Source organism: Arthrobacter sp. BC5, from assembly GCF_056680255.1.
This window is the reverse complement of sequence record NZ_CM155273.1, coordinates 1,919,168-1,974,130: the sequence shown is the minus strand read 5'-3', so window position 1 is coordinate 1,974,130 and position 54,963 is coordinate 1,919,168. Positions and strand designations below refer to the sequence as shown.

The 54,963-nt window shown below is 67.2% G+C and carries 62 protein-coding genes, 1 tRNA gene and 1 pseudogene (2 of these 64 only partly in view); 10 read left to right on the top strand and 54 right to left on the bottom strand.

Annotated features, from left to right (window positions below; genetic code table 11):
• The 37 genes and pseudogenes from AC1MFI_RS09210 to AC1MFI_RS09030 all read right to left on the bottom strand — a co-directional run.
• Window positions 1-695, bottom strand: partial view of a DNA-directed RNA polymerase subunit alpha gene (locus AC1MFI_RS09210; RefSeq protein WP_055769255.1) — the 5' portion only. It extends 316 nt beyond the left edge of the window; 695 of the gene's 1,011 nt are visible here — the first part of the coding sequence; its start codon is at window positions 693-695; the stop codon falls past the left edge of the window.
• 150 nt (window positions 696-845) lie between these two features.
• Window positions 846-1,247, bottom strand: a complete 402-nt coding sequence (gene rpsK / locus AC1MFI_RS09205; RefSeq protein ID WP_026531448.1) for a 30S ribosomal protein S11 — start codon at window positions 1,245-1,247, stop codon at window positions 846-848.
• Between the two features lie 137 nt (window positions 1,248-1,384).
• Window positions 1,385-1,762, bottom strand: coding sequence for a 30S ribosomal protein S13 (gene rpsM / locus AC1MFI_RS09200; RefSeq protein ID WP_479816314.1), 378 nt, complete (start codon window positions 1,760-1,762; stop codon window positions 1,385-1,387).
• Window positions 1,763-1,925: 163 nt separating this feature from the next.
• Window positions 1,926-2,039 (bottom strand): 50S ribosomal protein L36, encoded by a 114-nt coding sequence (gene rpmJ / locus AC1MFI_RS09195; RefSeq protein ID WP_043440658.1) that lies wholly within the window; start codon window positions 2,037-2,039, stop codon window positions 1,926-1,928.
• 21 nt (window positions 2,040-2,060) lie between these two features.
• Complete coding sequence (gene infA / locus AC1MFI_RS09190) at window positions 2,061-2,282, bottom strand: translation initiation factor IF-1 (protein ID WP_019481515.1); 222 nt, start codon at window positions 2,280-2,282, stop codon at window positions 2,061-2,063.
• A 313-nt stretch (window positions 2,283-2,595) separates the two neighbouring features.
• Entirely contained in the window at window positions 2,596-3,423 is an 828-nt protein-coding gene (gene map, locus AC1MFI_RS09185) for a type I methionyl aminopeptidase (RefSeq protein ID WP_479816312.1), read from the bottom strand.
• A gap of 9 nt (window positions 3,424-3,432) precedes the next feature.
• The gene (locus AC1MFI_RS09180; RefSeq protein WP_479820836.1) at window positions 3,433-3,996 is read right to left on the bottom strand and encodes an adenylate kinase; all 564 of its coding nucleotides are present in this window, start codon (window positions 3,994-3,996) and stop codon (window positions 3,433-3,435) included.
• 5 nt (window positions 3,997-4,001) lie between these two features.
• Entirely contained in the window at window positions 4,002-5,312 is a 1,311-nt protein-coding gene (gene secY / locus AC1MFI_RS09175; RefSeq protein ID WP_479816310.1) for a preprotein translocase subunit SecY, read from the bottom strand.
• Between the two features lie 226 nt (window positions 5,313-5,538).
• Window positions 5,539-6,036, bottom strand: coding sequence for a 50S ribosomal protein L15 (rplO, locus tag AC1MFI_RS09170; protein ID WP_479816309.1), 498 nt, complete (start codon window positions 6,034-6,036; stop codon window positions 5,539-5,541).
• The gene (gene rpmD, locus AC1MFI_RS09165) at window positions 6,036-6,254 is read right to left on the bottom strand and encodes a 50S ribosomal protein L30 (RefSeq protein WP_400482724.1); all 219 of its coding nucleotides are present in this window, start codon (window positions 6,252-6,254) and stop codon (window positions 6,036-6,038) included. Before rpmD ends, rplO begins: the two co-directional genes overlap by 1 nt.
• Window positions 6,254-6,994: a 30S ribosomal protein S5 gene (rpsE, locus tag AC1MFI_RS09160; protein WP_479816307.1), complete on the bottom strand. Its 741-nt coding sequence runs from the start codon at window positions 6,992-6,994 to the stop codon at window positions 6,254-6,256. Before rpsE ends, rpmD begins: the two co-directional genes overlap by 1 nt.
• Window positions 6,991-7,374: a 50S ribosomal protein L18 gene (rplR, locus tag AC1MFI_RS09155; protein WP_400482726.1), complete on the bottom strand. Its 384-nt coding sequence runs from the start codon at window positions 7,372-7,374 to the stop codon at window positions 6,991-6,993. Before rplR ends, rpsE begins: the two co-directional genes overlap by 4 nt.
• 2 nt (window positions 7,375-7,376) lie before the next feature.
• Complete coding sequence (rplF, locus tag AC1MFI_RS09150) at window positions 7,377-7,913, bottom strand: 50S ribosomal protein L6 (protein WP_479816306.1); 537 nt, start codon at window positions 7,911-7,913, stop codon at window positions 7,377-7,379.
• An 18-nt stretch (window positions 7,914-7,931) separates the two neighbouring features.
• Window positions 7,932-8,330: a 30S ribosomal protein S8 gene (gene rpsH / locus AC1MFI_RS09145; protein WP_043440638.1), complete on the bottom strand. Its 399-nt coding sequence runs from the start codon at window positions 8,328-8,330 to the stop codon at window positions 7,932-7,934.
• A gap of 87 nt (window positions 8,331-8,417) precedes the next feature.
• Window positions 8,418-8,993: a 50S ribosomal protein L5 gene (gene rplE / locus AC1MFI_RS09140; protein ID WP_104050952.1), complete on the bottom strand. Its 576-nt coding sequence runs from the start codon at window positions 8,991-8,993 to the stop codon at window positions 8,418-8,420.
• Entirely contained in the window at window positions 8,993-9,367 is a 375-nt protein-coding gene (gene rplX, locus AC1MFI_RS09135; protein ID WP_400482729.1) for a 50S ribosomal protein L24, read from the bottom strand. Before rplX ends, rplE begins: the two co-directional genes overlap by 1 nt.
• Before the next feature lie 3 nt (window positions 9,368-9,370).
• Window positions 9,371-9,739 carry a 50S ribosomal protein L14 gene (gene rplN / locus AC1MFI_RS09130; protein WP_049829173.1) on the bottom strand — a complete coding sequence of 123 codons (369 nt, stop codon included), beginning with the start codon at window positions 9,737-9,739 and terminating at the stop codon, window positions 9,371-9,373.
• Window positions 9,740-10,077: 338 nt separating this feature from the next.
• Window positions 10,078-10,386: a 30S ribosomal protein S17 gene (gene rpsQ / locus AC1MFI_RS09125; protein ID WP_479816304.1), complete on the bottom strand. Its 309-nt coding sequence runs from the start codon at window positions 10,384-10,386 to the stop codon at window positions 10,078-10,080.
• Window positions 10,383-10,727 (bottom strand): 50S ribosomal protein L29, encoded by a 345-nt coding sequence (rpmC, locus tag AC1MFI_RS09120; protein WP_400482731.1) that lies wholly within the window; start codon window positions 10,725-10,727, stop codon window positions 10,383-10,385. Before rpmC ends, rpsQ begins: the two co-directional genes overlap by 4 nt.
• A 2-nt stretch (window positions 10,728-10,729) precedes the next feature.
• A complete protein-coding gene (gene rplP, locus AC1MFI_RS09115; RefSeq protein ID WP_087030089.1) occupies window positions 10,730-11,146 on the bottom strand; it encodes a 50S ribosomal protein L16 in 417 nt (138 codons plus the stop codon).
• On the bottom strand, window positions 11,147-11,992 hold the full coding sequence (gene rpsC / locus AC1MFI_RS09110) for a 30S ribosomal protein S3 (protein ID WP_104118808.1): 846 nt from the start codon (window positions 11,990-11,992) through the stop codon (window positions 11,147-11,149). It abuts the gene before it with no gap.
• Window positions 11,993-12,358 (bottom strand): 50S ribosomal protein L22, encoded by a 366-nt coding sequence (gene rplV / locus AC1MFI_RS09105; RefSeq protein WP_055768073.1) that lies wholly within the window; start codon window positions 12,356-12,358, stop codon window positions 11,993-11,995.
• Between the two features lie 37 nt (window positions 12,359-12,395).
• Entirely contained in the window at window positions 12,396-12,677 is a 282-nt protein-coding gene (gene rpsS / locus AC1MFI_RS09100; protein WP_104050958.1) for a 30S ribosomal protein S19, read from the bottom strand.
• 12 nt (window positions 12,678-12,689) lie between these two features.
• Window positions 12,690-13,529 carry a 50S ribosomal protein L2 gene (gene rplB / locus AC1MFI_RS09095; RefSeq protein WP_055768070.1) on the bottom strand — a complete coding sequence of 280 codons (840 nt, stop codon included), beginning with the start codon at window positions 13,527-13,529 and terminating at the stop codon, window positions 12,690-12,692.
• 31 nt (window positions 13,530-13,560) lie between these two features.
• The gene (gene rplW / locus AC1MFI_RS09090) at window positions 13,561-13,866 is read right to left on the bottom strand and encodes a 50S ribosomal protein L23 (RefSeq protein ID WP_026531955.1); all 306 of its coding nucleotides are present in this window, start codon (window positions 13,864-13,866) and stop codon (window positions 13,561-13,563) included.
• The gene (gene rplD, locus AC1MFI_RS09085; protein WP_479816303.1) at window positions 13,863-14,486 is read right to left on the bottom strand and encodes a 50S ribosomal protein L4; all 624 of its coding nucleotides are present in this window, start codon (window positions 14,484-14,486) and stop codon (window positions 13,863-13,865) included. The genes rplW and rplD overlap by 4 nt, the downstream gene beginning before the upstream one ends.
• A 4-nt stretch (window positions 14,487-14,490) precedes the next feature.
• Entirely contained in the window at window positions 14,491-15,147 is a 657-nt protein-coding gene (gene rplC, locus AC1MFI_RS09080) for a 50S ribosomal protein L3 (protein WP_400482733.1), read from the bottom strand.
• 16 nt (window positions 15,148-15,163) lie between these two features.
• Window positions 15,164-15,472, bottom strand: coding sequence for a 30S ribosomal protein S10 (rpsJ, locus tag AC1MFI_RS09075; protein WP_026531952.1), 309 nt, complete (start codon window positions 15,470-15,472; stop codon window positions 15,164-15,166).
• Between the two features lie 500 nt (window positions 15,473-15,972).
• Window positions 15,973-17,163, bottom strand: coding sequence for an elongation factor Tu (gene tuf / locus AC1MFI_RS09070; RefSeq protein WP_104118804.1), 1,191 nt, complete (start codon window positions 17,161-17,163; stop codon window positions 15,973-15,975).
• A 205-nt stretch (window positions 17,164-17,368) separates the two neighbouring features.
• A complete protein-coding gene (gene fusA / locus AC1MFI_RS09065) occupies window positions 17,369-19,483 on the bottom strand; it encodes an elongation factor G (protein WP_479816301.1) in 2,115 nt (704 codons plus the stop codon).
• Between the two features lie 87 nt (window positions 19,484-19,570).
• Entirely contained in the window at window positions 19,571-20,041 is a 471-nt protein-coding gene (gene rpsG / locus AC1MFI_RS09060) for a 30S ribosomal protein S7 (protein WP_087076905.1), read from the bottom strand.
• A 1-nt stretch (window position 20,042) separates the two neighbouring features.
• Entirely contained in the window at window positions 20,043-20,417 is a 375-nt protein-coding gene (rpsL, locus tag AC1MFI_RS09055) for a 30S ribosomal protein S12 (RefSeq protein ID WP_120147087.1), read from the bottom strand.
• Window positions 20,418-20,782: 365 nt separating this feature from the next.
• Entirely contained in the window at window positions 20,783-24,676 is a 3,894-nt protein-coding gene (locus AC1MFI_RS09050; protein ID WP_479816298.1) for a DNA-directed RNA polymerase subunit beta', read from the bottom strand.
• A gap of 189 nt (window positions 24,677-24,865) precedes the next feature.
• Window positions 24,866-28,375 (bottom strand): DNA-directed RNA polymerase subunit beta, encoded by a 3,510-nt coding sequence (rpoB, locus tag AC1MFI_RS09045; RefSeq protein ID WP_479816296.1) that lies wholly within the window; start codon window positions 28,373-28,375, stop codon window positions 24,866-24,868.
• Window positions 28,376-28,708: 333 nt separating this feature from the next.
• Window positions 28,709-30,364, bottom strand: a pseudogene (gene crtI, locus AC1MFI_RS09040) (phytoene desaturase family protein); the annotation flags it as partial.
• Window positions 30,328-31,227, bottom strand: coding sequence for a phytoene/squalene synthase family protein (locus AC1MFI_RS09035; protein WP_479816294.1), 900 nt, complete (start codon window positions 31,225-31,227; stop codon window positions 30,328-30,330). The gene AC1MFI_RS09035 and the pseudogene crtI, both read right to left, overlap by 37 nt.
• On the bottom strand, window positions 31,228-32,295 hold the full coding sequence (locus AC1MFI_RS09030; protein WP_479816292.1) for a polyprenyl synthetase family protein: 1,068 nt from the start codon (window positions 32,293-32,295) through the stop codon (window positions 31,228-31,230).
• Window positions 32,296-32,418: 123 nt separating this feature from the next.
• Here AC1MFI_RS09030 and idi point away from each other — a divergent pair, with 123 nt between their 5' ends.
• Complete coding sequence (idi, locus tag AC1MFI_RS09025; RefSeq protein ID WP_479816290.1) at window positions 32,419-33,027, top strand: isopentenyl-diphosphate Delta-isomerase; 609 nt, start codon at window positions 32,419-32,421, stop codon at window positions 33,025-33,027.
• An 81-nt stretch (window positions 33,028-33,108) separates the two neighbouring features.
• The gene (locus tag AC1MFI_RS09020; RefSeq protein ID WP_479816288.1) at window positions 33,109-34,308 is read left to right on the top strand and encodes an acetyl-CoA C-acetyltransferase; all 1,200 of its coding nucleotides are present in this window, start codon (window positions 33,109-33,111) and stop codon (window positions 34,306-34,308) included.
• A 108-nt stretch (window positions 34,309-34,416) separates the two neighbouring features.
• Here AC1MFI_RS09020 and rplL read toward each other — a convergent pair whose 3' ends face one another.
• From rplL to AC1MFI_RS08980, 8 genes are all read right to left on the bottom strand, one after another.
• Window positions 34,417-34,797, bottom strand: a complete 381-nt coding sequence (rplL, locus tag AC1MFI_RS09015; RefSeq protein ID WP_479816286.1) for a 50S ribosomal protein L7/L12 — start codon at window positions 34,795-34,797, stop codon at window positions 34,417-34,419.
• Between the two features lie 57 nt (window positions 34,798-34,854).
• Window positions 34,855-35,454 carry a 50S ribosomal protein L10 gene (gene rplJ, locus AC1MFI_RS09010; protein ID WP_400482745.1) on the bottom strand — a complete coding sequence of 200 codons (600 nt, stop codon included), beginning with the start codon at window positions 35,452-35,454 and terminating at the stop codon, window positions 34,855-34,857.
• Window positions 35,455-35,721: 267 nt separating this feature from the next.
• Window positions 35,722-36,807, bottom strand: coding sequence for an N-acetyltransferase family protein (locus tag AC1MFI_RS09005; protein WP_479816284.1), 1,086 nt, complete (start codon window positions 36,805-36,807; stop codon window positions 35,722-35,724).
• Between the two features lie 102 nt (window positions 36,808-36,909).
• Complete coding sequence (gene rplA, locus AC1MFI_RS09000; protein WP_479816282.1) at window positions 36,910-37,614, bottom strand: 50S ribosomal protein L1; 705 nt, start codon at window positions 37,612-37,614, stop codon at window positions 36,910-36,912.
• Window positions 37,615-37,761: 147 nt separating this feature from the next.
• Window positions 37,762-38,193 carry a 50S ribosomal protein L11 gene (gene rplK, locus AC1MFI_RS08995; protein ID WP_043440576.1) on the bottom strand — a complete coding sequence of 144 codons (432 nt, stop codon included), beginning with the start codon at window positions 38,191-38,193 and terminating at the stop codon, window positions 37,762-37,764.
• A 122-nt stretch (window positions 38,194-38,315) separates the two neighbouring features.
• A complete protein-coding gene (gene nusG, locus AC1MFI_RS08990) occupies window positions 38,316-39,224 on the bottom strand; it encodes a transcription termination/antitermination protein NusG (protein WP_479816279.1) in 909 nt (302 codons plus the stop codon).
• 101 nt (window positions 39,225-39,325) lie between these two features.
• The gene (secE, locus tag AC1MFI_RS08985) at window positions 39,326-39,583 is read right to left on the bottom strand and encodes a preprotein translocase subunit SecE (RefSeq protein WP_479816275.1); all 258 of its coding nucleotides are present in this window, start codon (window positions 39,581-39,583) and stop codon (window positions 39,326-39,328) included.
• 154 nt (window positions 39,584-39,737) lie between these two features.
• Window positions 39,738-39,810 (bottom strand) — tRNA-Trp (locus AC1MFI_RS08980).
• A gap of 246 nt (window positions 39,811-40,056) precedes the next feature.
• Here AC1MFI_RS08980 and AC1MFI_RS08975 point away from each other — a divergent pair.
• Window positions 40,057-41,292: a pyridoxal phosphate-dependent aminotransferase gene (locus AC1MFI_RS08975; protein WP_479820835.1), complete on the top strand. Its 1,236-nt coding sequence runs from the start codon at window positions 40,057-40,059 to the stop codon at window positions 41,290-41,292.
• Window positions 41,293-41,369: 77 nt separating this feature from the next.
• Here AC1MFI_RS08975 and AC1MFI_RS08970 read toward each other — a convergent pair whose 3' ends face one another.
• Window positions 41,370-42,059, bottom strand: a complete 690-nt coding sequence (locus AC1MFI_RS08970) for a LuxR C-terminal-related transcriptional regulator (RefSeq protein WP_479816273.1) — start codon at window positions 42,057-42,059, stop codon at window positions 41,370-41,372.
• Window positions 42,060-42,131: 72 nt separating this feature from the next.
• Complete coding sequence (locus AC1MFI_RS08965) at window positions 42,132-43,466, bottom strand: ATP-binding protein (RefSeq protein WP_479816271.1); 1,335 nt, start codon at window positions 43,464-43,466, stop codon at window positions 42,132-42,134.
• A 124-nt stretch (window positions 43,467-43,590) separates the two neighbouring features.
• Here AC1MFI_RS08965 and AC1MFI_RS08960 point away from each other — a divergent pair, with 124 nt between their 5' ends.
• The 4 genes from AC1MFI_RS08960 (at window position 43,591) to AC1MFI_RS08945 (ending at window position 46,749) form a co-directional block, all read left to right on the top strand.
• Window positions 43,591-45,333: a PspC domain-containing protein gene (locus AC1MFI_RS08960; protein WP_479816269.1), complete on the top strand. Its 1,743-nt coding sequence runs from the start codon at window positions 43,591-43,593 to the stop codon at window positions 45,331-45,333.
• On the top strand, window positions 45,330-45,581 hold the full coding sequence (locus tag AC1MFI_RS08955; RefSeq protein ID WP_479816267.1) for a hypothetical protein: 252 nt from the start codon (window positions 45,330-45,332) through the stop codon (window positions 45,579-45,581). The genes AC1MFI_RS08960 and AC1MFI_RS08955 overlap by 4 nt, the downstream gene beginning before the upstream one ends.
• Window positions 45,582-45,615: 34 nt before the next feature.
• Window positions 45,616-45,858, top strand: coding sequence for a PspC domain-containing protein (locus AC1MFI_RS08950; RefSeq protein WP_479816265.1), 243 nt, complete (start codon window positions 45,616-45,618; stop codon window positions 45,856-45,858).
• Between the two features lie 84 nt (window positions 45,859-45,942).
• Window positions 45,943-46,749, top strand: coding sequence for a carotenoid biosynthesis protein (locus AC1MFI_RS08945; protein ID WP_479816263.1), 807 nt, complete (start codon window positions 45,943-45,945; stop codon window positions 46,747-46,749).
• On the opposite strand, the gene AC1MFI_RS08940 is transcribed toward AC1MFI_RS08945, so the two are convergent.
• Both AC1MFI_RS08940 and AC1MFI_RS08935 read right to left on the bottom strand, forming a co-directional pair.
• Window positions 46,750-48,177 carry a phytoene desaturase family protein gene (locus AC1MFI_RS08940; RefSeq protein ID WP_479816261.1) on the bottom strand — a complete coding sequence of 476 codons (1,428 nt, stop codon included), beginning with the start codon at window positions 48,175-48,177 and terminating at the stop codon, window positions 46,750-46,752. It lies immediately after the preceding gene.
• Window positions 48,174-49,040, bottom strand: a complete 867-nt coding sequence (locus AC1MFI_RS08935) for a UbiA family prenyltransferase (RefSeq protein ID WP_479816259.1) — start codon at window positions 49,038-49,040, stop codon at window positions 48,174-48,176. The genes AC1MFI_RS08940 and AC1MFI_RS08935 overlap by 4 nt, the downstream gene beginning before the upstream one ends.
• Window positions 49,041-49,268: 228 nt before the next feature.
• Here AC1MFI_RS08935 and AC1MFI_RS08930 point away from each other — a divergent pair, with 228 nt between their 5' ends.
• Both AC1MFI_RS08930 and AC1MFI_RS08925 read left to right on the top strand, forming a co-directional pair.
• On the top strand, window positions 49,269-50,294 hold the full coding sequence (locus tag AC1MFI_RS08930; RefSeq protein ID WP_400482758.1) for a 6-phosphofructokinase: 1,026 nt from the start codon (window positions 49,269-49,271) through the stop codon (window positions 50,292-50,294).
• A gap of 4 nt (window positions 50,295-50,298) precedes the next feature.
• Window positions 50,299-51,021, top strand: coding sequence for a GNAT family N-acetyltransferase (locus AC1MFI_RS08925; protein WP_479816257.1), 723 nt, complete (start codon window positions 50,299-50,301; stop codon window positions 51,019-51,021).
• A gap of 31 nt (window positions 51,022-51,052) precedes the next feature.
• On the opposite strand, the gene AC1MFI_RS08920 is transcribed toward AC1MFI_RS08925, so the two are convergent.
• A complete protein-coding gene (locus AC1MFI_RS08920; RefSeq protein WP_479816254.1) occupies window positions 51,053-51,532 on the bottom strand; it encodes a MarR family winged helix-turn-helix transcriptional regulator in 480 nt (159 codons plus the stop codon).
• A gap of 156 nt (window positions 51,533-51,688) precedes the next feature.
• Here AC1MFI_RS08920 and AC1MFI_RS08915 point away from each other — a divergent pair, with 156 nt between their 5' ends.
• Window positions 51,689-52,021: a DUF3040 domain-containing protein gene (locus AC1MFI_RS08915; RefSeq protein WP_479816252.1), complete on the top strand. Its 333-nt coding sequence runs from the start codon at window positions 51,689-51,691 to the stop codon at window positions 52,019-52,021.
• Window positions 52,022-52,116: 95 nt separating this feature from the next.
• Here AC1MFI_RS08915 and AC1MFI_RS08910 read toward each other — a convergent pair whose 3' ends face one another.
• The 4 genes from AC1MFI_RS08910 to AC1MFI_RS08895 form a co-directional block, all read right to left on the bottom strand.
• Window positions 52,117-52,542, bottom strand: a complete 426-nt coding sequence (locus AC1MFI_RS08910) for an ankyrin repeat domain-containing protein (protein ID WP_479816249.1) — start codon at window positions 52,540-52,542, stop codon at window positions 52,117-52,119.
• The gene (gene ygfZ / locus AC1MFI_RS08905; RefSeq protein WP_479816247.1) at window positions 52,539-53,630 is read right to left on the bottom strand and encodes a CAF17-like 4Fe-4S cluster assembly/insertion protein YgfZ; all 1,092 of its coding nucleotides are present in this window, start codon (window positions 53,628-53,630) and stop codon (window positions 52,539-52,541) included. Before ygfZ ends, AC1MFI_RS08910 begins: the two co-directional genes overlap by 4 nt.
• 77 nt (window positions 53,631-53,707) lie before the next feature.
• Complete coding sequence (locus AC1MFI_RS08900; RefSeq protein WP_479816245.1) at window positions 53,708-54,307, bottom strand: nitrobindin family protein; 600 nt, start codon at window positions 54,305-54,307, stop codon at window positions 53,708-53,710.
• Between the two features lie 216 nt (window positions 54,308-54,523).
• A protein-coding gene (locus tag AC1MFI_RS08895; protein ID WP_479816243.1) for a hypothetical protein crosses the window boundary here: on the bottom strand, window positions 54,524-54,963 show its 3' portion. Its footprint extends 313 nt past the window's final position; the window shows 440 of its 753 coding nt (coding positions 314-753); its start codon lies beyond the right edge, outside the window; the stop codon is at window positions 54,524-54,526.

The window sequence follows — 54,963 nt, the reverse complement described above, 5'->3', positions numbered from 1 at the left end:
ATGCCCTCGGCAGCGGTGTTCAGCTCGCGGGCGAGGCCGAACAGCTCCACCAGGGTGGTGCCTGCGGAAGCGACGGCGTCGCGCGGGGCGATGGCATCCTTCGTCTCGACGTCGACGATGAGCTTGTCGAAGTCGGTGCGCTGCTCCACACGGGTCGCCTCGACGCGGAAGGTGACCTTCAGGACCGGCGAGTAGATCGAGTCGACCGGGATGCGGCCGATCTCGGAGTCGCCGGACTTGTTCTGCGAGGCGGACACGTAGCCGCGTCCACGCTCGATGGTCAGTTCGAGCTCGAACTTGCCCTTCGAGTTGAGGGTCGCGATGTGCAGGTCCGGGTTGTGGAACTCGACGCCTGCGGGAGGCGCGATGTCCGCAGCCGTGACGACGCCGGGTCCCTGCTTGCGCAGGTAGGCGACCACGGGCTCGTCGTGCTCCGAGGAGACGGCGAGGTTCTTGATGTTCAGGATGATCTCGGTGACATCCTCCTTCACCCCGGGGACGGTGGTGAATTCGTGCAGCACTCCGTCGATGCGGATGCTGGTAACCGCGGCACCGGGGATCGAGGACAGGAGCGTGCGGCGGAGCGAGTTGCCGAGGGTGTAGCCGAAGCCGGGCTCGAGGGGTTCGATCACGAACCGTGAGCGGTTGTCGGCGACTACTTCTTCAGTCAGGGTGGGGCGCTGTGCAATGAGCACGTACATTTCCTTTCAGGAAGCATCCGCTATATGACGCTTCTAAATGGGCGGGACTGCTGGTCGGCCGGCTCGGGATCTGCTGCAACGGCACCGAACCGCCCTGCCGGACCCAGCGGGTCCTGCAGGGCGGCACGGTGACCGGAAAGCCGATTAGACGCGGCGGCGCTTGGGCGGGCGGCAGCCGTTGTGAGCGCTGGGGGTGACGTCGGAGATGGATCCGACCTCGAGGCCGGTGGCCTGCAGCGAGCGGATCGCGGTCTCGCGGCCCGATCCCGGACCCTTCACGAAGACGTCGACCTTCTTGACGCCGTGCTCCTGTGCGCGCTTGGCAGCGGCTTCGGCAGCCATCTGCGCAGCGAACGGGGTGGACTTCCGTGAGCCCTTGAAGCCGACCTCACCGGCGGAGGCCCAGGAGATGACTGCTCCGCTGGGGTCCGTGATCGAGACGATCGTGTTGTTGAACGTGCTCTTGATGTGCGCCTGGCCGAGCGCGATGTTCTTCTTATCCTTGCGACGCGGCTTACGCACCGCTCCACGAGTCTTGGGGGGCATTACTTCTCCTACGAAGGTATTGGGTAGAGCATTGAGTCGGATCGAATCCCGCCGGAGGTCCTACGAACAGGGTCCTCCGCTGGCGAGGTCCCCTGGCGTGACGAGCGCTGGCGCGTCACCTCAGGGAGCCAGTGGGGTTAGCGTCCGACCTTCTTCTTGCCTGCGACCGTACGCTTCGGACCCTTGCGGGTACGCGCATTCGTCTTCGTACGCTGTCCACGTACGGGAAGGCCGCGGCGGTGCCGAATGCCTTCGTAGCTGCCGATCTCGACCTTGCGGCGGATGTCGGCTGCGACCTCACGACGGAGGTCACCCTCGACCTTGAAGTTGCCTTCGATGTAGTCGCGGAGCTGGACCAGCTCGACGTCGGTGAGGTCCTTGACGCGCGTGTGCGGGGAGATCCCCGTGTCGACGATCGTCTTCTCTGCACGGGTCTTGCCCACGCCGTAGATATAGGTAAGCGCGATGACTACCCGCTTTTCGCGGGGGATGTCTACGCCAGCGAGACGTGCCATAGTGGCGGTGCTCCTTTGGTGATACCGGAGGTCTGGAGCAGAACGTCCCCGGAACAGGTGTTCCGGTCCCCGGCCTCCGAGCCGGGGGTGTACATCCCGTCAGGGATGCTGTTCTGCCGTTGAATGTACTTCTACGCGCGGGAAGAGCCTCGGGAAGAGGTTCTTAGCCCTGGCGCTGCTTGTGGCGCGGGTTCTCGCAGATGACGAGAACGTTGCCTTTGCGGCGGACCACCTGGCACTTCTCGCAGATCCGCTTCACGCTCGGGTTGACCTTCATGGTTTTCCTTCGAGTTGATTCTTATTTGTAGCGGTAGACAATACGGCCCCGGGTGAGGTCGTACGGGCTGAGTTCCACTACGACCCGGTCCTCAGGAAGGATTCGAATGTAGTGCTGGCGCATCTTTCCCGAGATGTGGGCGAGAACAATGTGACCGTTGGCCAACTCAACGCGGAACATCGCGTTGGGCAGCGCCTCGTTCACAGTGCCTTCAATCTCAATGACACCGTCTTTCTTGGCCATATCCTCCGCTAACGTCTATGCCCGCCACTTGCGTAGCGGACGGGTTTGGGGTTTTGATTGTCACACCCGCGGGGAGCCGGAGCTCCGCTCGCAGGGAGGTCTCAGGGGCCCCATTGGGCACGAAAAGCAGAGACAACCAACAGACGACTCTACGCTACTCTTCCCCGATAGTTAAATCCCGCCGGCCCGGCGTCCTGGACACGCTGATAGCGATGGGCGCCGGCCGGTACGACGAAGGTCCCGCACGTGCGTGCGGGACCTTCGTCGTACCGGGTTCGTGCAGTACGGGGCTCGTGCGGTACGGTGCCGGTGCTCAGCCGCCGAGCGGAGCCGGCGTGACCCCCAGCGGCTCGAGCCGCGAGGCTCCGCCATCCGGGGCGGAGAGGACCCAGATGCCGCCATCGTGCACCGCGACGCTGTGCTCCCACTGCGAGGCGCGCTTGCCGTCCGTCGTGACGACGGTCCAGTCGTCGTCGAGCACTGCTGTCTCCAGTCCTCCCTGCACGAGCATGGGCTCGATCGCGAGGCACAGGCCCGGGCGCACCTTCGGGCCGCGGTTCGAACTGCGGTAGTTCAGCACGTCGGGCGCCTGGTGCATCTGGGTGCCGATCCCGTGGCCCACATAGTCCTCGAGGATCCCGAGCGCGGGTCCCGGCGCCGAGGAGACGTAGTCGTCGATCGCGGCGCCGATGTCTCCGACGAACCGGGCGGTGGCCAGGGCGGCGATCCCACGCCACATCGCCTCCTCCGTGACCTCGGAGAGACGGACGTCCTCGGGACGCGGTGTTCCGACGATCACCGTGCGCGCGGAGTCGGAGTGCCACCCACGGACGACGGCGCCACCGTCGATCGAGATGATGTCGCCGTCCTGCAGGATGCGGCTTCCCGGGATGCCGTGGACGACCTCGTGGTTCACCGACGTGCAGATGCTGGCGGGGAACCCGTGGTAGCCGAGGAAGTTGGACGTGGCGCCCTCCTCGCGGAGGACCTCCTCGAACACCTCGTTCAGTTCGGCCGTGGTGACGCCGACGGCGGCTGCAGAGACAGCGCGGTCCAGCGCCCTGGACAGCACCAGACCGGCCTCACGCATCACGAGCATCTGGCTGGTGGTCTTGTATTCGACCTTGGGCTGGCGGAACATGCGGTGGTCCTAGCTTGCTACCTTGAGGGCCGCCATCACGCGTTCGGTGACGCCGTCGATGCTACCGATACCGTCGACCTTCGTGACGATCCCACGCTCGGCGTACCGCGACACGACTGCTTCGGTCTGGTCGTGGTAGAGGCCCAGGCGGTGGCGGATCACCTGCTCGTTGTCGTCCGACCGGCCGTCGAGCTCGGCCCGCCCGAGGAGGCGCTTGACGAGCTCCGCGTCGTCCGCGGTCAGCTGCAGCACGACGTCGAGCTCGAGCTCGTTCTCGCGGAGGATGTCGTCGAGCTCGTCGACCTGCGCCGCGGTCCGCGGGTAGCCGTCCAGCAGGAAGCCGTCCTGGACGTCGTCCGCCGCGAGGCGATCGCGCACCATGCTGTTGGTGACGCTGTCGGGAACGAAGTCGCCGGCATCCATGAACTTCTTGGCCTCGACGCCGAGGGGCGTCTCGCGCTTGACGTTGTCGCGGAAGATGTCCCCCGTGGAGATGGCCACGACGCCCAGGCGCTCGGAGATCCGCGCGGCCTGCGTGCCCTTGCCCGAACCGGGAGGACCGATGATCAGCATTCTCGTCAACGCAACAACCCTTCGTAGTGACGCTGCTGGAGCTGTGCGTCGATCTGCTTTACCGTCTCGAGGCCCACGCCGACCATGATGAGGATCGAGGTGCCGCCGAACGGGAAGTTCTGGTTCGCGCCGATGGCCACGAGGGCGATCAGCGGGATCAGCGCCACGAGCCCCAGGTAGATGGCACCGGGCAGCGTGATCCGGGACAGCACGTACTGCAGGTACTCCGCCGTCGGGCGTCCGGCGCGGATGCCGGGGATGAAGCCCCCGTACTTCTTCATGTTCTCGGACACCTCGTCCGGGTTGAACGTGATCGCCACGTAGAAGTAGGTGAAGAAGACGATCAGCAGGAAGTACATCGCCATGTACAGCGGGTGGTCCCCGCTGGTCAGGTAGGTGGTGATCCAGTTGACCCATGCGGGCGGCGCCGTGCCGTCCTGGGGAGTGTTGAACTGCGCGATCAGGCTCGGCAGGTACAGCATCGAGGACGCGAAGATCACGGGGATGACGCCGGCCATGTTGACCTTGATCGGGATGTACGTGCTGCTGCCACCGAGGGTGCGGCGGCCGACCATGCGCTTGGCGTACTGCACCGGGATGCGGCGCTGGGACTGCTCGACGAAGATCACGAGGGCGACGACGACGACGCCCATCGCGAGGACGAAGGCGAACACCGTGGCGCCCTGGGTACGGAGGATCTCGCCCAGCGAGGTGGGGAAGCCGGCGGCGATGGCCGTGAAGATGAGCAGCGACATGCCGTTGCCCACACCGCGCTCGGTGATGAGCTCACCCATCCACATGATGAGGCCGGTACCGGCCGTCAGCGTGATGATGAGCAGGATGATGGTGATCAGGGAGTCGTCCGGGATCAGGGGCACTGGGCAGTTGCCGAGCAGCGCGCCCGATCGGGCCAGCGAGACGAGTGTGGTCGCGTTCAGCAGGCCCAGGGCGATCGTCAGGTAGCGCGTGTACTGGGTCAGCTTGGACTGGCCCTGGGCGCCTTCCTGGTGCAGCTCCTGGAAGCGGGGAATGACCACCCGGAGGAGCTGCGTGATGATGCTCGCCGTGATGTACGGCATGATGCCCAGCGCGAAGATCGAGACCTGCAGCAGCGCTCCGCCGCTGAACAGGTTGACGAACTGGTAGAGGCCGCCTTCGGTGTTGCCCAGGGCGAGACACTGCTGGACGTTCCCGTAGTCGACACCCGGAGCGGGGATGAAGGCCCCGAGGCGGAAGATGGTGATGATTCCCAGCGTGAACAACAGCTTGCGCCGCAAGTCTGGCGTCCGGAATGCCCGGCCAATAGCGCTAAGCAAGCGTCCTCCTGAAGGTCTGTTGGTCCTGAGGCGGACCGTACACAACAACCGAGTCTAACGGTTGGTCACCCGTGCGAGAGAACCGCGGGGTGAAAAGTGGCCGAAGCCGAAAAAAGACTCCTGGTGGGCTGATACAGCCCTGCCCACCAAGAGTCTAGTTCCAAAGTGCCATGGATCACAGCCGCCCCCTCCCCCGCGCTCGGCGGGAGAGGGGCGGCCGAGCGATCTACAGCTCGGTGACGGTCCCGCCGGCTGCGACGATCTTCTCTGCAGCAGATGCTGAGAAGGCGTCCGCCGAGACGTTGACGGCCACGGTGATCTCGCCGGTCCCCAGCACCTTGACGGGCTGGTTCTTGCGCACGGCACCGTTCGCCACCAGGCTGTCCACGGTGACGTCGCCGCCAGCGGGGTACAGCTCGGAGAGCTTGTCGAGGTTCACGACCTGGAACTCGACGCGGAACGGGTTCTTGAAGCCGCGCAGCTTGGGAAGGCGCATGTGCAGCGGCAGCTGGCCGCCGGCAAATCCTGCCTTCACCTGGTAGCGGGCTGCAGTTCCCTTGGTACCACGGCCTGCAGTCTTACCCTTCGAACCCTCACCACGGCCTACACGGGTCTTCGCCGTCTTGGCTCCGGGGGCGGGACGCAGGTGGTGGACCTTGAGTGCGTGGACGCGCTCGGCCTTCGCCTCGGGTGCGGCCGCAGCCGCGATGTTCTTCTCTGCCATTAGTTGGCCTCCTCAACCTTCAAGAGGTGCGGAACCGTGTTGACCATGCCGACGGTGACGGCGTCCGCTTCACGGACCACGGTGTGGCCGATCCGCTTGAGGCCGAGGGACCGCAGCGTGTCGCGCTGGTTCTGCTTGCCGCCAATAGCGGACTTGATCTGGGTGATCTCCAGCTTCGCCGAGCTCACGCGGACGCGCTTCGGGGTGATCGCGGTCATTACGCACCTGCCTTCTGAGCTGCGATCGCGCGCAGCATCTGGTGGGATGCGACCTCGTCGAGGGGCAGGCCGCGGCGGGCCGCGACTGCCTGGGGCTCTTCGAGTCGCTTCAGCGCGTCAACGGTTGCGTGAACGATGTTGATGGCGTTCGCGGAACCGAGCGACTTGGAGAGGACGTCGTGGATGCCGACGCACTCCAGTACCGCACGCACCGGACCACCGGCGATGACGCCGGTACCCGGGGAAGCGGGACGGAGGAGGACGACGCCGGCTGCTGCCTCGCCCTGCACCAGGTGCGGGACGGTGCCACCGATGCGCGGAACGCGGAACATCGTCTTCTTGGCTTCCTCGACGGCCTTCTGGATGGCGGAGGGAACTTCCTTCGCCTTGCCGTAGCCGACACCGACCATGCCGTTGCCGTCGCCGACCACCACGAGGGCGGTGAAGCTGAAGCGGCGGCCGCCCTTGACGACCTTGGCGACGCGGTTGATGGTGACGACGCGCTCGATGAACTTGTCCTTGTCATCATTGCGCCCGCCGTCACGACCGTCACGGCCACCACGGCCGCCACGCTCGCCACCGCGGGAGTTGCCGCCGCGCTCGCCGCCGCGGGAAGTGCCGCGGCCACGGTTCGCGTCAGCCGACGCGGTCTCAGTTGCGCCTGCAGCCGGAGCTTCGGCTGCTGGCTGCTCTGTAGCCGTATTCAATGGGGCTTCCTTTGCCTTGTTCTCCTCGGTCACAGTGCCAGCCCACCTTCACGTGCGCCGTCTGCGATTGCTGCAACGCGACCGTGGTACTTGTTGCCACCGCGGTCGAAGACGACAGCTTCGACACCGGCAGCCTTGGCACGCTCTGCAACGAGTTCACCAACGCGCTTGGCCTTGGCGGTCTTGTCACCGTCGAATGCACGGAGGTCCGCTTCGAGGGTGGAGGCTGATGCTACGGTCACGCCCTTGGTGTCGTCGACGACCTGCACGAATACGTGGCGGGCCGAACGGTTGACGACCAGGCGGGGACGGACGGCGGTGCCGGATACGCGCTTGCGTACACGGAGGTGCCGGCGTCCGCGCGAGGCGGACTTGCTCTTCGAGCTGCGCTTCTTGTTGATGCTCAGACCCATGGTTACTTACCAGCCTTTCCGACCTTGCGGCGGATGATCTCGCCTGCGTAGCGGATGCCCTTGCCCTTGTAGGGGTCAGGCCTGCGCAGCTTGCGGATGGTTGCAGCGACCTCGCCGACCTGCTGCTTGTTGATGCCTGCGACCGAGAGCTTGGTGGGGCTGTCGACGGTCAGGGTGATGCCCTCGGGTGCCTTGACGGCGACCGGGTGGCTGTAACCCAGAGCGAATTCCAGGTCGCTGCCCTTGGCCTGCACACGGTAACCCGTGCCCACGATCTCAAGGTTCTTCTTGTAGCCCTCGGTGACTCCGACGATCATGTTGGAGATCAGCGTGCGGGTGAGGCCGTGCAGCGAACGCGACTCGCGCTCGTCGTTCGGGCGGGTGACCGTGAGGGTGCCCTCGTTCAGGGAGACCTCGATGGGGCTGGGAACCGTGTGGCTCAGCTCGCCCTTCGAGCCCTTGACCGAGACCTCGTTGCCGTTGACCGCGATCTCGACACCAGCGGGAACGGTGATGGGGAGACGTCCAATACGTGACATTTTTCTTTCCCTTTCCCGTTACCAGACGTAGGCGAGGACTTCCCCACCTACACCCTTCTTGGATGCCTGGCGGTCCGTGAGCAGACCGGAGGACGTGGACAGGATGGCGATGCCGAGGCCGCCGAGCACGTGGGGCAGGTTCGTGGACTTGGCGTACACGCGCAGGCCGGGCTTGGAGATACGGCGGATGCCGGCGATGGAACGCTGGCGGTCCGGTCCGAACTTGAGGTCGATGGTCAGCTTCTTGCCGACCTCCGCTTCCTCTTCCTTCCAGCCGGCGATGTAGCCCTCGGCCTTCAGGATGTCCGCTACGCGGGCCTTCAACTTGCTGTACGGCATGGACACGGAGTCGTGGTAAGCCGAGTTTGCGTTGCGCAGACGCGTGAGCATGTCTGCGACAGGATCTGTCATTGTCATGTGGGCTCTTGCCCTTCCTCGAAACGGTTTCCGGATTCCGGCCGGCACACGCGGTGACGGCTGGAGCGGACCTGCAACGTAGTTAGATTAATCTTCGGATTTGAAGGGGAAGCCAAGCGCCTTGAGGAGCGCTCGGCCCTCGGCGTCGGTCTTGGCGGTGGTGACGACGGTGATGTCCATGCCACGTACGCGGTCGATACGGTCCTGGTCGATCTCGTGGAACATCGACTGCTCCGTGAGGCCGAAGGTGTAGTTGCCGTTGCCGTCGAACTGCTTGCCGTTGAGACCGCGGAAGTCGCGGATACGGGGCAGGGCGAGGGAGATCAGGCGGTCCGTGAACTCCCACATGCGGTCACCACGCAGGGTGGCGTGCGCACCGATGGGCATTCCTTCGCGGAGCTTGAACTGCGCGATGGACTTGCGGGCCTTGGTGACCTGCGGCTTCTGGCCCGTGATCGCTGTGAGGTCCTTGACGGCGCCGTCGATCAGCTTGGAGTCCTTGGCGGCGTCACCGACACCCATGTTCACGACGACCTTGACCAGGCGGGGAACCTGGTTGACGTTCGCGTAGTTGAACTCTTCCTGCAGCGTCGCCTTGATCTCGGACGCGTAGCGCGCCTTGAGGCGGGGAAGAACCCGGGTTTCTGCGGTTTCGACAGTCATTACAGATCCTTCCCTGATGACTTGGCCACGCGGATGCGGACAACGCGCTCGCGGCCGTCACGCTCGACGGTCTCGGTGCGGAATCCGACGCGGGTCGGCTTCTTGGTCTCGGGATCGACGACGGCGACGTTGCTGATGTGCACGGGTGCCTCAACGACCTCGATGCCACCGGTCTTGGTGCCGCGCTGCGACTGCCCGACCTTGGTGTGCTTGGTGATCCGGTTGATGCCTTCCACGAGGACGCGGTTGGTCTCGGGGAACACCTTCAGGACCTTGCCCTGCTTGCCGCGGTCTCCGCCGCGCTCCTGCTTGGCTCCGGTGATGACCTGGACGAGGTCACCCTTCTTGATCTTGAGCTTTGTCTTCTGTGCCATGGACTACAGCACCTCCGGCGCCAGCGAGATGATCTTCATGAAACGCTTGTCGCGGAGCTCGCGACCGACAGGGCCGAAGATACGGGTACCGCGGGGGTCGCCGTCGTTCTTCAGGATCACTGCTGCGTTCTCGTCGAACTTGATGTAGGAACCGTCCGCGCGGCGGCGTTCCTTCTTGGTGCGGACGATGACCGCCTTGACGACATCACCCTTCTTGACGTTGCCGCCGGGGATCGCGTCCTTCACGGTGGCGACGATGACATCGCCGATGCCTGCGTAGCGGCGCCCGGATCCTCCGAGAACGCGGATGGTCAAGATTTCCTTGGCCCCCGTGTTGTCGGCGACCTTTAGCCGCGACTCCTGCTGAATCACTTATTACTCCTGTCGTCGCGCCGGTTCTCTTGTCGAGCCTTGCGGAACGGATATGGGTGGGCCCCGTAATACTGGTACTCACCACCTGCGCGCCTGGGCACGCGTCCGCGCGCCGGAAGTCGGCGCGCAGGGATTGTGATGAACAAGATTATCGGGCTTTTGCCTATGTGCCCGGTGTGAAGGAAACCCCTGAGGGACACCCTGCGAGGAAACCTCGTGAGGGCATGCGCCAGCCCACCAGACAGACAAGATTCTTATAGTATCGCGAAGATGCCCCGGACACGAAATCGCGTCCGGGGCATCGTCGGTGGTGCCGGCAGGGCCGGCTCCGGGATGTGCTACTTGGCCTTCTCGATGACCTCGACCAGTCGCCACCGCTTGGTGGCGGACAGCGGGCGGGTCTCGCTGATCAGGACCATGTCGCCGATGCCGGCGACGTTCTGCTCGTCGTGCGCCTTGACCTTGGAGCTGCGGCGAAGCACCTTGCCGTACAGGCCGTGCTTCACGCGGTCCTCGACCTCGACCACGATGGTCTTCTCCATCTTGTCGGAGACGACGTAGCCGCGGCGTACCTTGCGGTAGCCACGCGAGTCGGCGTTGTGGACGGCCTTCTCGGTTCCTACGGTCTCGCTCTGCTGCTCACTCATTTGGCGTCCTCCTCAGAAGCCTCGGTGTCCACGGAAGGTTCGTCCTTCGTGGAGGCCTTCTTGGCTTTCTTGGGCTTGTCCGCCTTCGCGGGCTTAGCTTCCTCGACGGGAGCTACGACCTCGGGACGGAGACCCAGTTCACGCTCGCGCAGCACCGTGTAGATGCGTGCAATATCGCGCTTGACCGAGCGAAGGCGGCCGTGGCTTTCGAGCTGGCCGGTGGCCGACTGGAAGCGGAGGTTGAACAGCTCCTCCTTGGCCTTGCGCAGTTCTTCCACCAGGCGGTCCTTATCGAAGCCGTCCAGCTGGTCTGTTGCCAGTTCCTTTGAACCCAGAGCCATAACTATTCACCACCCTCACGACGCACGATGCGTGCCTTCAACGGCAGCTTGTGGATCGCGAGGCGCAGGGCTTCGCGGGCTACCTCTTCGGTTACTCCGGACAGTTCAAAGAGAACACGGCCCGGCTTGACGTTGGCCACCCACCACTCGGGCGAACCCTTACCGGAACCCATGCGGGTCTCGGCAGGCTTCTTGGTCAACGGGCGGTCCGGATAGATGTTGATCCAGACCTTTCCGCCACGCTTGATGTGGCGGGTCATGGCGATACGAGCGGACTCGATCTGGCGGTTGGTGACGTATGCCGGGCTCAGAGCCTGGATACCCCATTCGCCAAAGCTGACCTCGGTACCGCCGGTCGCAGCGCCGGAACGACCCGGGTGGTGCTGCTTACGGAACTTGACTCGACGTGGGATAAGCATTTAAGCCTGTCCTCCTTCAGTCGCAGCGGGGGCTGCGGCGGTCTCGGCGGGTGCCGAGGCACCCTGGCCCTCGGAGCGCTCGGGTGCACGACGACGACGGTCGCCTCCACGGTCGCCACCGCGGTCGGCGCCGGCAGGGCCACGGCCCGGACGGTCTCCACCACGGCCACGCGAGGGAGCTGCCGCAGCCTGGGCTGCGAGTTCCTTCGCCGTGACGTCACCCTTGTAGATCCAGACCTTCACGCCGATTCGGCCGAAGGTGGTCTTCGCTTCGAAGAAGCCGTAGTCGATGTTGGCACGGAGCGTGTGCAGGGGAACGCGTCCCTCGCGGTAGAACTCCGAGCGGCTCATTTCGGCACCACCCAGGCGACCGGAGCACTGGACACGGATGCCCTTCGCGCCGGCACGCTGTGCGGACTGCATGGCCTTCTTCATCGCGCGGCGGAAGGCCACGCGGGAGGAAAGCTGCTCGGCGATACCCTGGGCCACGAGCTGGGCTTCGATCTCGGGGTTCTTGACCTCGAGGATGTTCAGCTGGACCTGCTTGCCGGTGAGCTTCTCGAGCTCGCCGCGGATGCGGTCCGCCTCTGCTCCCCGACGGCCGATGACGATGCCGGGACGTGCCGTGTGGATGTCCACGCGGACGCGGTCCCTGGTGCGCTCGATCTCGACCTTCGCGATACCGGCCCGGTCCATGCCGGTCGACATGAGCTGGCGGATCTTGATGTCTTCGCGGACGAAGTCACGGTAGCGCTGGCCCGGCTTGTTGCTGTCGGCGAACCAGTGTGACCTGTGGTCGGTGGTGATGCCGAGTCGGAACCCGTGCGGGTTTACTTTCTGTCCCACTTAGCGGACCTCCACTTTCTCAGGGGTAGCGACGACAACCGTGATGTGGCTGGTCCGCTTGTTGATGCGGAACGCGCGGCCCTGGGCACGCGGACGGAACCGCTTCATCGTGGGGCCTTCATCGACGAATGCTTCGCTGATGATGAGGTTGTCCTCGTCGAAGGCAACGCCGTCACGGTCCGCGAGGACTCGTGCGTTGGCCATTGCCGACTGGACCACCTTGAAAACCGGCTCCGAAGCAACCTGTGGGGCAAACTTCAGAATAGCCAGAGCCTCATTCGCCTGCTTACCACGAACAAGGTTGACGACGCGCCGGGCCTTCATAGGCGTTACGCGGATATGACGCGCAATAGCCTTGGCTTCCATTGCTTTCCTTCTCTCGTCTTAGCCGTAAGAGCAGCGCCTAGCGGCGCTTGCCCTTGCGGTCGTCCTTAACATGGCCGCGGAAAGTCCGCGTGGGAGCGAATTCGCCGAGCTTGTGCCCGACCATCGACTCGGTGACAAACACCGGGATGTGCTTGCGCCCGTCGTGCACCGCGATCGTGTGCCCGAGCATGTCGGGGATGATCATGGAGCGGCGGGACCACGTCTTGATGACGTTCTTCGTACCCGTTTCGTTCTCGCGAGCGACCTTTACGAAAAGGTGCTGGTCGACGAAGGGGCCTTTCTTCAGGCTGCGTGGCATGTCTCCAGGCTCCTATCGCTTGTTCTTGCCGGAACGACGGCGACGCACGATGAGTGAATCGCTCTCTTTGTTGGGGCGACGGGTACGGCCTTCGGCCTTACCGTTCGGGTTGACCGGGTGGCGTCCACCGGAGGTCTTGCCCTCGCCACCACCGTGCGGGTGGTCGACCGGGTTCATGGCGACACCGCGGACGGTCGGGCGGATGCCCTTCCAGCGGTTACGGCCGGCCTTGCCCCAGTTGATGTTCGACTGCTCGGCGTTGCCGACCTCGCCGATCGTCGCGCGGCAGCGGACGTCGACGTTGCGGATCTCACCGGAGGGCAGACGCAGCTGGGCGAAACGGCCTTCCTTGGCGACGAGCTGGACCGACGCACCGGCGGAGCGTGCCATCTTCGCGCCGCCACCTGGGCGGAGCTCGACGGCGTGGATGACGGTACCCACGGGGATGTTGCGCAGCGGCAGGTTGTTGCCGGGCTTGATGTCGGCCCCGGCACCGGCCTCGACGAAGTCGCCCTGCTTGAGCTTGTTCGGCGCAACGATGTAGCGCTTGGTGCCGTCGACGTAGTGCAGGAGTGCGATGCGCGCGGTGCGGTTGGGATCGTATTCGATCTCGGCAACGCGGGCGTCTACGCCGTCCTTGTCGTGGCGGCGGAAGTCGATCAGGCGGTACTGACGCTTGTGTCCACCACCCTTGTGGCGGGTCGTGATCTTACCGGTGTTGTTGCGTCCACCCTTCTTGGGAAGGGGACGGACCAACGACTTTTCCGGCGTCGACCGTGTGATTTCAGCGAAGTCGGCAACGCTCGAGCCACGACGGCCCGGGGTTGTCGGCTTGTATTTACGGATTCCCATAACTCAATTCCTCGTTAAAGTGGTCTCCGCTCTAGGAGAGCGGACCGCCGAAGATGTCGATCGAGCCCTCTTTGAGGGACACGATGGCACGCTTGGTGCCCTTGCGCTGGCCCCAGCCGAACTTGGTGCGCTTGCGCTTGCCAACCCGGTTGATGGTGTTGATGGAGTCGACCTTCACGGAGAAGATCTTCTCGACCGCCAGCTTGATTTCTTCCTTGTTCGAACGCGGGTCGACCAGGAAGGTGTACTTGCCTTCGTCGATCAGGCCGTAGCTCTTCTCCGAGACGACGGGTGCAATGACGACGTCGCGCGGATCCTTTGCGATGGTGCCGCTCACTTGGCATCCTCCTCGGAGATGACAGCAGACACGCCGACGAACTGGTCGTAGGCGGCCTTGGTGAAGATCACGTCATCGGAGACCAGCACGTCGTACGTGTTGAGCTGGTCTACGTAGAGGACGTGCACTGCGGGGACGTTGCGCACCGACAGTGCGGCGACGTCGTTGGCGCGCTCGATGACCACGAGCAGGCGGGGCCGCTCGGAGATCGAACGCAGGGTCTCGATGGCACCCTTGGTGGACGGCTTGTCGCCGGTGACCAGGGACTCGAGAACGTGGATACGGCCGTTGCGTGCCCGGTCAGAGAGCGCTCCGCGCAGGGCGGCGGCGATCATCTTCTTGGGGGTGCGCTGGCTGTAGTCGCGGGGCGTGGGCCCGTGGACGATTCCGCCACCGGTCATGTGGGGGGCGCGGATCGAACCCTGACGGGCACGACCGGTTCCCTTCTGCTTGAACGGCTTGCGGCCTGCGCCGCTCACCTCGGCGCGGGTCTTCGTCTTGTGGGTACCCTGGCGGGCAGCCGCAAGCTGTGCCACGACGACCTGGTGCAGCAGGGGGATGTTGGTCTGTGCGTCGAAGATCTCCGCGGGGAAATCGACATTTACAGTGTTGGCAGCCATCTGGCTATGCTCCCTTCACGGCGGTGCGTACGAGGACGACCTGGCCGCGGGCGCCGGGTACGGCACCCTTGATCAGCAGCAGCGACTTCTCGGCGTCGACAGCGTGAACCTTGAGGTTCAGCGTGGTCTGACGAACGGCACCCATGCGGCCTGCCATTTTCATTCCACGGAAGACGCGGCTGGGGGTGGATGCTCCACCGATGGAACCGGGCTTGCGGTGGTTCTTGTGGGCACCGTGCGAGGCTCCAACACCGTGGAACCCGTGGCGCTTCATGACACCGGCGAAACCCTTGCCCTTGGTGGTGCCGATGACGTCGACGGTCTGGCCGGCCTCGAACATCTCCACGGAGAGTTCCTGGCCGAGCGAGTAGGTGTCGGCGTCGGACGTGCGCAGCTCGACCACGTGACGGCGGGGCGTGACGCCTGCCTTGTCGAAGTGGCCGGCGAGCGGCTTGGTGACCTTGCGGGGATCGATCTGGCCGAAGCCGATCTGCACGGCCGTGTAGCCGTCCTTGTCCTCGCTCAGGAGCTGGGTGATGACGTTCGAGTCCGCCTGGACCACGGTGACGGGGATGAGGATGTTGTTCTCATCCCAGACCTGGGTCATGCCGAGCTTGATGCCCAGCAGGCCCTTGACCTGGCGCGTAAGTGAAGTAGACATAGGTATCCGCTCTCCCTTACAGCTTGATTTCGATGTTCACGTCCGCAGGCAGATCGAGACGCATCAGCGAATCGACGGCCTTGGGCGTGGGGTCAATGATGTCGATCAGACGCTTGTGAGTACGCATTTCAAAGTGCTCACGGCTGTCCTTGTACTTGTGCGGGGACCGGATGACAACGAAAACGTTCTTCTCCGTGGGCAGCGGCACGGGGCCCACTACCGTTGCGCCTGCGCGCGTCACCGTCTCAACGATCTTCCGCGCTGAAACATCAATGACCTCGTGGTCATATGACTTCAGCCGGATGCGGATTTTCTGTCCCGCCATGGCGTCTCGACTCTCTCTCTACATAACTGCCTGGGCAGTTCCGGTACGTACGTACATTTCCTGCGCCCGTTGTGCGACGCGTCCTGATCAGGCTGAATCCGGATGGATCCGGGTTCCTCACCCTGCCAGGTCTCCGACCCCCGCGCTCGGGCGTGTCGCATATTCTGGACACACTCAGTCCGCTGAATCCGGACGAGCCGAACGGGGTGGATTATATTTGGGCCGCGCATTCCGGTGGACCGGATCCCTGCATCAGGCATTATCCTGACCGGGATGAGGCCTCGAACCGCACGCGCGAGCGCTTGAACAACTTATCTAGTGTCGCAGATCGCCGGGGTGATTGCGAATTGAGCGACGTCGCAGCGGGAGTGACCTCCCGCACCTGGGCCGCCCCTCCCCCGGTGGGGAACCGCCGGCTCACATGGAAGAACCCCCGTCGTGAACACGACGGGGGTTCTTCCATGTGCTGGCCGGTCACCCGGCGGCGTCATGATGCTGAATTACTTCAGGATCTTGGTGACACGTCCCGAGCCAACGGTGCGGCCGCCTTCGCGGATCGCGAAGCCGAGGCCCTCTTCCATGGCGATGGGCTGGATGAGCTCTACGGTCATCTCAGTGTTGTCGCCGGGCATGACCATCTCGGTGCCCTCGGGGAGGGTGATGACGCCGGTCACGTCCGTGGTGCGGAAGTAGAACTGCGGGCGGTAGTTGGAGTAGAACGGGTTGTGACGCCCGCCCTCGTCCTTGGCCAGGATGTAGACGTTGGCCTCGAAGTCGGTGTGCGGGGTGATGGAACCCGGCTTCACGATGACCTGGCCGCGCTCTACGTCCTCGCGCTTGATGCCGCGGAGGAGAAGACCACAGTTCTCGCCTGCCCAGGCCTCGTCGAGCTGCTTGTGGAACATCTCGATACCGGTGACCGTGGTCTTCTGGACCGGGCGGATGCCGACGATCTCGACCTCGGAGTTGATAGCAAGGGTTCCACGCTCGGCGCGGCCGGTGACGACCGTTCCACGACCGGTGATCGTGAAGACGTCCTCGACGGGCATCAGGAAGGGCTTGTCCTTGTCGCGCACGGGGTCCGGCACGTTGTTGTCGACAGCTTCCATCAGTTCCTCGACGGACTTGACCCACTCGGGGTCGCCTTCGAGGGCCTTGAGGCCGGAGACGCGGACGACGGGGGCGTCGTCACCGTCGAAGCCCTGCGAGCTGAGCAGTTCGCGGACCTCCATCTCGACGAGGTCCAGGAGCTCCTCGTCGTCGACCATGTCGGACTTGTTCAGCGCGACCAGCAGGTAGGGAACGCCGACCTGGCGGGCGAGCAGCACGTGCTCACGGGTCTGCGCCATCGGACCGTCGGTGGCGGCGACCACGAGGATGGCACCATCCATCTGGGCCGCACCGGTGATCATGTTCTTGATGTAGTCAGCGTGACCGGGGGCGTCTACGTGTGCGTAGTGGCGCTTCTCGGTCTGGTACTCAACGTGCGAGATGTTGATCGTGATGCCGCGCTGCTTCTCCTCGGGAGCCGAGTCGATCGACGCGAAGTCACGCTGCTCGTTGAGGGTGGGGTACTTGTCGTACAGCACCTTGGAAATGGCAGCCGTCAACGTGGTCTTTCCATGGTCAACGTGACCGATGGTGCCGATGTTAACGTGCGGCTTAGTCCGCTCGAACTTTGCCTTCGCCACGGGTTCCTCCTAGAACGTTTGAGAAGATCTGCTTCCCAGCCGCGCTTTTCGCAGCTGAAACTCATGCAAGTCTACTGGGGGCTTTTGTTTTGATGAAATTGCTCTGCACTGCCGGTCCGGCTTGGCCCGTCAGCTGGGAGACGGGCCGGCCTGCCCTTGGACAGACCGGCCGCGCTTCCCGGGATTCCCGTTTCCGGGAGGGGTACTACTCGCCGCGAGTCTTCTGGATGATCTCGTCGGCGACTGCCTTCGGGACCTCGGAGTAGCTGTCGAACTTCATGGAGTACACGGCGCGGCCCTGGGTCTTCGACCGCAGGTCACCGATGTAGCCGAACATGCCCGAGAGAGGCACGTGGGCCGTGATGACCTTGACGCCGCTGGCGTCCTCCATGGACTGCATCTGCCCACGACGGGAATTGAGGTCACCGATCACTTCACCCATGTATTCCTCGGGCGTGCGGACCTCCACCTCCATCAGCGGTTCGAGCAGCACGGGCTTCGCCATGCGTGCGGCTTCCTTGAAAGCCATCCGGCCGGCGATCTTGAACGCCATCTCCGAGGAGTCGACGTCGTGGTAGGCACCGTCGAGCAGCGTCGCCTTGATGCCGACCACGGGGTATCCGGCGAGGACGCCGTCGTTGAGGGCATCCTGGATGCCGGCGTCGACGCTCGGGATGTACTCGCGGGGCACGCGGCCACCGGTGACCTTGTTGTCGAAGGCGTACATGACACCTTCCTCGACCTCCATCGGCTCGATCGCGATCTGGATCTTCGCGAACTGGCCGGAGCCACCCGTCTGCTTCTTGTGGGTGTAGTCGTGCTTCGCGACCTTGCTCCGGATCGTCTCGCGGTAGGCGACCTGGGGCTTGCCCACGTTCGCCTCGACGCGGAACTCGCGGCGCATGCGGTCCACCAGGATGTCCAGGTGGAGCTCGCCCATGCCGGCGATGATCGTCTGTCCGGTGTCCTCGTTCAGGGAGACCTGGAACGTGGGGTCCTCGGCCGAGAGCTTCTGGATGGCCGTGGACAGCTTCTCCTGGTCGCCCTTGGTCTTCGGCTCGATGGCCACCGAGATCACGGGCGCGGGGAAGCTCATGGACTCGAGCACGATCTGGTTCGCCGAGTCGGAGAGGGTGTCACCGGTGGTGGTGTCCTTCAGGCCGATCGCCGCGTAGATGTGCCCGGCCGAAGCCTCCTCGACGGGGATTTCCTTGTTGGCGTGCATCTGGAAGAGCTTCCCGATGCGCTCCTTCTTGCTCTTCGTGGAGTTCACGAGCTGGGTACCGGCCGTGACATGCCCCGAGTACACGCGGATGAACGTCAGCTGGCCGAAGAACGGGTGCGTCGCGACCTTGAACGCGAGGGCCGAGAAGGGCTCCTCCGTGCTGGGCTTGCGCGTGAGCTCGATCTCTTCGTTCCGGGGATCGTGTCCGATCATCGGGGGGACGTCGAGGGGCGAGGGCAGGTAGTCGATGACGGCGTCGAGCATCGGCTGCACACCGCGGTTCTTGAACGCGGAGCCGCAGAGGATCGGGTAGAGCTCGGAGTTGATCGTCATCTTCCGGATGCCGGCCTTGAGCTCGTCGACGGAGATCTCTTCGCCTTCGAGGTACTTGTTCATGAGCTCGTCCGAGGACTCGGCGACGGTCTCGACGAGGGCCGCGCGGTACTCCTCGGCCTTCTCCTTGAGGTCGGCCGGGATCTCCTGGATCTCGTACTTGGCACCCATGGTCACGTCACCCTTGGCATCGCCGGGCCACACGAGGGCGCGCATGTAGAGCAGGTCGACGACGCCGATGAAGTCGTTCTCGGCACCGATGGGGAGCTGCAGCACGAGGGGTTTGGCGCCCAGGCGGCTGATGATGGTGTCGACGGTGAAGTAGAAGTCGGCGCCCAGCTTGTCCATCTTGTTGACGAAGCAGATGCGGGGGACCTCGTACTTGTCGGCCTGGCGCCAGACGGTCTCCGACTGGGGCTCGACGCCCTCCTTGCCGTCGAACACTGCGACAGCGCCGTCGAGGACGCGCAGCGAACGCTCGACCTCGACCGTGAAGTCGACGTGGCCGGGCGTGTCGATGATGTTGATCTGGTTGTTCTCCCAGAAGCAGGTCACGGCGGCAGACGTGATGGTGATGCCGCGCTCCTTCTCCTGTTCCATCCAGTCGGTGGTGGAGGCGCCGTCGTGCGTCTCGCCGATCTTGTGGTTGACACCCGTGTAGAACAGGATGCGCTCGGTAGTAGTGGTCTTGCCGGCATCGATGTGGGCCATGATGCCGATGTTGCGGACCTTGTTGAGGTCGGTAAGCACGTCCTGTGCCACGGTGTCTCCCTTAATACGAAAATGGAGTTCTGCTGGACTGCCGGCCGGACCGGTCCTGGTGGGGACGCGGTCCGGCCGGCAGATCTGCTACCAGCGGTAGTGTGCGAAGGCCTTGTTCGACTCGGCCATCTTGTGCGTGTCCTCGCGGCGCTTGACTGCGGCACCGAGACCGTTCGACGCGTCCAGGATCTCGTTCTGGAGGCGCTCGGTCATCGTCTTCTCGCGGCGGGCCTTGGAGTAGCCCACGAGCCAGCGGAGGGCCAGTGCGGTCGAACGACCGGGCTTGACCTCGACGGGAACCTGGTAGGTCGCGCCACCGACACGACGTGAACGGACCTCGAGGGTCGGCTTCACGTTGTCCATGGCCTTCTTGAGGGCTGCGACGGGGTCGCCGCCGGACTTGGCGCGTGCGCCTTCGAGCGCGCCGTAGACGATGCGCTCTGCGGTGGACTTCTTGCCGTCGACGAGCACCTTGTTGATCAGCTGCGTGACCAGGGGTGAGCCGTAGACGGGATCGAGTACGAGCGGCCGCTTCGGGGCCGGGCCCTTACGAGGCATATTACTTCTTCTCCATCTTTGCGCCGTAGCGGCTGCGAGCCTGCTTGCGGTTCTTCACGCCCTGGGTGTCGAGCGCGCCACGGATGATCTTGTAACGGACACCGGGAAGGTCCTTCACACGACCGCCGCGCACGAGCACGATGGAGTGTTCCTGAAGGTTGTGACCGACACCGGGGATGTAGGCGGTCACTTCGATGCCGCCGTTGAGGCGCACGCGGGCGACCTTGCGCAGGGCCGAGTTCGGCTTCTTGGGGGTGGTGGTGTAGACGCGGGTGCAAACGCCGCGCTTCATGGGGCTGCCCTTCAGTGCGGGCGCCTTGGTCTTGGAGACCTTAGGTGTCCGGCCCTTGCGGACCAGCTGGTTAATCGTAGGCACTTTCGTGTTCTCCGTAATGTCTGAAGTGATCTCTGTCGCCCTACTCCGCGGCGAGGGCGGCTCAGCAGGGCCGCACCATCCAGAAGTCGGGATGATCAGTCGTTTGGCGCAACACCCACTGACAACCTGCCGCAGAACGACTGTAGGCGTGCGAAAATGTGGCATTCGTTGTACAACTTACGTACAACGCGGAGATACGTTTCGCAACGCCGATCCTCTGCCACACAAACAATTGAGGTCCAGTCTACCAGAGATCAGCGGCCGCCTTTCGCCCCGCCTCCTCCCCCATGTGGTAGGGCCGCGTGGACGGGACGGGAGAGGCCCCGGACCATCTGGTCCGGGGCCTCTCCTTCCGACAGTCAGGTTCAGCGGAAGTCGCTGTTACCCATGTCGTAGTCGTCCAGCGGGATCGCGTGGAACTCGGGGCTCAGGCCGCCCTCGACACCGGCGTAGTCGAAGTCGCTGAACGCGCTCGGACCGGTGAAGAGGTTCGCCTTGGCTTCCTCGGTGGGCTCGACCGTGACCTTCGTGTAGCGGTCCAGGCCGGTACCGGCCGGGATGAGCTTACCGATGATGACGTTCTCCTTGAGGCCGAGCAGCGGATCGCTCTTGCCTTCCATGGCGGCCTGCGTGAGGACACGCGTGGTCTCCTGGAAGGAAGCGGCCGACAGCCACGACTCGGTGGCGAGCGACGCCTTGGTGATACCCATGAGCTCGGGACGGCCGGACGCCGGCTTCTTGCCCTCGGATACCACGCGACGGTTCTCGTCCTCGAAGCGGCGACGCTCTGCCAGCTCACCGGGGAGCAGGTCCGACTCGCCGGACTCGATCACGGTGACGCGACGCAGCATCTGGCGGACGATGACCTCCACGTGCTTGTCGTGGATGCCCACACCCTGGCTGCGGTACACGCGCTGCACCTCGTCCACGAGGAACTCCTGGGCCTTGCGGGGGCCGAGGATACGCAGGATCTGCTTCGGGTCCACCGCACCGAAGACGAGCTGCTGCCCGACCTCGACGTGGTCGCCGTCGGAGACCAGGAGGCGTGCGCGGCGCAGGACCGGGTACGCGATCTCCTCTGAGCCGTCGTCGGGGGTGACCACCAGGCGGAGCTGCTTCTCGGCATCTTCGATGGTGACCCGCCCTGCGACCTCGGAGATCGGGGCGACACCCTTGGGGGTGCGCGCCTCGAACAGCTCCTGGATACGGGGCAGACCCTGGGTGATGTCCTCCGCCGATGCGACACCACCGGTGTGGAAGGTACGCATGGTCAGCTGGGTACCCGGCTCACCGATCGACTGTGCGGCGATGATGCCGACGGCCTCTCCGATGTCCACGGTCTTGCCGGTTGCGAGCGAACGGCCGTAGCAGAGGGCACAGGTTCCGACACTGGACTCACAGGTGAGCACGGAGCGGACCTTGATCTCGGCGATGCCGGCCTCGAACAGTTCACCGATGAGTACGTCTCCGACGTCGGAGCCCGCGGGAGCGAGCACCTGGCCCTTGGAGTCGACGACGTCGGTGGCCAGCGTACGGGCGTACGCCGAGTTCTCGACCTCTTCGTGCAGCACGAGCTCGCCGTCGGCGTTCGGCACGGCGATGGTGACCTTCAGGCCGCGCTCGGTGCCGCAGTCGTCCTCGCGGACGATGACGTCCTGCGAGACGTCGACCAGGCGACGGGTCAGGTAACCCGAGTTGGCCGTACGCAGGGCGGTGTCGGCGAGGCCCTTACGGGCACCGTGCGTCGCGATGAAGTACTCCAGGACCGACAGGCCCTCGCGGTACGAGGACTTGATCGGACGAGGGATGATCTCACCCTTCGGGTTGGCCACGAGACCACGGATACCGGCGATCTGGCGGACCTGCAGCCAGTTACCACGGGCGCCGGAGGACACCATGCGGTTGATGGTGTTGTCCTTCGGCATCGCGGCACGCATGGACGCGGCGACCTCGTTGGTGGCCTTGTTCCAGATGTCGATGAGCTCCTGGCGGCGCTCCTCATCGGCGATCAGGCCCTTGTCGAACTGCGACTGGACCTTGGCGGCCTGCGTCTCGTAGCCCTCCATGATCCCGGCCTTGTTGATCGGCGCGGAGATGTCGGAGATGGCGACGGTGACGCCCGAGCGGGTGGCCCAGTAGAAACCGGCGTCCTTCAGGTTGTCCAGCGTCGCCGCCGTCACCACCTTCGGGTAGCGCTCCGCCAGGTCGTTGACGATCGTCGAGAGCTGGCCCTTGTCGGCGACCTTCTCCACCCAGGGGTAGTCCAGGGGAAGGGTCTCGTTGAAGAGCACCTGTCCGAGCGAGGTCTCGATCAGCGCGGGCGTCCCCGGCTCCCAGCCTTCGGGAGCGGCGATGTCGGCGCTGGGAACGAAGTTGTCGACGCGGATCCGCGCCACCGAGTTGAGGTGGAGGGAACCCATGTCGAACGCCATGATCGCCTCGGCGACACTGGTGAAGACGCGGCCTTCGCCGGCACTTCCCTCACGCTTGGTGGTGAGGTGGTGCAGACCGATGATCATGTCCTGCGAGGGCAGGGTGACCGGACGGCCGTCCGACGGCTTCAGGATGTTGTTCGAGGACAGCATCAGGATGCGCGCCTCAGCCTGGGCCTCGGGGCTCAGGGGCAGGTGGACTGCCATCTGGTCGCCGTCGAAGTCCGCGTTGAACGCACCGCAGACCAGCGGGTGCAGCTGGAGTGCCTTGCCTTCGACGAGCTGCGGCTCGAACGCCTGGATGCCGAGACGGTGCAGGGTGGGTGCACGGTTCAGCAGCACGGGGTGCTCGGTGATGATCTCTTCGAGGACGTCCCACACCTGGGGGCGGTACCGCTCGACCATGCGCTTGGCGCTCTTGATGTTCTGCGCGTGGTTGAGGTCCACCAGGCGCTTCATCACGAACGGCTTGAAGAGCTCCAGTGCCATCTGCTTGGGCAGACCACACTGGTGCAGCTTCAGCTGCGGGCCGACCACGATGACCGAACGGCCCGAGTAGTCGACGCGCTTGCCGAGGAGGTTCTGACGGAAACGACCCTGCTTGCCCTTGAGCATGTCCGAGAGGGACTTCAGCGGGCGGTTGCCCGGTCCGGTGACCGGACGGCCGCGACGACCGTTGTCGAACAGGGAGTCGACGGCTTCCTGGAGCATGCGCTTCTCGTTGTTGACGATGATCTCGGGAGCTCCGAGGTCGAGCAGACGCTTCAGGCGGTTGTTGCGGTTGATGACGCGGCGGTACAGGTCGTTGAGGTCGGACGTCGCGAAGCGGCCACCGTCGAGCTGGACCATCGGGCGCAGTTCCGGCGGGATCACCGGCACGGCGTCGAGGACCATGCCCAGGGGGCTGTTCGTGGTCGTCAGGAACGCGTTGACGACCTTGAGTCGCTTCAGGGCACGCGTCTTCCGCTGGCCCTTGCCGTTCTGGATGATATCGCGCAGCATCTCTGCCTCGGCGGGCATGTCGAAGTTCTCGAGGCGCTTCTTGATCGCCTCGGCACCCATGGAGCCCTCGAAGTACAGGCCGTAGCGGTCGCGCAGTTCGCGGTACAGGCCTTCGTCACCCTCGAGGTCGGCGACCTTCAGGGTCTTGAAGCGCTCCCACACCTGGACCAGGCGCTCGATGTCGGCGTCCGCGCGCTTGCGGACGTTCGCCATCTGGCGGTCGGCGGAGTCGCGTGCCTTCTTCTTGTCGGCAGCCTTGGCGCCCTCTCCCTCGAGGCGGGCGAGCTCGTCCTCGAGGTCCTTGGCGATCGTGGCGATGTCGGAGTCACGCTGGTCCGTCATCTGCTTCTTCTCGAGGTCGTGCTCGGCCTGGAGGTTCGGCAGTTCGGCGTGGCGGTTCTCCTCGTCGACCGCGGTGATCATGTAGGCGGCGAAGTAGATGACCTTCTCGAGGTCCTTCGGCGCCAGGTCGAGCAGGTAGCCCAGGCGTGAGGGGACGCCCTTGAAGTACCAGATGTGCGTGACGGGGGCAGCAAGCTCGATGTGGCCCATGCGCTCGCGGCGCACCTTGGCGCGGGTCACCTCGACGCCGCAGCGCTCGCAGATGATGCCCTTGAAGCGCACGCGCTTGTACTTGCCGCAGTAGCACTCCCAGTCACGGGAAGGGCCGAAGATCTTCTCGCAGAAGAGTCCGTCCTTCTCGGGCTTGAGCGTGCGGTAGTTGATGGTTTCCGGCTTCTTGACCTCGCCGTAAGACCAGCCGCGGATTTCGTCCGCGGTGGCAAGGCCGATTCGCATGAGGCCGAAGGAGGATTCGCTGGACATAGGGTCCCTGTTCTCTCTTTGTTCTCTAAATTCTTGAAGTCTTATGGGGTGCGGCGAAGAGTGGAGTCCCCCACCGGTCCAGGGAGGTGCCCGGAGGAAGGCGGCTTCAATATTTCAAGGCCGCCCAGCGGCCGCCAGAAATTTCGTTGCCGCCGTTCCGGGTGCCGGACTGGACCGGTCGGGTGAAACCTAGACCTCTTCGACAGAACTCGGCTCGGCCCGTGAGAGGTCGATGCCCAGTTCCTCCGCGGCCCGGAAGACTTCTTCATCCGAGTCACGCATTTCAATCGTGGTGCCGTCGGTGGAAAGGACTTCCACGTTCAGGCAGAGCGACTGCATTTCCTTGATGAGGACCTTGAAGGACTCGGGAACGCCCGGCTCGGGGATGTTCTCGCCCTTGACGATGGCCTCGTACACCTTGACGCGTCCGTGGATGTCGTCCGACTTGATGGTCAGGAGTTCCTGCAGCGTGTAGGCCGCACCGTAGGCCTCGAGGGCCCACACTTCCATCTCACCGAAGCGCTGGCCACCGAACTGTGCCTTACCACCCAGCGGCTGCTGCGTGATCATCGAGTACGGGCCGGTGGAGCGCGCGTGGATCTTGTCGTCCACCAGGTGGTGGAGCTTCAGGATGTACATGTAGCCGACCGAGATCGGGTCCGGGAACGGCTCGCCGGAACGGCCGTCGAACAGGCGCGCCTTGCCGGACTCGCCGATGAGGCGCTGTCCGTCACGCGTGACGTTCGTGGAGCCGAGCAGGCCGACGATCTCGTCCTCGGTGGCGCCGTCGAACACGGGGGTCGCGACGGTGGTCGAGGCGATCTCCCGGGGAAGGTTCGGGAGGTTCTTCATCCACTCGGGCTCGCCCTCGATCTTCCAGCCCTGCTTGGCTGCCCAGCCGAGGTGGATCTCGAGGACCTGGCCGACGTTCATGCGCCCGGGGACACCGAGCGGGTTCAGGACGATGTCGACGGGCGTGCCGTCCTCCATGAAGGGCATGTCCTCGATCGGGAGGATCTTGGAGATGACGCCCTTGTTGCCGTGACGGCCGGCGAGCTTGTCGCCGTCCGTGATCTTGCGCTTCTGCGCCACGTACACGCGGACGAGCTGGTTGACGCCCGGGGGCAGCTCGTCGTCGTTGTCGCGATCGAAGATGCGGACACCGATGACCGTTCCCGACTCACCGTGGGGGACCTTCAGCGAGGTGTCGCGGACTTCGCGGCTCTTCTCGCCGAAGATGGCGCGCAGCAGGCGCTCCTCCGGGGTCAGCTCGGTCTCACCCTTGGGGGTGACACGGCCGACGAGGATGTCGCCGGCTTCGACCTCGGCACCGATGTGGATGATGCCGCGCTCGTCGAGCGCGCCGAGGACCTCTTCGGAGACGTTCGGGATGTCACGCGTGATCTCCTCGGCACCGAGCTTGGTGTCGCGGGCATCGACTTCGTGCTCCTCGATGTGGATCGACGTCAGGACATCGTCGGAGACGATGCGCTGCGACAGGATGATCGCGTCCTCGAAGTTGTGGCCTTCCCAGGACATGAACGCGACGAGCATGTTCTTGCCCAGGGCGAGCTCACCCTGGTCCGTGGACGGACCGTCGGCGATGATCGTGTTGTACTCGACGCGGTCACCCTCGGAGACCAGGACGCGCTGGTTGTACGCGTTGCCCTGGTTCGAGCGGGCGAACTTCATGATCGGGTAGTTCGTCTCGGTGCCGTCGTCGTTGAGGATGCTGACCAGGTCGGCCGACACCTCGTTGACCACGCCCGCCTTGTTCGCGGTGACGGCGTCACCGGCGTCGACGGCCGCGTTCTTCTCCATGCCGGTGCCCACGAGGGGACGCTCGGAACGGAGCAGGGGCACGGCCTGGCGCTGCATGTTCGCACCCATGAGGGCGCGGTTGGCGTCGTCGTGCTCCAGGAACGGGATCATCGCGGTGGCGACCGACACCATCTGGCGCGGGGAGACGTCCATGTACTCGACCTCGGAGGGCTCGACGAGCACGGGCTCGCCGGAACCACCACGGGTACGGACGAGGACCATATCCTCGGTGAACGTGTTCTGCTCGCTGAGGGGCGCGTTCGCCTGGGCGATGAGGCGCTCCACCTCGTCGTCCGCGGTGAGGTAGTCGATCTGGTCGGTCACGAGGCCGTCGACGACCTTGCGGTACGGGGTCTCGATGAAGCCGAATGCGTTGATGCGGCCGTACGAGGCGAGCGAACCGATGAGGCCGATGTTCGGGCCTTCAGGGGTCTCGATGGGGCACATGCGTCCGTAGTGCGACGGGTGGACGTCACGGACCTCCATGCCTGCACGGTCACGGGACAGACCACCCGGACCCAGCGCGGAGAGGCGACGCTTGTGCGTCAGTCCGGCGAGCGGGTTGTTCTGGTCCATGAACTGCGAGAGCTGGGAGGTTCCGAAGAACTCCTTGATCGCGGCGACGACGGGGCGGATGTTGATCAGGGTCTGCGGCGTGATCGCCTCGACGTCCTGGGTGGTCATCCGTTCGCGGACGACACGCTCCATGCGGGACAGGCCGGTACGGACCTGGTTCTCGATGAGCTCGCCCACGGCGCGGATGCGACGGTTGCCGAAGTGGTCGATGTCGTCGACCTCGACGCGGAGCTCGACGTCGCCGCCGTCACGCTTGCCGCCGAGGGTCTTGTCGCCGGCATGCAGCGCGACCAGGAACTTGATCATCGCGACGATGTCGTCGATGTTCAGCACCGAGGCATCGGAGTCCGTGAGGTCCTTGTCGATGCCGAGCTTGCGGTTGATCTTGTAGCGGCCGACCTTGGCGAGGTCGTAGCGCTTCGGGTTGAAGTACAGGTTGTCCAGGAGTGTCTGGGCAGCCTCGACCGTGGGGGGCTCGCCCGGGCGCAGCTTGCGGTAGATGTCGAGGAGGGCGTCCTCGCGGGTCTCCGTCGCGTCCTTCTCCATGGTGGCGCGGATGGAGTCGTACTGGCCGAACTCCTCCAGGATCTGGCCTTCTGTCCAGCCGAGGGCCTTGAGGAGCACCGTGACCGACTGCTTGCGCTTGCGGTCGAGGCGGACGCCGACCTGGTCGCGCTTGTCGATCTCGAGCTCGAACCAGGCGCCGCGGGACGGGATGATCTTGGCGCTGAAGATGTCCTTGTCGCTGGTCTTGTCGGCGGTGCGCTCGAAGTAGGCGCCCGGCGAGCGGACCAGCTGCGACACGACGACACGCTCGGTGCCGTTGATGACGAAGGTGCCCTTGTCGGTCATGAGGGGGAAGTCACCCATGAACACGGTCTGCTGCTTGATCTCGCCCGTGTTGTTGTTCATGAACTCGGCCTTGACGTACAGCGGGGCGGAGTAGGTCGCGTCGCGATCCTTGCACTCGGCCATCGTGTACTTGGGGTCTGCGAACTCGGGCTCGGAGAAGCTCAGGGACATGGTGCCCTGGAAGTCCTCGATCGGGGAGATCTCCTCGAAGATGTCCGCCAGACCGGAGGTCGTGGCTACACCCTGCAGTCCCTTCTCCAGCGCTTCCTCAACGCGGGCCTTCCAGCGCTCGTTGCCGACGAGCCAGTCGAAGCTGTCCGTCTGGAGGGCGAGAAGATTGGGAACGTCAAGCGGTTCGTGAATCTTTGCGAATGAGAGCCGGGGTGCGGCGCCGTCGGCGTCGACCTGGCTGGTAGCGGTTGCATTATTAGAGGTGCTCGGGGCGACCAAGAGGGATCCTTCCACAGACCGTCAGGCTTGTCAGCGCATTCGCCTCAGCACCGCCACCGCAGTATGCTGCGGGGATCTCAGTGCTCACCGGATCTGCTCGCGCGCATCCCAACCGTGGGGCCAGGTTAAACGACGAGAGCAGAAAAAAGCCCACCGCTATATGAAGGCTACCGCTTTGTGTATCAAGCAGGGTTTAGAGGGAAGACGCAAAGACCTACACTACGGCATGGGTCATGGAAAGTCCAATAGCCCCTCTCCCCCTCGTGCGTCAAGCGCGCCGCGCCCGCCGGGCAGCGAGGAAGCGTGGTTCCGGCCGCGGCGCCCGGGTCCGCGCTAGCCGGCGGCGGGCTCCGGGAGCGGCCCCGTGCTGGTATCGCCGCGCAGCCGCTTGACGATGAGTTCGGCGCTGATCAGGCACATCGGGATCCCGATCCCCGGGACGGTCGAGCTGCCCGCGTAGAACAGGTTCCCCACCCTGGCGCTCCGGTTGGACCCCCGGAGGAACGCGCTCTGCTTGAGGATGTGCGCCGGCCCCAGCGAGGTGCCCCGCCAGGCGTTGAGGTCGTCCGCGAAGTCCTGGGGGCCGTAGCTGCGGCGCACCACGATGCGTTCGGCGAGGTCCGGGATGCCCGCCCACTCGGAGATCTGGCCGATCACCGTGTCGGCGAGTTCCTCGACGCGCGCGTCTCCCCCGCGCTCGATGCCGCCCTTGCCGATGCTCACGTCGGCCGGGATGGGTACGAGGACGAAGACGTTCTCGTGGCCCTCGGGTGCCACCGAGCCGTCGGTCGCGCTGGGACGGCAGACGTAGAGCGACGCCGGTGAGGGCACGGAGGTCTCCCTGCCGAAGATACGCCCGAAGTTGTCCCGCCAGTCGGTGGTGAACAGCAGGGTGTGGTGCTCGAGCTGCGGCAGTGCGCCCTTCACCCCCAGGTACAGCAGCAGGGCGCTCGGCCCGGGCACGCGCTTCTGCCAGTACTTCTCGGGGTAGGTCTGCAGCTCACCCGGCAGCAGGGTGGTCTCGGTGTGGTGCAGGTCCGCGGCGGAGACGACGATGTCGGCGTCCACGGACGTCGTCGTCCCATCCGAGCGGTAGCTGACGGCACGCACGGTCGCCGCCCGGCGGTCGAGGGGCGAGCGTCCGGGCGTTCGTGCATCCGTGTCGATGGAGACGACGTCGGCCCCGGTGCGGATCTCGACGCCGGCAGCGGTCGCGACGCGCTCCATGGCCTCGATGAGGGTCGTGAAGCCGCCCATCGGGTAGAGCACGCCGTCGTCGAGGTCGAGGTGGCTCATCAGGTGGTACATGCTCGGGGCATCGAAGGGAGAACTGCCGAGGAACACGGCCGGGTACCCGAGGATCTGCTGGATGCGCGGGTCCTTGAAGCGCTTCTCCACGAAGGACTGCAGCGGCTCCAGGAGGAGCGAGCCGATCCTCGGGAGGCGCCGGAGGACGTCCGGGCGGAAGAAGGGCAGGAAGGACTGGAAGGTCGAGTAGAGGAATCGCTTCTTCGCGATCTCGTAGGCGTCCTCGGCGGAGTCGAGGTACTTCGAGAGCTGGTCCCCGGCGCCGGCCTCGAGGGATTCGAAGAGTTTGGTCACGGCCTCACGGTCCGCGGGCACGTCGACGGAGTCGAGGCCCTCCTCGAAGACCACGCGGTAGCCGGGATCGAGCTTCACGAGATCGAGCTGCTCGGCGGCGCTCGTCCCCATCAGTCTGAAGAAATGGTCGATCACCTCGGGCATGAGGTACCAGGAGGGGCCCGTGTCGAAGCGGAAACCGTCCTGCTCCCAGGAGCCGGCACGTCCGCCGACCTGGTCGCGCTTCTCCAGCAGGGTGACGCGGTGGCCTTCCTTCGCGAGCAGGGCCGCGGTCGCGAGCCCGCCGATCCCGCCTCCGATCACGACGACGTTCCTGGCGCCCACCCGTGGGCGCTCGCTCTGGCGTGCGGTCATGCCGTCCTCTCCTGCGCGGCGAGTTCCGGTACCGCGCGACCGGTGAAGGCTTTCGCCAGGATGCGGAGCTTGACCGGGTTCGGAACCCGGATCCGCGCCCGGAGGAGCTCCTCGGCCGGCGTCCTCCGGAGCCGCACGGCGAGTTCGGTGAAGAGGCCCTGCGCAAGGGCGACGGCGCGGCGCGGCGTCGGCGGCAGGCCCGGGAGCGAGGCGGCCGAGATCCGCAGGTCCTCGTCGATGTCGTCCAGCAGCCGGATCTTGTCGGCCTCCGTGAAGCTGCCCGGCCGGACGCCCGGGAAGTAGCTGCGGCCCAGGGTGGAGAAGTCCTCGGCGAGGTCGCGCAGGAAATTGATCTTCTGGAAGGCGGCGCCGAGGTGGCGTGCACCGTCCACGAGGACGGCGTCCTCCTCCGCCGTCACCGCCCTGCCCACCAAAAAGGCCCGCAGGCACATGAGGCCGACGACCTCAGCGGATCCGTAGACGTACCGGTCGAAGGACTCCTGCGTGTGCTCGCTCTGCGTGATGTCCGCGCGCATGGAGGCGAAGAACGGCCGCGTGAGGTCGGTGCCTATGCCGGTGGTCCGCGCCGTGACCGCGAAGGCGTGCACCACGAGATTGGTGCTGTAGCCCGTGGCCATCGCCGCTTCGGTCTCGCGCTCGAGATCGTCCAGCATCCGCTCCACCCCGGGAACCGTGAGGCCGGCCCCGGCGGCGGCCCCGTCGACCACCTCGTCCGCCACGCGCACGAGCGCGTACACCGCCTCGATGGAGCTGCGCGTGGTGCGGTCGAGGATGCGCGAGGCCATCCCGAAGGACGTCGAGTAGCAGCGGATCACCTCTGCCGATGTCTTCAGGGCCGCCGCGTTGTACCGCGCGAGCGAATCGTCCACGCCCATTCAGCGCACCCGGTGCACGACGGCGGACACCACGGGTTCGAGGGCGGACCGCAGGGCCGTCGGCATGCCGCCGGACTCGAGGTGGGTGCGGGCCCGCGACGCGTACTCCGCCGCCAGGTCGGCCGAGTAGTCCTTCGCTCCGCTGTCGACCAGGATGCGCCGGACGTAGTCAGCGTCCGCGGCGGACATGCCCGGGCTGCCGACGAGCGACGAGATCCTGTCCCACTCCGGGCGCGCGGCGACGTAGGACATCAGGGCGGTGCGTTTGCCCTCGCGGAGGTCTCCCCAGTTCGTCTTGCCCGTCCGCGTCTCGTTGCCGAAGACGCCCAGCAGGTCATCGGCGATCTGGTAGGCGATCCCGGCATCGCGTCCGAAGTCCCCGAGCCGGGCGACCACCTCCTCCTCCGCGCCCGCGAGGACGGCGCCCGCCTGCAGGGGCCCTTCGAAGGAGTAGACGGAGGTCTTCAGCCGTGCCATGTGCACGATGTCCTCGAGTGAGGGCATGGCGGGGCTGAGCGAGGTCTCGATGTCGAGGAACTCCCCTGCTGCGGAGGCGAAGACGGCCTCGTCGAGGATCTCGCTCAGCCGGCGCCGGACGGCATCCGGCGCTTCGACGCGCTCGAGGAGCCGGTATGCGTTGGACAGTGCGAGGTCCCCGGCGACCACTCCTGCGGAGAAGCCGATGTGCTGCGCGCCTTCGGGTGAGGCACCCGCGGCTTCGGCGATGGTCCGGTACCGGCCGGAGACGTTCGGGATGCCGCGCCGGACGAAATCGCGGTCGATCACGTCGTCATGCACGATCAGGGCCGTGTGCAGCAGTTCGAAGGCCGCACCGAGCCCGGCCGCGTTCTCGACGTCCCGCCCACCGAGCACCTGGTACGCGGACATCACCAGGCGGGGCCGGAAGCGTTTCCCGCCGGCGGTGCACCGTTCGAGGGTCTCCCACAGCGCGTGGTACCCGGGCCCGATCTTCGCCGCGCGGATCTTGGACTCCTCGAAGAACCGGCCGAGGGCGCCCTCCACCTCCTCGAGCCCTTCGGGCTCGACCAGCAGAGTGTCCATGTCCATAGGTAAAGTAAACAACGGATGGGCCGCCCTTGACGAAACAGGCGGGCGGCTGCAGCCGGGCCAGCCGCACGGCCGCGGAGAGGCCCGTGCACCGAGCGGACGATCAGCGAAAAGAGAGCCACCATGGCGAGCGAAGCAGGAACCATCCGGCACGTCAGCGCCGACACCCGTGGCGCGGCGCCGCAGGCGGAGGTGGTGGTGCTGCTCGCGGAGGACGGCACGCCGCTGGGTACCCGGGAGAAGGCCACCGTCCACACGTTCGACACTCCCCTCCACCTGGCCTTCTCCACGCACGTGTTCGACGGCGAGGGCCGCATCCTGGTCACGCGCCGCGCGCTCGGCAAGAAGGCGTGGCCGGGAGTCTGGACCAACTCGTTCTGCGGCCACCCGGCTCCGGGCGAGCCGTTCGAGGATGCCGTACGGCGCCGTGCCCGCCAGGAGCTCGGCTTCACGGTCCGGGACATCGCGCCCGCGCTTCCCGACTTCCGCTACCGTGCGGTGGACGCCTCCGGGATCGTCGAGAACGAGATCTGTCCCGTCTACACCGCCCTCGCGGACAGTGCCGTGGATCCCCTGCCCGAGGAGGTCATGGACTTCCGGTGGGTGGACGCGGCCGAACTCGTACGCGCCGTCACTGCGACGCCGTGGGCCTTCAGCCCGTGGCTCACGCTCCAGTTGCCCCTGCTGTACCCGGAGGGTGCGGACGGTCCGGGCCCCCGGGGCGGTTCCTGAGGTTCCGGGTCCCGGCAAGGGTGGGCGCGGACGCCCTAATCTGGTAGCGGCACCATTTCAACGATGAAAGAGAGTCTCGCCATGGCGACACCCACGCCAACCCCCGACGACGTCGTGATCGTCGGCGGCGCCCGCACACCCCTCGGACGCCTCAACGGACAACTCGCCTCCTTCACCGCCGTGGAACTCGGCGCACTCGCCATCACGGGAGCCCTCGAGCGCGCCGGCGTCGACGCCGCGACGGTCGATGCCGTCATCATGGGCCACGTGGTCCAGGCGGGCTGTGGCCAGAACCCGGCGCGGCAGTCGGCCGTGAAGGCAGGCATCCCGTGGACCGTCCCCGCCGTCACCCTGAACAAGGTCTGCCTCTCCGGGCTGACGGCCGTCATCGACGCCGCCCGCCTGATCCGCAGCGGTGAGGCCCGGGTCGTGGTGGCCGGCGGCCAGGAGTCCATGACGCGGGGCCCCCACCTGCTCCCGGGTGCACGCCAGGGCTGGAACTACGGTTCCATCTCCGCCCTCGACTCGGTGGCGCACGACGGCCTCACCGACGCCTTCGACGGCGAGTCGATGGGGGCCTCGACCGAGCGCGGCAACATCCGCCTCGAGATCGACCGGACGGCCCAGGACTCGGTGGCCGCTGCGTCGCACCAGCGCGCGGCGGCGGCCACCGACAGCGGAGTCCTCCGTCAGGAGATCGTCCCGGTTGCCGTCCGGCAGCGGAAGGGCGACGACGTCGTCCTCACCACCGACGAGGGCATCCGTCCGACGACGACCGTGGAGTCGCTCGCCCGGCTGCGGCCGGCGTTCAACCCGGACGGCGCGATCACGGCGGGCAACTCCTCGCCGCTGTCCGACGGCGCCGCGGCACTGGTGCTCACCACGCGCGCGTACGCCGACGACGCCGGCCTCCCCGTGCTCGCCGTCGTGGGCAGCCCCGGCCAGGTCGCCGGACCGGACAACACCCTCCACTCCCAGCCGTCCGCCGCCATCCGTCAGGCACTCGACCGTGCCGGGTGGGACGCCACCGACCTCGACTTCATCGAGATCAACGAGGCGTTCGGATCCGTCGCCTGCCAGTCCCTCAAGGACCTCGACTATCCGCTGGAGCAGTGCAACATCCACGGAGGGGCCATCGCCCTGGGCCACCCGATCGGCGCATCGGGCGCCCGCCTGGCCCTCCACGCCGCGATGGAACTCGCCCGGCGCGGAGCGGGCAGGTCCGCCGTCAGCCTCTGCGGCGGCGGAGGCCAGGGCGAGGCCCTGCTGCTCTGGCGCTGAGCTCGACCCGCCTGCGGCCCACAACAGGAAAGAGCCCCGCTTCGCATGAAGCGGGGCTCTTTCGTCCTGCGGCGGTCCCGGCCTGAGCCGGCCGCGGAGCAGCAGGTGCTACTTGAGGGTGACGGTGGCGCCGGCGGCCTCGAGGGCCTCCTTGGCCTTGTCTGCAGCTTCCTTGGTGACGCCCTCGAGGACGGCCTTGGGGGCGCTGTCGACGACGTCCTTGGCTTCCTTCAGGCCCAGCGAGGTGAGGGCGCGAACTTCCTTGATCACTGCGATCTTCTTGTCGCCGGCAGCCTCGAGGACGACGTCGAACGCGGTCTGCTCCTCTTCGGCGGCGTCGCCGGCTCCGCCACCGGCGGGGCCTGCTACTGCAACAGCGGCAGCGGTGACATCGAAGGTCTCCTCGAACAGCTTTACGAAGTCCGAGAGTTCAATGATGGACAGTTCCTTGAAAGCTTCAATGAGCTCTTCGTTGGTGAGCTTCGCCATGGGAGGCGTCCTTCCTTTAGTGGTGCAGGGCACCGGAGTGTGTGGATCGAAGTGAAACTAGTTCGCTTCGGTTGCTGCGGCTTCCTCGGCGGGAGCCTCCGCGGCAGCTTCTGCGGGAGCAGCGGCTTCCTCGGCAGCAGGAGCATCAGCGTCGGCCGCAGGAGCAGCGCCGCTTTCTTCCTCGAGCTTGATGCGCAGCGCATCGACGGTGCGTGCCAGGGCGGACATCGGTGCCTTGAGGACACCTGCCACCCGGGCGAGCTGGAGTTCGCGCGACTCGAGGGCTGCCAGGGCAACGACCTCGGAGGCATCGAGGGCCTTGCCCTCGAAGATTCCAGTCTTGATGACGAGCTTCGGGTTGGCTTTCGCGAAATCCGTGAGGCTCTTGGCAGCAGCGACGGCGTCACCCTTGATGAAGGCGATCGCGGTGGGTCCGGAGAGCTGGCCATCGAATGCATCGATGCCCGCTTCCTTCGCCGCGATGCCGGTCAGGGTGTTCTTGACGACCGAGAACTTGTTGTCCGTGCCCAGGGCACGGCGCAGTTCCTTGAGCTGAGCAACGGTGAGCCCGCGGTATTCGGTCAGGACAGCGGCGGTGGAATCCTTGAAATCGGTGGTGATCTCATCCACTGCAGAAACCTTTGTTGGCGTTGCCATAACCCTCCTTCCGGGGAATGTGCGTCGGCTTTCCGGCCCCAATAAAAAACGCCCCGCGCAGATGCACGGGGCTTTGCTCGACACGGGCGTGAGCCGGTGGAGAGGAGCTTCGTTCACCTGCGTAGGCCGTCCCTCACGGGAACTTTCGGATCCTTGTCCTTCTTCCTGCCCCGCACAAGGATGCGCCAGGAGGAAGTGGAGGTGGACCGGCCGACGGTCTTTGGTACGCCAAGCCTACGTGACGCACCCGGCGCGACCAAATCGGCGTCAGGCGAGCACCTTCTGCCAGCCCGCGGTCCGGCCCGAGGCCCTGAATCCGAGGGCCACATTGACGTCGAGCATGAACGTGTTCTCCTCGGCGTTCCAGGTGTAGATGCGCTCCGCGGTGAGCCAGGCGTCGCGCGCGCGCCGGAGATTGGCCGCCTTGAGCCATGTCCCCAGGCGGTGCCCCCGGTGCTCGTCGAGCACCAGGGTGTCCTCCTGGTAGACGACGGTCGGACGGGCCTCCGAACGCTCGAGGATGGTGTGGCCCACCAGCTGCCCGCTCGCAGCGTGCCGCACGGCGCACACGAGGCTCGAGGTACCGCCGGCCAGCGTCCGCTGCTCCTCCCGTCGGATGCGGTCGGCGTCCCAGGCCTCCTCCTCCTGCGCGAACCCACCGAGGGGCGGATCCGTGCTCATCTTCTGGCGCAGGAGGGCGTAGTCCTCGACGAGATCGTCGGGGCACCGGTCCACCCACTCCACGAGGTCGTATTCCCCTGAGCCGATGATCCGGGCCGCGTGCTCGAGCCGCAGGGCGTCCTCGACGTCGTCGAGGGCGAGGACGCTCTGGCGGTCCACCTGCACCAGGTCGAAGCCGGACCGCCGCGCAAAGATTGCGGAGGCGTCGGACGCGGGGAAGAAGCCGGCGCCGGTGGGCGGGACGAGCCGCGCATCCGCCGCCGGCTCGTCCCCCGCGCGGGCGTCGCTCCAGGACATCATGATGGTGCGGCCGCGGTGTGCCATCTCCTGTTCCACGAAGGACAGGAGGGAGGTGGCGATGCCGCGGCGGCGGTGGGAGGGCGCCACCTCGATCTGTACGAAGGCGGTCTGCGGGTTGTCCCGCAGGGGGATGCTGAGCCGCGCGTTCGCGACGATTTCCGAGCCGTCCCGCGCGACGCCGAGCACGTACTCGCGGTCGGGTGTCGCCTGAAGCATCACGAGCCTCTCCTCCGCGTCCACGCTGTGGTCGTCGTGCCCCCAGATGGCGCGCTCCACGGCGTTGCTCACCGCGGCACTCTGCGCGAAGTCCTCGCCCCCGTCCGCGTCGAGCGTCGCGGGGATCGGGAGTTGCCGGATGGCGATCGTCGACATCGGTCCAGCATAGGGTCAGTGATTGGGATACCTCAACCACTGTTGCCCTCGGACACGAAAAAGCCCCGCGGCGCAGGCCGCGGGGCTTGTCCGGAGGTCCACCTAGACGGTGAAGACCTTCGTGACGTTCGGATCGACGGAGATGCCGGGACCGAAGGTGGTCGAGACCGTTGCCTTCTGGATGTAGCGGCCCTTCGAAGCCGAAGGCTTCAGTCGGATGATCTCCTCGAGAGCAGCGGCGTAGTTCTCGCCCAGCTTCTGCTCGTCGAAGGACACCTTGCCGATGATGAAGTGGAGGTTCGAGTGCTTGTCGACGCGGAAGTCGATCTTGCCGCCCTTGATGTCGGTGACAGCCTTGGCGACGTCCGCCGTGACCGTGCCGGTCTTCGGGTTCGGCATCAGGTTGCGGGGGCCGAGGATCTTCCCGAGGCGTCCCACCTTGCCCATGAGGTCAGGGGTGGCGACGGCGGCGTCGAAGTCGGTCCAGCCGCCGGAGACCTTCTCGATCATGTCGTCGGAGCCGACGAAGTCAGCGCCGGCCGCGATGGCCGCCTCTGCCTTCTCGCCGGTCGCGAAGACCAGGACACGGGCCGTCTTGCCTGTGCCGTGGGGAAGATTCACGGTGCCACGGACCATCTGGTCCGCCTTGCGGGGGTCCACTCCGAGACGGAAGGACACCTCGACCGTGGCGTCGAACTTGGAAGGGTTGGTCTCCTTCGCCAGGACTACCGCTTCGAGGGGGGCGTACTGCTTGTCCGCCTCGATCTTCGCGGCAGCTCCCTTGTATGCTTTGCTGCGCTGTGCCATCTGCTTGTTCTCCTTATGCAGTCGTGGTCTGCGGACCGCGCTGGGCCCTGCCACTCACGCCGTCGTCCGCGGGCTGCGGCGTCGTCGTGCTGTGAAATGGTGGTGTGCCCTGCCCGGCGGTGCCGGGCGGAGCGACGGGGAGGGGTATCAGCCCTCGACCGTGATGCCCATGGAGCGGGCGGTGCCGGCGATGATCTTCGCGGCTGCCTGGACGTCGTTGGCGTTGAGGTCTTCCATCTTCATGGTAGCGATCTCCTCGACCTGGGCGTTGGTCAGCTTGGCGACCTTCACCGTGTGGGGCGTGCCCGATCCCTTGGCGACGCCGGCTGCCTTCTTGATCAGCTCGGCTGCCGGAGGGGTTTTGGTGACGAAGGTGAACGAGCGGTCCTCGTACACCGTGATCTCCACAGGGATGACGTTTCCGCGCTGGGATTCGGTTGCGGCGTTGTATGCCTTGCAGAATTCCATGATGTTGACACCGTGCTGGCCGAGCGCGGGACCGATGGGAGGAGCCGGGTTGGCGGCACCTGCATTGATCTGCAGCTTGATGAGGCCGGTGACCTTTTTCTTGGGGGCCATGAAAGGGTCCTTCTCTTGCATTGCGTTCCCGCGGGACAGGAGCGTCCTGCGGGGTGGTGGCCATCATGGCGTGATGGCCGAACGGCACCTCCCGGCCAAGCACGCCGGGAAGCGTCGAAGCTTTACTGGATCTTGGTGACCTGGCTGTACGACAGCGTGACAGGGGTCTCGCGCTCGAAGATCGAGACGAGCACCACGAGCTGCTGGGACTCGTGCTTGATCTCGGAGATCGTCGCCGGGAGGGTCTCGAAGGGGCCTTCGTTGACCGTGACGGACTCGCCGACCTCGAAGTTGACCGTGGCGGGGGTGAACTGCGGCTGGACGGGCTTGCCCGACTCCGCGTCCGTGTGGACGATGGTGTGCTCGAGCATCGAGAACACCTCGCCGAGGCTCAACGGCACCGGGTTGTGGGCGTTGCCCACGAAGCCGGTGACCCCCGGGGTGTGGCGTACGGCGCCCCAGGACTCGTCGGTGAGCTCCATGCGGACCAGCACGTAGCCGGGGATGCGCACGCGGTTGACGATCTTCCGCGTGGTGTTCTTGATCTCGACGACCTCTTCCATCGGCACCTGGATCTCGAAGATGTAATCTTCCATGTCCAGCGTCTGGATGCGGGTCTCGAGGTTCGCCTTCACGCGGTTCTCGTAACCGGCGTAGGAGTGGATGACGTACCAGTCACCCTCCTGCCGGCGGAGCTTGGCCTTGAACGCAGCGACCGGGTCCTCGGCGGGAGCCTCCTCCGCGGGAGCCTCCTCGATGCCGGCCTCCGACGCCGCGGCCTCGTCGACGGCATCCGTGGCCGTGGCCTCGATGTCGGCGTCCTCGTCCGCATCGGCGTCGTCGGTTCCTGCGGAGTCGGTGTCTTCGGCGAGGAGTCCGTCCTCGGCGGCTGCATCGGCGTCCACGGGGTAGTCGGAGTCGTCAGCAGGCACGTCGAGGTCGGAGGCTTCCACGTCCGCCTCCGTTCCGTACTCCTCGTTCTCCAGACCATCTTCGGGAGTGATCTGCCGTTCGAGTTCTTGCTCGGACACCTAGCCGCCTGCTTTCTGACATTCTTCGAAAGTTCTCTTGCTTGCCTGTACTCACCGACACCACAACGAGCGTGCCGGAACGTGCATTCCGCGGGACAGCGTCAGCTGTCGCCGAAGACCCACACCGCGCCGGCCCCGAACAGGAGGTCCAGGGCGGTCACGAGGAGCATCATGATGATCACGAAGGCGAGGACGGTGATGGTGAACCTGACCAGTTCGCGGCGGGTGGGTGTGACGACCTTCCCCAGTTCCGCGAAGACCTGGCGGATGAACAGCATGATGCGTCCGAAGAACCCGCGCTCGGGAGCCTTCTTCTCGGAGGGGCTTCCCTTGGAGCTGCTCGCAGCCGTATCGGTCACCGTCAACCTCATCAATCTGTGTGGTGTTCCCAGCCGGACCACCAGTGGCGCCCCCAGCTGATCATGTTTACCGCCGCGCGGGGCCTGTGCCTGCGCCGGGGCTTCGTGATCTGTTTCTGCCGGGCCTTCGCCGTTGTCCGGCGAAGGCCACGCGCAGGGCAGACAGGACTCGAACCTGCAACCTGCGGTTTTGGAGACCGCTGCGCTACCAATTGCGCCACTACCCTTTGGTTTTGAACCGGTACAGCTCCCACTCCGGCCGGCCCTGCGCGGGCACGAACCATCATGGTGTTTCAACACCGAGCAACAAGTCTACGCATTACCCGCCGGAACGTCGAACCGGACGGACCGGGCCCGGCTCGTGGCCCCCGCCTGGCGCTGCGAGACAGCGCCGGGACCCTCCGAATCGGCTCCGGGCGGGAGCCACCACCTAAGCTGGAAACCGACATATGACCCTCACGGAACGGGACCCGATGAACGCGACGACCGACGACTCCATCCGCGCAGCCCTTCCCCGGATCTCCCGGCGGATCAGCTCGATCGCGGAGTCCGCGACCCTGGCCGTCGATGCCAAGGCCAAGGCCCTCAAGGCGGCCGGCCGGCCGGTCATCGGCTTCGGCGCGGGCGAGCCGGACTTCCCGACGCCGGACTACATCGTCGAGGCGGCGATCGCCGCGGCACGGCAGCCCCGGTTCCACCGCTACTCCCCCGCCGGAGGCCTGCCGGAACTGAAGCAGGCGATCGCCGAGAAGACCCTGCGCGATTCCGGTTACGCGGTGGACCCGGCACAGGTCCTCGTGACGAACGGCGGCAAGCAGGCCGTCTACGAATCCTTCGCGTCCCTCCTCGATCCGGGGGACGAGGTGCTGGTGCCGACACCGTTCTGGACCACCTATCCCGAGGCCATCAGGCTCGCGGGCGGCGTGCCCGTCGAGGTGTTCGCCGGCCCGGACCAGGGCTACCTCGTGACCGTGGACCAGCTCGAGGCGGCCCTGACGCCGCGCACGAAGGTGCTGCTCTTCGTCTCGCCGTCCAACCCCACCGGGGCGGTGTACGGTGCCGATGCCGTGCGTGACATCGGCGAGTGGGCCGCTGCCCGTGGCCTCTGGGTCATCACCGACGAGATCTACGAGCACCTGACGTACGACGGCGTCCCCTTCACCTCGATCGCGACGGCAGCCCCGTCTCTCGGTGACAAGGTGGTCATCCTCAACGGCGTCGCGAAGACCTACGCCATGACCGGCTGGCGCGTGGGCTGGATGGTCGGACCGGAGGACCTCGTCAAGGCCGCCACGAACCTCCAGTCGCACGCGACGTCGAACGTCTCGAACGTTCCGCAGATGGCGGCGCTGGCGGCCGTCTCGGGCCCGCTGACGGCCGTGGACGAGATGAAGGTGGCCTTCGACCGCCGCCGTCGTGCCATGGTCTCCGCGCTCAACGGGATCGAGGGCGTCGAGTGCCCCACGCCCCACGGGGCGTTCTACGCCTACGCGGACGTCCGCGCCCTGCTCGGCCGCAGCTTCGACGGCGTGACCCCGGCGACGTCGGCCGAACTCGCCGCGCTGATCCTCGAGAAGGTGGAGGTGGCCGTCGTCCCCGGCGAGGCGTTCGGCCCGAGCGGCTACCTGCGCCTGTCCTACGCGCTCGGCGACGAGGACCTGGCCACCGGCGTGGCCCGCCTGCAGGAGTTCCTCGGCTCCGCACGCTAGCTGCGTGCCGGCGGGTCGGGCGGGACCCGGCTCGCCGGCTGCGGTACCCGCAGGACGGGCGGGACGGGCAGGACGGCTCAGAGCAGCTTGCGCTCCGTGGCCCAGCGCGTGAGCTCGTGGCGCGAGGAGAGCTGGAGTTTCCGGAGCACGGCAGACACGTGCGTCTCGATGGTCTTCACCGAGATGAACAGTTCCTTCGCCGTCTCCTTGTAGCTGTAGCCCCGCGCGATCAGCCTCATGACCTCCAGTTCGCGTGCCGACAGGCGGTCCAGTTCGTCGTCGACCGCGACGGAGGCTGTTCCGAACGCGTCCAGGACGAATCCGGCGAGCCGCGGGGAGAACACGGCGTCGCCAGAGGCGATGCGCTGCACCGCGTCGGTGATCTCGGGGCCGGAGATGGTCTTCGTGACATAGCCTCGCGCACCTGCCCGGATCACGGCGACGACGTCCTCGGCGGAGTCCGAGACGCTCAGTGCCAGGAACCGGGACGACGTCCCGCGCTTCGCGCAGCGGTGGATGACCTCCGCCCCGCCGCCGCCGCGGCCACCGGGCAGGTGCACGTCGAGCAGGACGACGTCGGGCCCGGTAGCGCTGATGACGGCCTCCGCCTCCTCGACCGTCGCCGCTTCGCCGAGGACGCGGATCACCGGCCCCAGCGCTGCCCGGAGCCCCGAGCGGAAGATCCCGTGGTCGTCGACGATGACCACGGACACGGTTGCGGACTCCGTTCGCTCCGATCGCTCCGTAGGTCCGTTTCCGCTGTCCACGCGTCTTCCTTTCGCCGGCCGGCCTGTGCTTGATCCGATCCTGTCATTCTGCGGCTGTGCGCCCCGGCCAGCCTAGGCGTCCCGTGCGGCGGGCAGGGGCAGCCGCAGCCGCACCTCGGTCCCGTCCGCGTCGCTGCGCAGCTCCGAGGACCCGCCGTGGCGCAGCATCCTGCTGTGGATGGATTCGCGGATGCCGGCCCGATCGGACGGGACGGCGGCCGGATCGAATCCGCTGCCCCTGTCCCGGACGAACACCTCCACGGTGTCGGGCCCGGCCTCGAGGTACACGGAGACGGCCACTCCCGCGTGCTTCGCCGCGTTCAGCATGGCCTCTCTCGCCGCCTGCGCCAGGGCCTCCTCCGCGGGCCCCATCACGGCGTCCCCGACGGCGACGACGGAGACCGGGTGCCCGTACAGGTCCTCGATCTCCCCCGCCATCAGGCGCAGGCGCTCGGCCAGGCTGCCGGGATCGCGCGCGGGGTCGGCGAACAGCCATTGGCGCAGTTCGCGCTCCTGCGCCCGGGCCAGGCGCAGCACGTCCGTCTCGGAGTCCGCGCGGTTCTGGATGAGGGCGAGCGTCTGCAGGACCGAATCATGCAGATGCGCAGCGATCTCCGCGCGCTCCGTCTCCCGCACGCGGGCCGCCCGCTCGGCCTCGAGGTCGCGCCAGAACTTCAGCCCCCAGGGCGCGAGCACCAGGACGATGCCGGCCAGGACGGCGAGGACTGCGACGAGGGTCGCCATGGTCAGCGTCCAGGAGCCGCTGCTGGAGAGTGCCACCAGGACGCCTGCGACGACGAGCACGATGCCCGCGAGGAGCCGGAGCGTCCCGCCTGCCCGCGAGGCACCGGCGCTGTCCATGACCCTCGCCCGCCGCACGTCGTCGAGCTGGGACCATGCGAGCGCCGCACCCGTCAGCACGACGGCGATCGGGATGAGGAAACCCCAGTTGATGCGCACCCCGAGCAGCTGCACCACGAGCACGGCCGCCGCGAGCAGAAGCACCGAACCGAACAGGACCTCCCGCCGCCCGGCCCGCATGGCGCGCTCGCGCCATGCGTCCGGATCGACCGGACCTGCCGTCCGCGGGCCGAAGGGATCGTTGAGGACCCGCGTGGTCCGTACCGTACCGCCGTCGCGCGGGGCGTCGTCGCGCGGCGGCCCCGTGCCGACGTCCTGCATGAAGACCGCGGGGCCCGTCTGCCGGCCTGTCTGCGCCGCCCGGTCGGCCGCCGTGGGGACGAAGATCCAGAGCCACGCGTAGAGCAGGACGCCCGCGCCGGAGGCCAGGGTCAGCACGGCCATGCCGATGCGCACCCAGGCGGGGCTGATGCCCAGGTGCACGGCGAGTCCCGCACAGACTCCGGCGATCACGCCGTCGGATCTGCGCAGCAGCGGGGGTCTCATGACCTCATCAAAGCACGCGACCGGGGGCTCGGGGGCGCTCCCCGAACAGAATCAGGGGGCTCTCAGGGTCCAATCAGGGTAGCTCCCGATACCCTGCCCGGCGGGCCGGCGGAAGGATGGAGGCATGACATCAGCACCGACACCAGGCGGGCCGTCCTGGCAGCATGAACCGGCCGCACCCCATCAGGCGGGAGGTCCCGCCTCGTCGTCGTTCTTCCGCTGGGTCCGCGGCCTCGACATCACCAGGGCACCCGATCGCTGGGTGGGGGGAGTCGCCGGCGGCGTGGCCCACCGCACGGGCCTCGACCTGGCCCTCGTGCGCGGACTGATCGTGGTCCTCGCGGTCTTCGGGGGCATCGGCGTGCTGCTCTACGGGCTCGCCTGGGCACTGCTTCCCGAGCCCGACGGACGGATCCACGTCGAGCAGGCCGGTCGCGGTTCGTGGACCTCCGGTCTGACCGGGGCGGCAGCCCTCGTGGCGATCGGCCTGTGGCGCCCGAACCTCCCCCTCCTGGGCGACGGCGGGGGCGGTGCCGGCCTCCTCTGGGCACTGTTCTGGATCGGTGCCGTCGTCCTCTTCGTCTACTGGATCGTGAACCGTTCCGGTGGCCAGGCGCGCCCCGGCAGTCCTGCCGGCGGCCCTCAGGGCTCCGGCGGAACCGGCGGGTCCACGCCCCCGTTCGGACCGGCACCGACCGGCCCCGCCACGCCACCCGCACCTGCCGCACCGGGCGGTCAGGGCCCCACACGCGGCCCCACCGACGGGCCGTCCGACGGCCCTGCAAGCGGCCCCACCGACCGGTCAAGCGACGGCCCTACAAACGGCCCCACCGACCGGCCAGCCGACGGATCCGACGGATCCGACGCCCCCGCGGCGGGGCGTGCATCGGACCCCGCTCCCGGCACGGCGTCCGGCACGGACGGGTACGACGACGATGACGGACGGGGCGCGGGCCTGCAGGAGGAGTCCGTGCACCGGACGGTTCCCCTGCCGTACCAGGGCGCTGCCCTGACCGAGCCCTACCCGCTGCCCTACCGGCCGGGACAGGACGCCTGGTCCGGTTATCCGTCCGCCTATTCCGAGCCGTCATCGGCGGGATCGGCGTTTCCCGGCCGGACGGCGAGCGCGACCAAGGCGCGAGCGGAGCGCCCCGCCCGACCTTCCGGGCCCGTGACGGCGCTCCTCATCGGCGGGGCGGTCGTCGTGGCGGCGGTCCTCCTCGTCCTCGACTACGCGGCCGTCCTCGACCTCGCCAACCCTGCCGTCGTCGCGCTGGCATCGGCCGCGATCGTCCTCGCCCTCGGCATCGTGGCGCTGGGGGCCCGGGGCCGCACGTCCGGCGTCGTCGGCTTCACCGCGGCCCTGGCGACCCTCGGGGCCCTCGGCGCGTCCTTCACGGTCGTCGGCGGAGCATGGATCGTGGCACAGGACACGAGGACGACACCGGCCTCGCTCCGGGCGGCATCGGACGGGTACAGCGTCCTGGCAGCACAGACCACCATTGACCTCACCGATCTGCCCGCACCCGGACGGGACGTGGTGGTGCCGGTGAACTCCCTGGCCAGCGACGTCACCGTGATCGTGCCGGCGGACGTGCCCGTCGAGGTGCGGACCCGCATGGCGCTGGGCGACGCGGACGCCCGTGGCGCCTCCACCGGCACCGACAGCCCGCCTCCCGTCTTCCAGAACGACGACGGGCTCCTGCAGGTTCGCAACGGCGACCTGAATCCCGAAGCCACCGGGGCGGCTCTCGTCCTGGAGGTGCGGGGAGCGCTGAGCGACGTCTCGATCATCACGGAAGCCGGCACCGACAGCTCCTTCGCTCCCCGTACCAGTACCTCCACCCCGACAGGAGACATCCCATGAGTACCTCGATACCCGCACGGAGGCGCAGGACGCGCGTCGTCACCGTCGTCTGGGGAGCCGGAATCCTCGCGGTCGCCGTCCTGATCCTCCTCGGCCAGTTCTTCGCCCTGTCCATCGATCCGGTGGTGGTCGCCCTCGGACTGCTCGTCGGCGTCGGGCTGTCCCTGATCGCAGGAGGCATCCTCTCGCTCCGCAGCCGGCCGTCGTCGGAGGACCAGGACGACGACCGCGACACGACGGCATACTGAGCTCCACCACCTCTCCCCAACCGAAAGGCACACCATGCAGTCCTTCTACCGGATCCTTCGCTCATCCCCCATCAAGCGTGCTCCCGGGGGAATCCTCGGGGGTATCGCCGCGGGCATCGCCGCACAGTACGGCTGGCGCGTCAGCTACGTCCGCATCGCGATGCTCCTCACTTTCCTCCTCCCGTTCATCGGCCTGCCGCTCTATGCGGTGCTGTGGCTCCTGCTGCCCACCACCGATGGCAGCATCGCGCTGGAGAAGCTCCTCACCAGCCGCTAGGCAACCATCAGCCCGTTCCGGAGGGGCATCCGCGCAGGGCCGGCGGGTGCCCCTTCCTGCTGGGCGACCTGCAAGGATGGATCCGTGCCGAAGACCTCCGCTGTCCGCAGCTTCCCCCGCCTGCTCATCGCGTCCTGCGTGTTCCTCTTCATCTCCGGCTACTTCGTGGTGCGGTTCCCCGACGTCGAGGGTGCGAGCTATGCGTCCTACGGCTTCAACCTGCTGATCGCGCTGCCGGCGTTCATCGCACTGGTGCGCCAGTTCGGCGCCGCCCGGGGAGCCGCGGCCCTCGTGGCCGTCTCCGTCTTCGGCTACCTGATCGAGGGCTTCGGCGTAGCCACCGGGGTGCCCTACGGGGAGTTCTACTACGGGGACCCCCTCGGTCCCACGATCCTCGGCCTCGTGCCCTACCTGCTGCCGCTCTCCTACGTGCCGCTGGTCATCGGGGCGGTGGCGGTGGTGTCGGGAACAGGGACGGCGCTGCGCAGGATCGTCCTCGGCGGCCTGCTGCTCGTCGTGATCGACGGCGTCCTGGACCCCGGCGCCGTGGCCCTCGGTTTCTGGATCTGGCCGGGTGGCGGCCCCTACTACGGGGTGCCGCTCTCCAACTACGGCGGGTGGCTGATCTCCGGGCTGATCGCCTCGGCACTCGTGACGTGGATCGGCGGACGGCGGCTCACCGACGAGCCGCTGCGCCCCGGCCTGCTCGACAGCCTGCTGGTCTCGATGTTCCTGTGGCTGGGCGTCTGCGTCTTCTCGGGCCTCGTGTTCCCCGCGGTGCTCGCCGCCGCGCTGATCGTCCTGCTGGTCCGTCGTCGCCTGCAGCTCACCCGGGCCGCGAACGCGTTCCCGGAGACCAGCGGGACGAGGGATGCCGCGTCGCGGCACTGATCAGGCGACGGGGCCCAGGCGGGCCAGCAGCTTCTGCGAGGACATCATCGCTCCCCCGAGGACGGCGGGCAGGCCGCCGCCGGGATGCACCGAGGCGCCCACGCGCCACAGCCACGGCCGCAGCGGGTCGGAGTAGGGCGGGACGTGGAACGGGCCGCTCAGCCAGGCTGGATGCACTGCCCCGTAGAGGGCACCGCCGGCCGAGCCGCGCTCGCCGAAGTAGCCGGGGTCGAGGATCTCGTGCCTCTCGAAGTAGTGCTCGATGGGCTCCGGCAGCCCCAGCACGCGCGTCGTCCGATCCAGTTCACGCCGCACGAACGGATCATCGAGCGAGTAGCTCTTCCCGTTGGCGGGCGCGGTGAGGAGCAGCGCGAGGCTCGCGGACGCATTCGGGTAGACGCCGTGCGCAGGGTAGTAGTTGGCGAACGCCATGGTCTGCCCGGGCTCGTCACCCGCCTCGAGACTCGCGTACAGGGCGGCGGGATCGTCCGGCAGGATCACGCCGTGCCGTGCCGTGCCATCCGGGAGCGGGCGGGCCAGGACGGCGTAGATCCCGACCGCGGAGCAGGTGAGCTTGCGCGGGGTGCGGGGAGCCCGTCCGGTGAGGAGGCCGGCGAGGCGGTGGGCATCGAGGCCGCTCACGACGGCGTCGGCCGGGTAGGTGCCGGCGGAGGTGACCACGCGCCGTCGTCCGATGCGCTGCGCGGGCTCGCCCGTGCGGATCTCGACGCCGGCCTCCAGCGCCAGCCGTTCCAGGGCCAGCACCAGCTCGTAGACGCCGCCTTCCGGGATCCAGACGCCGTCGTGGGCCATGATCGCGGGCATGCTCGCGTACAGCGCCGGTGTGCGGGTGGGGCTGACGCCCGCGTTCAGCGTGTGGATCGCGATGACCTCGCGCAGCCCGTCCGGGAGCCAGTGCAGGCTGTCGAGGTAGCTGCGGGTGGTGAGCCGTCGCCCGTACAGGCCGCCGAGCCTGGCCAGCGCAGGGTAGGCCGCCCTCTCCAGCGGACCCGTGGTGAGCAGGCGTGAGACGTCCGCGCCGAGGACGCCGTGCTCGGCCGCGAAGCGTTCCCAGGCCTCGTGCCAGGGGTGGCCCTCCGGCACGGGCAGCGCGCACTCCCCGCCCCGGTAGTAGTAGGTGCCGACCTCCGGCAGCCGCTCGAGCCGCAGGTCGGCCGTCTCCGCGGCAGGGGCGGACCCGGGGCGTCCGACGGCGTCGAGCAGATGCAGGAGTTCCTGCCACACCGACGGGAAGGTGAAGAGCGACGGTCCGGTGTCCACGCGCTGCCCCGCGAGCTCGATGCGGCGGCTCTTGCCCCCGACGCTCGACGAGGCCTCCAGCAGCGTGACGCCGTGCCCGGCGCGCGCGAGCACGGCAGCTGCCGTGAGGCCGCCGATCCCGCCGCCGACGACGACGACGCGGCTCATCGGTAGAGGCCCAGGGTCAGGGCGACGACGAGCTGCACCCCCGCGACCGTGCCCGCCACGTAGGGGAACGCGATGGAGTACCGGTACAGCCGGTGGCCCGTCTCGGGGCGCGGATCCCGGTACAGCCCCAGCAGGAGCCAGCCCGCGATCAGGGCGTTCACCGCGGCGACGGGGAGGTTCACGAGGGCGAAGCACACCGTCGCCACCACCCACCACGCACCGCTCCACGCGACGACACCGCGGGCGCCGAGGCGGACCGCTGTCGTCGTGATGCCCACCGCCCTGTCCTCGTCGATGTCCTGGACGGCGTCGTAGGTGTGCTTGGCCGCACTCCAGGCCATGAGGCCGATCGCAGCGGCCCACACCGGCTCGCCTCCGAGCGCGTAGGGCACGAAGACGAGCGGGAAGGCGTAGGCCGCGTTGCTGATCGAATCGAGGTACGGGCGCGCCTTGAACCGCAGCGGCGGGGCCGAGTAGAAGACGAAGACGAGCGCGTAGAGCGCGATCCAGGCGAGGGCGGCAGGGGGAAGAGTGGCCGCGAACCAGGCGAGGAACGGCACGTTGGTGACGAGGACGGAGATCCAGATGGCACGGACCTCGGAGGACCTGATCCGGGCACCCTCGAGTGATCCCTTGCGGGGATTGAGGGCGTCGGTGTCCTGGTCGAAGATGTCGTTGACGCCGTAGATGAGCAGGTTGAACGGCAGCGTCAGCCACAGCAGGAGGGCGAGCGCCTCCGCCTGCCAGAACGTGCCGGTGAGCCACATCCCGACGACACCGGTGCCGAGGGTGTTGATCCAGAGGACCGGTCGGGAGATGGAGACCATGCGCAGCGCCGCTGGCGCAAAACCTGCCTGGGGCACTGCTGGGGTCCTCCTCGGACGGCGTGGCGCGCGATCAACGGGATTCGGGCCCGCTCTGCGCCGGATGGTCCCAGCCTACGGCGTGCGCAGGGGCCTCGGGTTCCCTGCGTGGCGGCGTGGTGGAAGGCAGGCCGGTGCCGCCACCGGTGTGTGTCTAGAATCATAGGCGGGCCCGACGACGTGCTCCTGATGCACCTCCCACCCATCGTCAAAGGAAGCCCACCCCACATGAAGATCGGAATCCTCACCAGCGGCGGCGACTGCCCCGGGCTGAATGCCGTCATCCGCGGCGCGGTGCTCAAGGGCATCAAGGTGCACGAGCAGGAGTTCGTCGGATTCCGTGACGGCTGGCGCGGCGTCGTCGAGGGCGACATCATCGACCTCCCCCGCCACGCGGTGCGCGGGATCTCGAAGCAGGGCGGCACCATCCTCGGGACCTCGCGCACCAATCCCTTCGAGGGCAACGGCGGAGCCGAAGCCATCAAGGCGAACATGCAGCGCCTCGGCATCGACGCGATCATCGCGATCGGCGGCGAGGGGACGCTGGCCGCCGCGAAGCGCCTCACGGACCTGGGCCTCAAGATCGTGGGCGTGCCCAAGACGGTGGACAACGACCTCGATGCTACCGACTACACCTTCGGCTTCGACACCGCCGTGCAGATCGCCACCGAGGCCATCGACCGGTTACGCACCACGGGCGAGTCCCACAGCCGGTGCATGATCGCGGAGGTCATGGGCCGCCATGTGGGCTGGATCGCCCTGCACGCCGGGATGGCGTCCGGCGCCCACGCCATCCTGATCCCCGAGCAGCAGACGAGCATCGAGCAGATCGCCGAGTGGGTCTCCACGGCAAACGCCCGCGGGCGGGCGCCCCTCGTCGTCGTCGCGGAGGGCTTCGTCCCCTCCCACATGGACCAGGCGCACTCCGAGCGCGGCCTCGACACCTTCGGCCGCCCCCGCCTCGGCGGCATCGCGGACCAGCTCGCACCTGAACTCGAGGCGCGGACAGGCATCGAGACACGCGCCACGATCCTCGGCCACATCCAGCGCGGCGGCGTCCCGACGTCCTTCGACCGCGTCCTCGCCACCCGCCTCGGCATGGCGGCGGTGGACTCCGTGAAGGACGAGCTGTGGGGCACCATGGTCTCCCTCAACGGCACGGAGATCGCCCACGTGGGCTTCGAGGCGGCGCTCGGCAACCTCAAGCGGGTTCCGCAGCACCGCTACGACGAAGCCGCCATCCTCTTCGGCTGAGCCCATGGACCTCGACCCGGGAACGGTCTCGATCATCCAGCTCGCCTGGTCGCGGCTCCTCGGCCTCCGCGACGACGCGCTCGGTGACGGCGGCAGCGACCGCCTGTACAGCATCGACGACGACGCCCGGGCGCTGACCTTCGTGACGCTCTTCGGGCGGGAGGTGCTCAGTGGACCGGGCTGGGCCATCCAGGCCGGGCGCGGCCTCCCGGGCCTGGACCTGCGCAGCCACTCGACGCTGCTCTCCATCAGCCGTGACCACGGAGGCCGGGGGCTCGGGGAGGCACAGCTGTATTTCTGCGACGCCCTGCCACAGTTCGAGGGACCTGCCGCCGTCGTCTCCAGCGAGCCCGGGCTCGTCCGCGCCCTCGAGCGCCGGTGCCCGCCCGACGACGTCGCGGAGGCTGACCTCGGCGGCGTGGAACACCCCTTCGTCCTGGTGGACGAGACGGACGCCCCGGAGGCGGCGCAGCCGACGCCCCTGGCCGGCGCCGGCTACGACATCTGGGAGGGGATCCTGGCGCACATAGCCGTGATCACGCCGCCCGATGAGCGGCGGAAGGGCTATGCCGGGCGCATCGTCGCCGTCGCCGTGGAGGAAGCCATGGCCGCCGGACTCGTGCCGCAGTGGCGGGCGCGCACGGACAGCACGGCATCCCAGCGCACGGCCCGCCGAGCCGGATTCGTGTTCGCGGGAACGCAGACGTCGGTACTCCTGGATACCTGAGATCACCGGTGTGTCGCCTGGGCGGCCAGCACTACCTGCCGAGCCCGAAGACGCCCGGCACGGGGTGGAGTGGTAGCTCGCCGGCCGCTTCCGCGAAGGCTTCGAGCGCAGTGCTCAGTGTCGAACGTTCCGAGGCGGGCATGAGGCGCATGATGTCGAGGATGATCGAACGGCGGCGTGCCATGATCCGGGCGACGAGGCTCTCCCCCTTGCCGGTGAGCGCCACTTGCTGGAAGCGCCGGTCATCGGGGTGCGTCGTCTTCCCGATGAAGTCCGCCCTGACGAGCCGGTCGCAGATGCGGGTCGCGTTCGACGCATGAATGCCCAGGTCCGCCGCGATCAGACCGGGAGTCCGTGGCCCCTTCGTCGAGATCAGGACCAGGACCCTCCACTGCAGCGGCGTCATGGCGTCGTCGATCTCGACCATCGATCTCGCCGCCACCGCGATCAGGGCGCGGGAAGCCACCATGACCGCGTCCACCTCGGCATCGGGGATCCATTCGTCCTCCATCCCACCCAGTATTGCGCTGCGGCGCCGCCACCGGCAAAGCCGGCGGACCGGCGGTGGTCCGGGCTTCCCCGTCTTCGCGGAGTGCTTGCGCGGGCGCAAGCAGCGAAGTACAGTGCCTCCATACGAACGTCGTCCGCTCCGTGGGAGGCAGGAACCATGTCGCTGACCAGGCACGAACGTCACGAGCTGGCCCTCCTGGAGAACCAGTTCACCGCCCTCGAGAATCGAGCGTTCAGGGCGCTCGGACCCGCCCCTCGATCCGGGCTGCGGGGTGGTCCGTGGCGGAACGGGATCGGTTTCGGGATCGGCCTCGGGATCAGCGGCCTGGCCCTGTTCATCGCCGGCGTTGCACTGAACAGCGTCTTCGTCAGCGTCACGGCGGCGATCGTCGTCTCCGCCGCCGTCCTGTGCCTGGGGTGGCGCTTCCTCGGCTGGCTGAACAAGAACGCCGAGACGTTCGACCACCCGCGTCCCCGCAATTCCGCCTGAGTCGCCGGGACGGCTGCAGTAGGCGATCCGGTGGCGGGGTCCTCTCGTGCTCCGACGACCGGGCTGGGCGACGACCGGGCCGGGCGACGACCGGGCTAGGAGAAGAGCGCGATGATCTCGGTACGCCCGAACATGTCGGCGGCTGCGCGGGCCGACGGCGTTCCCGCGTCGGGATCCGCGCCGGCCCCGACGAGGAGCCGCACCACGTCGGTGTGGCCCTTGAAGACCGCGCCTGCGAGGGGCGTCTGGCCGCGATCGTTGGCCTGGTCGGGCTCGGCACCGCGCGCGAGGAGGTCGCGGACGATGGCCGGGTGCCCGTTGTAGGCGGCGAGCATCAGCAGGCTGTCACCGGCCGTATTCGTCAGGGTGAAGGGAACACCGGCGTCGAGGTACCGCATCAGCGTGGTGTCGTCCCCCTGCCGGGCGGCGTCGAACAGCGTATGCGCCAGGGCGATCGCAGCGGCTGCCCCGTCGTCCGTGCCGGATCCGCCGGTTGCTCCACCGCCGAGCCCTCCGCTCATCGCGGCGACCTCAGGAAGCCCGTGGCCCGCCCGACGACCTGCCCGGCGTCCGGCGCCACGATGACCTCCTGGCCGGCCGAGTACGCCTCCTCGCCGTCCTGCACCAGCAGGTCGGCCGAGGCGTCGACGGAGCGCTTGAGGACGGCGAGGGCGATCGGCCCCATCTCGTAGTGGTGGCCCACCGAGGTCACCCTGCCCACGGTGCGGCCCTCGCTCAGCACCGCGCTCCCGGGCGCCGGGAGCGTGTGCTGGCTGCCGTCGAGGTGCAGGAAGGTGAGCCGACGTGGCGGGTGTCCGAGGTTGTGGACACGCGCGATGGTCTCCTGCCCCTTGTAGCACCCCTTGGCGAGGTGCACGGCCGTGCGCATGAGGTCGAGCTCGTGCGGGATCGTCTTCTCGTCCGTCTCGAAGCCGGCACGCGGACGCCAGGCGGCGATGCGCAGGGCCTCGGCGGCAAGCGACCCGGCGAGGGCGAGCCCGGAAGCGGAGACGACGGCGTCGAGGTCCGCGCGCGGCACCAGGTACTCGAACCAGGTCCTTTCCCGGCCCGGGTGCCGGCCGTCGTCGACGGTGGAGTACGCATAGCCGCCCGCGCCGACGGAGGGCCACGGGTCCTCCCACACGAGGACCTCCTCCCCCAGTTCCGGCAGTGCCCGCGTGGCACCGAGCACGGCCCACTGCGGTGTGGCGTCCGTGACGTCGACCCGGAGCATGAACTTCATGCGCTCGAGCCAGGCAGCGAGCGGCCCGGCTTCCCCGCCCTCGGTGACGAGCCAGGTGGTGGCTCCGTCATCGAGGACGTGTGCGGAGTATTCGATCCGCCCCTGCACGGTGAGGAGCAGCGTCTCCGAGCTCTGGCCGGGAGCGAGGCCGAGGAGCAGTTGCGAGGACAGCGTATTGAGCCAGCTGAGGCGATCAGGCCCGGAGACCGTCACGACGCCGCGGTGCGAGAGGTCGACGAGGGCCTGTCCTTCGGCCAGCGCACGCTGTTCGCGGAAGGGATCGCCGTAGTGCGAGGCGACTCCGGCATCCGCTCCGCCGCCGTCGACGGCTCCGGGTCGGCTGAGGAGGGGACTGGTGGTGGTCATGACGGTATAACGCCTTCTCTACGGGACTATTCCTCCACCGGGTGCACGTGCCGGCGGACATGCCGGGACGGGTACGGTCAGGAGGTCTTCTTCAGGATGGCGGAGGCATGGGCCTCGAGGGCGTTGCCGTCCGCGGCCACGTCCCAGCGCCAGTACAGGTCGCCTTCGACCAGGCCGAACAGGCGGGTGGCCGCGGTGTACTCCTTGGAATGCTGGCCGCGCATCACGAGGTCGGTGCTGAGCTGGATCTGGGGGCCCTTGATGCTGCCGTAGTAGAGCTCCGCGATTCCTCCCGGATGCACGATGGTCGCCGTGATGTCGAAGCCGCCGGCCTCGTTGCGGAAGTGCTCCACCTCGTCGGCCGTCTTGAGGGCCGGGACGATGTCCGCGGGACTCAGGCCCGGTCCGACGTCGGCGTCGTTCAGCTTGCGGTCGAGTGCCCAGAAGCCGGTCTCGACCGAGAGCGGCCGCAGCTGCGAACCGTGCTCGTCGATGAGCCACGATTCAGCGCTGTACTGCAGGTAGGGCAACCCGTTGTGGGAGAACACGACGCGCTGGGCGAAGCGCTCCGACTCGGCGGTTCCCTCGCCGAGCATCCCCGTACCCTCCCAGGTTCCGAGGAGCCACGACAGCGGGACGAGCTCGGGCGTCAGGTCGGTGGGCAGGTCAATCGACATGGGGACTCCGGGTCAGTCGGCTACTTCTGGCCCTTGTACAGGCGCGTGATGACGAGGGCTGCGAAACCTGCCATGCCGAGACCGGCGACGACCAGCAGCGAGATGAAGAAGATTTCAAGAGCAAGAATGGACATGCCCCCATCCTAACGCCCGCCTCGGACGGCACGGCACCGGCCTTCGCACGGCCGGTGGGCCTGTCCGGGCGAGGGACGGCGATCAGGAGAGGAAGAGCTTGTCGAGGAAGTAGACGACCGCGCCGATCGCGAGCACGGGGGTGACGCCCGCCGCACTGGCGGCGACGGCCGTCAGGGGCGCTTCGCGCGCGAGGAGCAGGCGCCGGGTGCCCGCCATGATGGCGCCGCAGGCCAGTCCCACGACAGCGGCCGCGAGGGCTGGGACGTCGGTGAACAGCAGCGCTCCGAGCGGACCCGCGAGTGCCGCGAGGAGGACAGCGGCCGGCGCGACGAGGCGGTCCGGGAGGGGCAGGAGGCAGACCGCGATCGCCACGAGGATACTGACGCCGGTCAAGAGCGTCATCCCGGAATCGGCAGCATTGACGGCGAGGCGGTCCGCGGCCACCCAGCCCGCGCCCATGCCGACCGCGACGACCCCGGAACTGGCCCCGAGGGTCGATTCCAGCCGGTGGCTCTGGCCCG

Coding starts and splice junctions, on each gene's coding strand:
- rpsK (WP_026531448.1), bottom strand. CDS start 1,247: ATGCCCCCCAAGACTCGTGGAGCGGTGCGTAAGCCGCGTCGCAAGGAT.
- rpsM (WP_479816314.1), bottom strand. CDS start 1,762: ATGGCACGTCTCGCTGGCGTAGACATCCCCCGCGAAAAGCGGGTAGTC.
- rpmJ (WP_043440658.1), bottom strand. CDS start 2,039: ATGAAGGTCAACCCGAGCGTGAAGCGGATCTGCGAGAAGTGCCAGGTG.
- infA (WP_019481515.1), bottom strand. CDS start 2,282: ATGGCCAAGAAAGACGGTGTCATTGAGATTGAAGGCACTGTGAACGAG.
- map (WP_479816312.1), bottom strand. CDS start 3,423: ATGTTCCGCCAGCCCAAGGTCGAATACAAGACCACCAGCCAGATGCTC.
- AC1MFI_RS09180 (WP_479820836.1), bottom strand. CDS start 3,996: ATGCTGATCATCGGTCCTCCCGGTTCGGGCAAGGGCACGCAGGCCGCG.
- rplO (WP_479816309.1), bottom strand. CDS start 6,036: ATGGCAGAGAAGAACATCGCGGCTGCGGCCGCACCCGAGGCGAAGGCC.
- rpmD (WP_400482724.1), bottom strand. CDS start 6,254: ATGACCGCGATCACCCCGAAGCGCGTCCGCGTGAGCTCGGCGAAGCTG.
- rplR (WP_400482726.1), bottom strand. CDS start 7,374: ATGGGTCTGAGCATCAACAAGAAGCGCAGCTCGAAGAGCAAGTCCGCC.
- rplF (WP_479816306.1), bottom strand. CDS start 7,913: ATGTCACGTATTGGACGTCTCCCCATCACCGTTCCCGCTGGTGTCGAG.
- rpsH (WP_043440638.1), bottom strand. CDS start 8,330: ATGACAATGACAGATCCTGTCGCAGACATGCTCACGCGTCTGCGCAAC.
- rplE (WP_104050952.1), bottom strand. CDS start 8,993: ATGACTGTCGAAACCGCAGAAACCCGGGTTCTTCCCCGCCTCAAGGCG.
- rplX (WP_400482729.1), bottom strand. CDS start 9,367: ATGGCACAGAAGACAAAGCTCAAGATCAAGAAGGGTGACCTCGTCCAG.
- rpsQ (WP_479816304.1), bottom strand. CDS start 10,386: ATGAGTGAGCAGCAGAGCGAGACCGTAGGAACCGAGAAGGCCGTCCAC.
- rpmC (WP_400482731.1), bottom strand. CDS start 10,727: ATGGCTCTGGGTTCAAAGGAACTGGCAACAGACCAGCTGGACGGCTTC.
- rplP (WP_087030089.1), bottom strand. CDS start 11,146: ATGCTTATCCCACGTCGAGTCAAGTTCCGTAAGCAGCACCACCCGGGT.
- rplV (WP_055768073.1), bottom strand. CDS start 12,358: ATGGAAGCCAAGGCTATTGCGCGTCATATCCGCGTAACGCCTATGAAG.
- rpsS (WP_104050958.1), bottom strand. CDS start 12,677: ATGCCACGCAGCCTGAAGAAAGGCCCCTTCGTCGACCAGCACCTTTTC.
- rplB (WP_055768070.1), bottom strand. CDS start 13,529: ATGGGAATCCGTAAATACAAGCCGACAACCCCGGGCCGTCGTGGCTCG.
- rplD (WP_479816303.1), bottom strand. CDS start 14,486: ATGGCTGCCAACACTGTAAATGTCGATTTCCCCGCGGAGATCTTCGAC.
- rplC (WP_400482733.1), bottom strand. CDS start 15,147: ATGTCTACTTCACTTACGCGCCAGGTCAAGGGCCTGCTGGGCATCAAG.
- rpsJ (WP_026531952.1), bottom strand. CDS start 15,472: ATGGCGGGACAGAAAATCCGCATCCGGCTGAAGTCATATGACCACGAG.
- rpsG (WP_087076905.1), bottom strand. CDS start 20,041: ATGCCTCGTAAGGGCCCGGCCCCGAAGCGGCCGCTCGTACTCGATCCC.
- AC1MFI_RS09050 (WP_479816298.1), bottom strand. CDS start 24,676: ATGTCCAGCGAATCCTCCTTCGGCCTCATGCGAATCGGCCTTGCCACC.
- AC1MFI_RS09035 (WP_479816294.1), bottom strand. CDS start 31,227: ATGGGCGTGGACGATTCGCTCGCGCGGTACAACGCGGCGGCCCTGAAG.
- AC1MFI_RS09030 (WP_479816292.1), bottom strand. CDS start 32,295: ATGGACATGGACACTCTGCTGGTCGAGCCCGAAGGGCTCGAGGAGGTG.
- idi (WP_479816290.1), top strand. CDS start 32,419: ATGGCGAGCGAAGCAGGAACCATCCGGCACGTCAGCGCCGACACCCGT.
- AC1MFI_RS09020 (WP_479816288.1), top strand. CDS start 33,109: ATGGCGACACCCACGCCAACCCCCGACGACGTCGTGATCGTCGGCGGC.
- rplL (WP_479816286.1), bottom strand. CDS start 34,797: ATGGCGAAGCTCACCAACGAAGAGCTCATTGAAGCTTTCAAGGAACTG.
- rplJ (WP_400482745.1), bottom strand. CDS start 35,454: ATGGCAACGCCAACAAAGGTTTCTGCAGTGGATGAGATCACCACCGAT.
- AC1MFI_RS09005 (WP_479816284.1), bottom strand. CDS start 36,807: ATGTCGACGATCGCCATCCGGCAACTCCCGATCCCCGCGACGCTCGAC.
- rplA (WP_479816282.1), bottom strand. CDS start 37,614: ATGGCACAGCGCAGCAAAGCATACAAGGGAGCTGCCGCGAAGATCGAG.
- rplK (WP_043440576.1), bottom strand. CDS start 38,193: ATGGCCCCCAAGAAAAAGGTCACCGGCCTCATCAAGCTGCAGATCAAT.
- AC1MFI_RS08975 (WP_479820835.1), top strand. CDS start 40,057: ATGAACGCGACGACCGACGACTCCATCCGCGCAGCCCTTCCCCGGATC.
- AC1MFI_RS08965 (WP_479816271.1), bottom strand. CDS start 43,466: ATGAGACCCCCGCTGCTGCGCAGATCCGACGGCGTGATCGCCGGAGTC.
- AC1MFI_RS08960 (WP_479816269.1), top strand. CDS start 43,591: ATGACATCAGCACCGACACCAGGCGGGCCGTCCTGGCAGCATGAACCG.
- AC1MFI_RS08955 (WP_479816267.1), top strand. CDS start 45,330: ATGAGTACCTCGATACCCGCACGGAGGCGCAGGACGCGCGTCGTCACC.
- AC1MFI_RS08950 (WP_479816265.1), top strand. CDS start 45,616: ATGCAGTCCTTCTACCGGATCCTTCGCTCATCCCCCATCAAGCGTGCT.
- AC1MFI_RS08940 (WP_479816261.1), bottom strand. CDS start 48,177: ATGAGCCGCGTCGTCGTCGTCGGCGGCGGGATCGGCGGCCTCACGGCA.
- AC1MFI_RS08930 (WP_400482758.1), top strand. CDS start 49,269: ATGAAGATCGGAATCCTCACCAGCGGCGGCGACTGCCCCGGGCTGAAT.
- AC1MFI_RS08925 (WP_479816257.1), top strand. CDS start 50,299: ATGGACCTCGACCCGGGAACGGTCTCGATCATCCAGCTCGCCTGGTCG.
- AC1MFI_RS08920 (WP_479816254.1), bottom strand. CDS start 51,532: ATGGAGGACGAATGGATCCCCGATGCCGAGGTGGACGCGGTCATGGTG.
- AC1MFI_RS08915 (WP_479816252.1), top strand. CDS start 51,689: ATGTCGCTGACCAGGCACGAACGTCACGAGCTGGCCCTCCTGGAGAAC.
- AC1MFI_RS08910 (WP_479816249.1), bottom strand. CDS start 52,542: ATGAGCGGAGGGCTCGGCGGTGGAGCAACCGGCGGATCCGGCACGGAC.
- ygfZ (WP_479816247.1), bottom strand. CDS start 53,630: ATGACCACCACCAGTCCCCTCCTCAGCCGACCCGGAGCCGTCGACGGC.
- AC1MFI_RS08900 (WP_479816245.1), bottom strand. CDS start 54,307: ATGTCGATTGACCTGCCCACCGACCTGACGCCCGAGCTCGTCCCGCTG.